Origin of the sequence: Hyphomonas oceanitis SCH89 (assembly GCF_000685295.1) — a bacterium.
In the GTDB taxonomy this organism is placed as follows: Bacteria; Pseudomonadota; Alphaproteobacteria; order Caulobacterales; family Hyphomonadaceae; genus Hyphomonas; species Hyphomonas oceanitis.
The window spans coordinates 1-56812 of sequence record NZ_ARYL01000013.1; the positions used below are offsets into that span (position 1 = coordinate 1).

At 61.4% G+C, this 56812-nt stretch carries 52 protein-coding genes (1 of these 52 cut by a window edge); 28 read left to right on the forward strand and 24 right to left on the reverse strand.

The window, feature by feature from the left end; genetic code table 11:
- The 5 genes from HOC_RS09675 to HOC_RS09695 all read left to right on the forward strand — a co-directional run.
- Positions 1-393 (forward strand): hypothetical protein (locus HOC_RS09675; protein ID WP_035537985.1); only part of this gene is annotated, 393 nt, incomplete at its 5' end.
- Between the two features lie 278 nt (positions 394-671).
- Positions 672-1442: an FkbM family methyltransferase gene (locus tag HOC_RS09680; RefSeq protein WP_035537986.1), complete on the forward strand. Its 771-nt coding sequence runs from the start codon at positions 672-674 to the stop codon at positions 1440-1442.
- Positions 1443-1509: 67 nt separating this feature from the next.
- Positions 1510-2691, forward strand: coding sequence for a thiolase family protein (locus tag HOC_RS09685; protein ID WP_035537987.1), 1182 nt, complete (start codon positions 1510-1512; stop codon positions 2689-2691).
- Between the two features lie 81 nt (positions 2692-2772).
- Complete coding sequence (locus HOC_RS09690; protein ID WP_035537989.1) at positions 2773-3381, forward strand: hypothetical protein; 609 nt, start codon at positions 2773-2775, stop codon at positions 3379-3381.
- Positions 3378-4448, forward strand: coding sequence for a DUF2332 domain-containing protein (locus HOC_RS09695; RefSeq protein WP_051624701.1), 1071 nt, complete (start codon positions 3378-3380; stop codon positions 4446-4448). The genes HOC_RS09690 and HOC_RS09695 overlap by 4 nt, the downstream gene beginning before the upstream one ends.
- Before the next feature lie 4 nt (positions 4449-4452).
- Here HOC_RS09695 and HOC_RS09700 read toward each other — a convergent pair whose 3' ends face one another.
- Entirely contained in the window at positions 4453-4947 is a 495-nt protein-coding gene (locus HOC_RS09700; RefSeq protein ID WP_035537991.1) for an Lrp/AsnC family transcriptional regulator, read from the reverse strand.
- A 126-nt stretch (positions 4948-5073) separates the two neighbouring features.
- Between HOC_RS09700 and HOC_RS09705 the strand changes: the two genes are divergently transcribed.
- Positions 5074-8532, forward strand: coding sequence for an indolepyruvate ferredoxin oxidoreductase family protein (locus HOC_RS09705; protein WP_035537993.1), 3459 nt, complete (start codon positions 5074-5076; stop codon positions 8530-8532).
- Between the two features lie 47 nt (positions 8533-8579).
- Here the strand turns inward: HOC_RS09705 and HOC_RS09710 are convergent, their stop codons facing one another.
- Together HOC_RS09710 and HOC_RS09715 are read right to left on the reverse strand one after the other, a co-directional pair.
- A complete protein-coding gene (locus tag HOC_RS09710) occupies positions 8580-10172 on the reverse strand; it encodes a lysine--tRNA ligase (RefSeq protein WP_035537994.1) in 1593 nt (530 codons plus the stop codon).
- Between the two features lie 130 nt (positions 10173-10302).
- Positions 10303-11007: a GGDEF domain-containing protein gene (locus tag HOC_RS09715; RefSeq protein ID WP_051624703.1), complete on the reverse strand. Its 705-nt coding sequence runs from the start codon at positions 11005-11007 to the stop codon at positions 10303-10305.
- Positions 11008-11250: 243 nt separating this feature from the next.
- Between HOC_RS09715 and HOC_RS09720 the strand changes: the two genes are divergently transcribed.
- Positions 11251-11451 carry a (2Fe-2S)-binding protein gene (locus tag HOC_RS09720; protein ID WP_035538120.1) on the forward strand — a complete coding sequence of 67 codons (201 nt, stop codon included), beginning with the start codon at positions 11251-11253 and terminating at the stop codon, positions 11449-11451.
- Between the two features lie 148 nt (positions 11452-11599).
- Positions 11600-12079 (forward strand): bacterioferritin, encoded by a 480-nt coding sequence (gene bfr, locus HOC_RS09725; RefSeq protein WP_034741232.1) that lies wholly within the window; start codon positions 11600-11602, stop codon positions 12077-12079.
- Positions 12080-12129: 50 nt separating this feature from the next.
- Here the strand turns inward: bfr and HOC_RS09730 are convergent, their stop codons facing one another.
- From HOC_RS09730 to HOC_RS22685, 3 genes are all read right to left on the reverse strand, one after another.
- Positions 12130-12357: a DUF805 domain-containing protein gene (locus tag HOC_RS09730; protein ID WP_035537996.1), complete on the reverse strand. Its 228-nt coding sequence runs from the start codon at positions 12355-12357 to the stop codon at positions 12130-12132.
- A 78-nt stretch (positions 12358-12435) separates the two neighbouring features.
- Positions 12436-13665 (reverse strand): FMN-binding glutamate synthase family protein, encoded by a 1230-nt coding sequence (locus tag HOC_RS09735; protein ID WP_338390453.1) that lies wholly within the window; start codon positions 13663-13665, stop codon positions 12436-12438.
- Complete coding sequence (locus HOC_RS22685) at positions 13666-14028, reverse strand: hypothetical protein (protein ID WP_241766967.1); 363 nt, start codon at positions 14026-14028, stop codon at positions 13666-13668. It abuts the gene before it with no gap.
- Between the two features lie 303 nt (positions 14029-14331).
- Between HOC_RS22685 and HOC_RS09740 the strand changes: the two genes are divergently transcribed.
- Entirely contained in the window at positions 14332-14769 is a 438-nt protein-coding gene (locus tag HOC_RS09740; RefSeq protein ID WP_084146241.1) for a DUF2853 family protein, read from the forward strand.
- A gap of 82 nt (positions 14770-14851) precedes the next feature.
- Here the strand turns inward: HOC_RS09740 and HOC_RS09745 are convergent, their stop codons facing one another.
- The 4 genes from HOC_RS09745 to HOC_RS09760 form a co-directional block, all read right to left on the reverse strand.
- Positions 14852-15988, reverse strand: a complete 1137-nt coding sequence (locus HOC_RS09745) for an acyl-CoA dehydrogenase family protein (RefSeq protein ID WP_035537997.1) — start codon at positions 15986-15988, stop codon at positions 14852-14854.
- On the reverse strand, positions 15985-16611 hold the full coding sequence (locus tag HOC_RS09750; protein ID WP_051624705.1) for a 2-hydroxychromene-2-carboxylate isomerase: 627 nt from the start codon (positions 16609-16611) through the stop codon (positions 15985-15987). The genes HOC_RS09745 and HOC_RS09750 overlap by 4 nt, the downstream gene beginning before the upstream one ends.
- A gap of 2 nt (positions 16612-16613) precedes the next feature.
- The gene (locus HOC_RS09755; RefSeq protein ID WP_035537999.1) at positions 16614-17828 is read right to left on the reverse strand and encodes an acyl-CoA dehydrogenase family protein; all 1215 of its coding nucleotides are present in this window, start codon (positions 17826-17828) and stop codon (positions 16614-16616) included.
- 101 nt (positions 17829-17929) lie between these two features.
- A complete protein-coding gene (locus HOC_RS09760; RefSeq protein WP_162174822.1) occupies positions 17930-19285 on the reverse strand; it encodes a glycosyltransferase family 2 protein in 1356 nt (451 codons plus the stop codon).
- 244 nt (positions 19286-19529) lie between these two features.
- Here HOC_RS09760 and HOC_RS09765 point away from each other — a divergent pair, with 244 nt between their 5' ends.
- The 3 genes from HOC_RS09765 (at position 19530) to HOC_RS09775 (ending at position 21917) form a co-directional block, all read left to right on the forward strand.
- On the forward strand, positions 19530-21104 hold the full coding sequence (locus tag HOC_RS09765) for an FAD-binding domain-containing protein (RefSeq protein ID WP_241766970.1): 1575 nt from the start codon (positions 19530-19532) through the stop codon (positions 21102-21104).
- 232 nt (positions 21105-21336) lie between these two features.
- Positions 21337-21519, forward strand: a complete 183-nt coding sequence (locus tag HOC_RS22145) for a hypothetical protein (protein ID WP_156950445.1) — start codon at positions 21337-21339, stop codon at positions 21517-21519.
- 86 nt (positions 21520-21605) lie between these two features.
- Positions 21606-21917 carry a UrcA family protein gene (locus tag HOC_RS09775; protein ID WP_035538005.1) on the forward strand — a complete coding sequence of 104 codons (312 nt, stop codon included), beginning with the start codon at positions 21606-21608 and terminating at the stop codon, positions 21915-21917.
- Between the two features lie 125 nt (positions 21918-22042).
- Here the strand turns inward: HOC_RS09775 and HOC_RS09780 are convergent, their stop codons facing one another.
- Positions 22043-22570 (reverse strand): SixA phosphatase family protein, encoded by a 528-nt coding sequence (locus HOC_RS09780; protein WP_035538006.1) that lies wholly within the window; start codon positions 22568-22570, stop codon positions 22043-22045.
- Positions 22571-22698: 128 nt separating this feature from the next.
- Here HOC_RS09780 and HOC_RS09785 point away from each other — a divergent pair, with 128 nt between their 5' ends.
- From HOC_RS09785 to HOC_RS09800, 4 genes are all read left to right on the forward strand, one after another.
- Positions 22699-23337, forward strand: coding sequence for a peroxiredoxin (locus tag HOC_RS09785; protein WP_035538007.1), 639 nt, complete (start codon positions 22699-22701; stop codon positions 23335-23337).
- Positions 23338-23519: 182 nt separating this feature from the next.
- Positions 23520-24659 carry a dipeptidase gene (locus tag HOC_RS21190; protein WP_162174823.1) on the forward strand — a complete coding sequence of 380 codons (1140 nt, stop codon included), beginning with the start codon at positions 23520-23522 and terminating at the stop codon, positions 24657-24659.
- A 117-nt stretch (positions 24660-24776) separates the two neighbouring features.
- A complete protein-coding gene (locus HOC_RS09795; protein WP_035538009.1) occupies positions 24777-25793 on the forward strand; it encodes an NAD-dependent epimerase/dehydratase family protein in 1017 nt (338 codons plus the stop codon).
- Positions 25794-25839: 46 nt separating this feature from the next.
- Complete coding sequence (locus HOC_RS09800; RefSeq protein WP_035538011.1) at positions 25840-26091, forward strand: DUF3297 family protein; 252 nt, start codon at positions 25840-25842, stop codon at positions 26089-26091.
- A gap of 10 nt (positions 26092-26101) precedes the next feature.
- On the opposite strand, the gene HOC_RS09805 is transcribed toward HOC_RS09800, so the two are convergent.
- Positions 26102-26986 carry a branched-chain amino acid aminotransferase gene (locus HOC_RS09805; protein ID WP_035538013.1) on the reverse strand — a complete coding sequence of 295 codons (885 nt, stop codon included), beginning with the start codon at positions 26984-26986 and terminating at the stop codon, positions 26102-26104.
- Between the two features lie 54 nt (positions 26987-27040).
- On the opposite strand from HOC_RS09805, the gene HOC_RS09810 reads away from it, so the two are divergent.
- From HOC_RS09810 to HOC_RS09830, 5 genes are all read left to right on the forward strand, one after another.
- On the forward strand, positions 27041-27505 hold the full coding sequence (locus tag HOC_RS09810; protein WP_051624711.1) for a MarR family winged helix-turn-helix transcriptional regulator: 465 nt from the start codon (positions 27041-27043) through the stop codon (positions 27503-27505).
- 7 nt (positions 27506-27512) lie between these two features.
- Positions 27513-28193: a response regulator gene (locus HOC_RS09815; RefSeq protein ID WP_035538014.1), complete on the forward strand. Its 681-nt coding sequence runs from the start codon at positions 27513-27515 to the stop codon at positions 28191-28193.
- Positions 28194-28203: 10 nt separating this feature from the next.
- Positions 28204-29496, forward strand: coding sequence for an ATP-binding protein (locus HOC_RS09820; RefSeq protein ID WP_035538015.1), 1293 nt, complete (start codon positions 28204-28206; stop codon positions 29494-29496).
- Positions 29497-29553: 57 nt separating this feature from the next.
- Complete coding sequence (locus HOC_RS09825; RefSeq protein WP_035538016.1) at positions 29554-31104, forward strand: bifunctional GNAT family N-acetyltransferase/carbon-nitrogen hydrolase family protein; 1551 nt, start codon at positions 29554-29556, stop codon at positions 31102-31104.
- A 96-nt stretch (positions 31105-31200) separates the two neighbouring features.
- Positions 31201-32853, forward strand: coding sequence for an ATP-binding protein (locus HOC_RS09830; RefSeq protein ID WP_051624713.1), 1653 nt, complete (start codon positions 31201-31203; stop codon positions 32851-32853).
- Positions 32854-32864: 11 nt separating this feature from the next.
- Here HOC_RS09830 and HOC_RS09835 read toward each other — a convergent pair whose 3' ends face one another.
- From HOC_RS09835 to HOC_RS09845, 3 genes are read right to left on the reverse strand one after another with little or no spacing between them, the layout of a single operon-like run.
- Positions 32865-33158: a 4a-hydroxytetrahydrobiopterin dehydratase gene (locus HOC_RS09835; RefSeq protein ID WP_035538017.1), complete on the reverse strand. Its 294-nt coding sequence runs from the start codon at positions 33156-33158 to the stop codon at positions 32865-32867.
- A gap of 4 nt (positions 33159-33162) precedes the next feature.
- Positions 33163-33744: a hypothetical protein gene (locus tag HOC_RS09840; RefSeq protein ID WP_035538019.1), complete on the reverse strand. Its 582-nt coding sequence runs from the start codon at positions 33742-33744 to the stop codon at positions 33163-33165.
- The gene (locus HOC_RS09845) at positions 33731-34381 is read right to left on the reverse strand and encodes an HAD-IA family hydrolase (RefSeq protein WP_035538021.1); all 651 of its coding nucleotides are present in this window, start codon (positions 34379-34381) and stop codon (positions 33731-33733) included. The genes HOC_RS09840 and HOC_RS09845 overlap by 14 nt, the downstream gene beginning before the upstream one ends.
- A gap of 105 nt (positions 34382-34486) precedes the next feature.
- Between HOC_RS09845 and HOC_RS09850 the strand changes: the two genes are divergently transcribed.
- Positions 34487-35404, forward strand: a complete 918-nt coding sequence (locus tag HOC_RS09850; RefSeq protein WP_035538022.1) for an SDR family NAD(P)-dependent oxidoreductase — start codon at positions 34487-34489, stop codon at positions 35402-35404.
- 20 nt (positions 35405-35424) lie between these two features.
- Here HOC_RS09850 and mtgA read toward each other — a convergent pair whose 3' ends face one another.
- The 5 genes from mtgA to HOC_RS09875 all read right to left on the reverse strand — a co-directional run bounded on the left by mtgA (position 35425) and on the right by HOC_RS09875 (position 44569).
- Complete coding sequence (gene mtgA, locus HOC_RS09855) at positions 35425-36501, reverse strand: monofunctional biosynthetic peptidoglycan transglycosylase (protein WP_084146244.1); 1077 nt, start codon at positions 36499-36501, stop codon at positions 35425-35427.
- A complete protein-coding gene (gene queG / locus HOC_RS09860) occupies positions 36498-37637 on the reverse strand; it encodes a tRNA epoxyqueuosine(34) reductase QueG (RefSeq protein WP_035538024.1) in 1140 nt (379 codons plus the stop codon). The genes mtgA and queG overlap by 4 nt, the downstream gene beginning before the upstream one ends.
- Complete coding sequence (locus HOC_RS09865; protein WP_035538026.1) at positions 37618-38292, reverse strand: glutathione S-transferase family protein; 675 nt, start codon at positions 38290-38292, stop codon at positions 37618-37620. Before HOC_RS09865 ends, queG begins: the two co-directional genes overlap by 20 nt.
- Positions 38293-38390: 98 nt before the next feature.
- Complete coding sequence (locus tag HOC_RS09870; RefSeq protein ID WP_035538027.1) at positions 38391-43115, reverse strand: NAD-glutamate dehydrogenase; 4725 nt, start codon at positions 43113-43115, stop codon at positions 38391-38393.
- A gap of 335 nt (positions 43116-43450) precedes the next feature.
- The gene (locus tag HOC_RS09875; protein WP_051624714.1) at positions 43451-44569 is read right to left on the reverse strand and encodes an AI-2E family transporter; all 1119 of its coding nucleotides are present in this window, start codon (positions 44567-44569) and stop codon (positions 43451-43453) included.
- A gap of 151 nt (positions 44570-44720) precedes the next feature.
- Between HOC_RS09875 and HOC_RS09880 the strand changes: the two genes are divergently transcribed.
- Positions 44721-46241 carry a helicase HerA-like domain-containing protein gene (locus HOC_RS09880; RefSeq protein WP_051624734.1) on the forward strand — a complete coding sequence of 507 codons (1521 nt, stop codon included), beginning with the start codon at positions 44721-44723 and terminating at the stop codon, positions 46239-46241.
- Positions 46242-46369: 128 nt separating this feature from the next.
- Positions 46370-47800, forward strand: a complete 1431-nt coding sequence (locus tag HOC_RS09885) for an aldehyde dehydrogenase family protein (protein ID WP_035538030.1) — start codon at positions 46370-46372, stop codon at positions 47798-47800.
- Between the two features lie 67 nt (positions 47801-47867).
- Here HOC_RS09885 and HOC_RS09890 read toward each other — a convergent pair whose 3' ends face one another.
- A complete protein-coding gene (locus HOC_RS09890) occupies positions 47868-49427 on the reverse strand; it encodes a PQQ-dependent sugar dehydrogenase (RefSeq protein ID WP_051624716.1) in 1560 nt (519 codons plus the stop codon).
- A 167-nt stretch (positions 49428-49594) separates the two neighbouring features.
- On the opposite strand from HOC_RS09890, the gene HOC_RS09895 reads away from it, so the two are divergent.
- Entirely contained in the window at positions 49595-50185 is a 591-nt protein-coding gene (locus HOC_RS09895) for a CC0125/CC1285 family lipoprotein (protein WP_035538033.1), read from the forward strand.
- Positions 50186-50338: 153 nt separating this feature from the next.
- Positions 50339-51553 carry a multidrug effflux MFS transporter gene (locus tag HOC_RS09900; protein WP_084146245.1) on the forward strand — a complete coding sequence of 405 codons (1215 nt, stop codon included), beginning with the start codon at positions 50339-50341 and terminating at the stop codon, positions 51551-51553.
- Here HOC_RS09900 and rimK read toward each other — a convergent pair.
- Complete coding sequence (rimK, locus tag HOC_RS09905; RefSeq protein WP_035538035.1) at positions 51540-52958, reverse strand: 30S ribosomal protein S6--L-glutamate ligase; 1419 nt, start codon at positions 52956-52958, stop codon at positions 51540-51542. The two genes, HOC_RS09900 and rimK, sit on opposite strands and share 14 nt — an antisense overlap.
- Positions 52959-53189: 231 nt before the next feature.
- Entirely contained in the window at positions 53190-55220 is a 2031-nt protein-coding gene (locus HOC_RS09910) for a methylmalonyl-CoA mutase family protein (RefSeq protein WP_084146248.1), read from the reverse strand.
- 119 nt (positions 55221-55339) lie between these two features.
- Between HOC_RS09910 and HOC_RS09915 the strand changes: the two genes are divergently transcribed.
- Entirely contained in the window at positions 55340-55900 is a 561-nt protein-coding gene (locus tag HOC_RS09915; RefSeq protein ID WP_035538039.1) for a hypothetical protein, read from the forward strand.
- A 49-nt stretch (positions 55901-55949) separates the two neighbouring features.
- The gene (locus HOC_RS09920; RefSeq protein ID WP_051624717.1) at positions 55950-56258 is read left to right on the forward strand and encodes a SemiSWEET family sugar transporter; all 309 of its coding nucleotides are present in this window, start codon (positions 55950-55952) and stop codon (positions 56256-56258) included.
- Here the strand turns inward: HOC_RS09920 and HOC_RS09925 are convergent.
- Positions 56207-56812 carry the 3' portion of an aminotransferase class IV gene (locus HOC_RS09925; RefSeq protein ID WP_241766969.1) on the reverse strand. It continues 222 nt past the right edge of the window, so 606 of the gene's 828 nt are visible here — the last part of the coding sequence; its start codon lies beyond the right edge, outside the window; the stop codon is at positions 56207-56209. The genes HOC_RS09920 and HOC_RS09925 overlap by 52 nt on opposite strands.

Sequence of the window (56812 nt, forward strand, 5' to 3'; positions counted from 1 at the left end):
GCCCCTCTTCTCCCCACCCCCGGCCCGCGCGCCTATACTCCCCCCATGACCCGCGCTGAAATCTCTGCCCTGCTTGCCTGCTTTCCCATCTGGATGCGGCCTTTCGTGTGGGTGCAGCTGATGCTCATCAAGCGCGCCCAGATGCGCCATCGCCGCGAACTGATGGTGCATGTCTGCTATGCCACGGGCCGCCTGCGCGTCGTCTATATGGCCGATGCGCCGCGTGCGCCGTCTACTTGGCAATGCCCCGTTCCCGCCGTCACGGCGCTGGACAGGCTGGCCATGGCGCCACCTCCGCCCGCATGCACATATGTTCGTTCAACCCTCGGGCTTTTTACGTGCATTATTCGTGCACTCACATGCCCCGCGCCTCCCCCTCCTGACACATCCTGATATTGGCCGCTGACCCCTGCGCAGGCAGGGGTCCATGGACGGTGTCCTGCCACGCCCGCCATCGCACGTTTCGTCCCTGGATGCCCGCCTTCACAGGCATCGTCGGAAATATACGCAAAGCCCCCGCCGCGCCTTCCCCCGAAGGCTGCGGACACCCGTGTTCTGCATAAAATATTGCAGAGCCTTCCTACAATTATTTCACGAAATCCGATGCAATTTTTGATTGCTAGCGTGATCTTTGAGCGACATGGTGGCGCAAATCACTTTTCAGGCGCCCCATGATCACTCCGTCCAACGCGCTCCTTCTCGGCTATCGCAAGACGGCGCTGGAAAAGCTTTTCAAGGCAACCTTCATGCGCTCGCGCGCTGAAATGAATGACGGCGCCTGCGAGCTGGGCATGCTGCAATGCCTGATCCCGCCGGGCAGCACCACGATCGATATCGGCGCCAATGTGGGCGATTTCTCGCGTCGCCTGTCCCAGCTCTCAAAAGGCGGCCTGGTCATTGCGGTCGAGCCGCAATCCATGCCGCGCTCCGTGCTCACCATGGCGGGCTTTTTCAAGAAAGCGTCCAATATCCTCGTCGTGCCCGTCGCCCTCGGCGATACGCACGGCCTGGCGGTGCTCTCGGTGCCGATCAAGGCCAAGGGCAATGTCGGCATTGGCCTCGCTCATATCGGCGATGCGGCAGATTTTGCCGGGCGGTTCGACGTCAAGAAGGAGCTGGTCAGCCTCACCACGCTTGATGCCCTGATGGCGCGCATCGTCGCAGGGCCTGTCTCCTTCATCAAGATCGACGTGGAAGGCGGCGAACTGGCCGTCCTGCGTGGCGCGGCGGCCACGATAGATGCCTATCGCCCGTCCATCCTCTGCGAGATCGACGACCGCGAAGCCCGTTTCGGCGCCACGCGCACCGAACTCGTCACTTTCCTGACGGACAGAGACTATATTCCGCGCCGGATTTCCGATCTGGCCGAGCTTGCGCCGGACCAAATCGAAAAGAACACGGTTTTCGTGCCACGAGAGACCGTGATCCCCGCCCGGTCTTGACGACCGCCGCGTCAGGGCGCCTATACGTTCGCAACTGCAAGAAAATGCGTACTGGAAGGAACCCTGAATGTCTGAACAAGATCCCGTCGTCATCGTTGGTATGGCCCGCACTCCAATGGGCGGCCTGCTGGGCGACCTCGCCAGCTTCTCCGCCAACGAGCTCGGCGCCATCGCTGTGAAAGCCGCTGTTGCCGAAGCCAAGCTCCAGCCGGGCGAAGCAAACGAAATCATCATGGGCAACTGCCTTCCCGCTGGCCAGGGCCAGGCCCCTGCCCGTCAGGCCGGTTTCAAGGCCGGTGAAGACAAGGGCCTCGAAGCCGTCACGATCAACAAGATGTGCGGCTCCGGCATGCAGGCCACCGTCATGGGCCGTCAGGCCATCCTCTCGGGCGACGCCAATATCGTCATCGTCGGCGGCATGGAATCCATGACCAATGCGCCCCACCTGCTGAACGTCCGCAAGGGCCACAAATATGGCGCGATGAGCTCTGAGGACCATATGGCTCTCGACGGCCTGTCCGATGCCTACAGCCACGGCCCGATGGGCCTCTTCGCTGACAAGATCGCCGGCGAATACCAGTTCACCCGCGAGCAGCAGGACGCCTACGCCCTCGAAACGCTCAACCGCGCCCAGAACGCCACCAAGAACGGCAAGTTCAAGCGCGAGATCGCACCCGTCACCGTGAAGGGCCGCAAGGGCGACACGATTGTCGACTCTGACGAACTGCCCCGTACCGCCATGCCGGACAAGATCCCGACCCTGAAGCCCGCCTTCTCGAAAGACGGCACGGTCACGGCGGCCAACGCTTCGGGCATTTCCGACGGCGCCGCAGCCATGGTGCTGATGCGCGAATCCGAAGCCAAGAAGCGTGGCCTCACGCCAATCGCCAAGATCGTCGCTTCGTCCAGCCACGCCCATGAGCCGGAATACTTCACCACCGCGCCTGTGCCGGCCATGAAGAAGGCCCTTGAAAAAGCCGGTTGGAAAATCGAGGATGTCGACCTCTGGGAAGTCAATGAAGCCTTCGCGGTCGTGCCTATGATCGCCATGAAGGAACTCGGCATCAGCCATGACAAGCTGAACGTGAACGGCGGCGCCTGCGCCATGGGCCACCCGATCGGCGCTTCCGGCGCCCGCGTCATCATCACGCTGCTCGCAGCGATGGAAGATCGCGGCGTCAAGAAGGGCATGGCTTCGCTCTGCATCGGCGGCGGCGAAGGTATCGCCATGGCTGTCGAGCGCTACTAGTCCAGACCGGCCTCAAAGCCAGTTGGAAGCCCGGGCCGTGCCAACGCACAGTCCGGGCTTTTGCTTATCAGGGGGAAAACCATGCCACTGCAGAACCGCGTCGACCCGTTCGGCCAGCTCCATGTCGATCCCGCGCGCGGCGCCTTCATGGGCAATCGCGGCGGCTGTTTCCACCGGCCGGACCAGACGCTGAAACCGCGCCACTGGGCGACGCGCCAATGGATCATCTGCCAGCTTGAGTTCAAGGGCCGCAAGCGCCCTCTCATGCAGCCCGGTCTCTATACCGAGCTTTTCTTCCTCGACGAGGCCACCGCCCTCGCCGCCGGTCACCGCCCCTGCTTCGAATGCCGCCGCGACGCCGCCAAGGCCTTCCGCGATGCCACCGGCCTCCCCGCCCCCGTCCGTGTGGGTGATCTGGACGCCCGCATCGCCGACGAAGTCCAGTCCGTCCTGAAGGGCGAGACAGCCCGCGAAACCATCTCGCCCGCCAGCCTCCCCGATGGCGCCTTCTTTGCCGTCGGCGACACGGCCTATCTGAAGCAAGGCACCCATGCCCGCCCATGGTCCTTCAGTGGTTATGGCGCCCCGGCTGCCCTACCCGCCAGCGCCCGGCGCCTGACACCGGCCACCACCTGCGCCGCCCTCGCCAATGGCTACCGCCCCGCCCTCCACGCCTCGGCCACCGCATGATGCCGGACCGGATCGTCTCCCATTTTCACGAACAGGCGGGCTGGTGCCGCGATCTCGGCTCGCCCTTCACGGCCCAGCTCCTGATTGCCCTCGCAAGGGACTTCAAAGCCACCGGGATTACCCATGCACTGGTCTCGGAATGGTCCGGGAACCCCCGCAGGGATGCCCTTGGACTCCGCCTTGTGGGCGCCCTCCACCATGCCGCGCTCAATGGCTCGGCCCCGGCCCTCTCCGCTATCTATCCCGCGCATAACCCCGGCTGGACCATGGCAACGGTCTGGCCTGTCGTGGAAGCCTATCTGAAGACAAAGGGCGACACGGTCCGCGCCTTTCTCCAGTCCGCGCCGCAGACCAATGAGACGCGCCGCTGCATCGCCCTCCTGCCCGGTTTCCTCGATCTCGCCGCCCGGCATGATAGGCCGATGGACCTGCTCGAACTCGGCGCCAGCGCGGGCCTCAACCAGAACTGGGACCATTACGCCTATCGGACAGCCAACTGGCAGCGCCCCGGCCCGTCAGACGTCGTCATATCAACAGAATGGACCGGCCCGGCGCCCGCGCACCTTGGCGCCTCTCCCACGATCCGCAGCCGCGCCGCCTGCGACCTGAACCCGCTCGACATTACGGACGACGCAGAGGCCCTGCAGCTCAAATCCTATGTCTGGGCCGACCAGCCTGCCCGCCTCGCGCGGCTCGATGGCGCCATCGCCCTCGCCCGCAAAACCGGCCTCAAGGTCGACAAGGCCGACGCCGCCGACTGGCTGGAAACACAGCTCAGCCAACGCCGCCCGGAGGGGCTGACGGTCATCTATCACTCGGTCTTCCTGATCTATCCGCCGCCGGAAACCCGCGAGCGTATCCGCGCCTTCATCGACACCGCCGGCGCCGCCGCCACGCCCGAAGCGCCCCTCGCCTGGCTCTGCTTCGAACCCGAACCCCTATTCGGCGGCGAACCCGCCTCCGGCATGATGCGCACACGGTTGCAGACATGGCCGGGCGGCGCGGCGCGCTTCCTCAACCAATCCGACGGACACGTAACATCTGTTAGAGTTCTGGCGGAGGCCTGACCCCTCAGGAGGATTTCAGCTTGTCGCTGACAAGGCCGAGCGGCAGGGCCGTCGTGCGTTTCGACACGCGGACAACGATCCGCGACTGCACATCCGAAACAAGCGCCGATCCCAGCAGTTTGTCACGGAGGAAATTATCATAGGCGTGCATGTCCGTCGTCACGACATGGATCATGTAATCGACCGCGCCTGTCACCGTCATGCACTCGATCACTTCGGACCAATCCTGCACGATGGATTCGAACGCCTCGAGATTTGCCCGGCTCGGCAGCGCCAGTTTGACGCTCGCCATCACTTCAAAATTGAGGCCAAGCGCGAAATTATCCAGCAGCGTGACGCGCCCCGTAATGAAACCCGCTTCTTCCATGCGCTTGATACGGCGCCAGCAGGGCGAAGACGAAAGTCCCACGCGATCCGCTATCTCTGCAACTGACAGGCTCGCGTCGCGTTGGATGATATCAAGGATGCGTGCGTCGATCGTGTCTAGGTCTTGGGCCAATTTGCTGCGTACTCCAGAGTTTGAGGCATAATATACCCCTAACTAACAGGAATGGCGCAAGATAGGCAAGCAATTTCACTAAAATTGCCCAATAATATACCCAATAGATATTCAGGGATGAAATCCATGAAACACCGTGAAGTCACGCTGGACGACAAATACGAGCTTGTCGAGGGCAACGCTTTCATGACGGGCATTCAGGCGCTCGTGCGCCTGCCGCTTGACCGCAAACGCCTCGATATTGGCAGTGGCCACAACACGGCCGGCTTCATCTCGGGTTATCGCGGGTCGCCGCTCGGCGGCTATGACCAGCAATTGCGCGCCGTCCAGCCCCTGCTCGACAGCCACAACATCCAGTTCTGGGAAGGCCTCAACGAGGATCTCGGTGCCACGGCTGTCTGGGGCAGCCAGCAGCTCGGCCTCTTCCCCGGCGCGCGCTATGACGGCCTCTTCGGCATCTGGTACGGCAAGGCCCCCGGCGTGGACCGCACAGGCGACGTGTTCAAGCACGCCAATGCCGCCGGCACTTCGGCCCTTGGCGGCGTGCTCGCCATCATCGGTGACGACCATAATTGCAAATCCTCGACCCTGCCCTCGCAGTCCGAATTCGCCATGGCGGATGCCGAGATCCCGGTGCTCAATCCCGCCTCGATCCAGGACGTGCTCGACTATGGCATCCACGGCTGGAACATGAGCCGCTTTAGCGGCGCCTGGACTGGCCTCGTCGCCCTCGCCGACACGATGGACTCAGGCTCTGTCGTCAATGTCAGCCTCGACCGTTTCGCCTTTGCCGAGCCCGGCTTCCACATGCCCGAGGCGGGCGTCCACATGCGGCGCGGCGACACGCCGCTCGACAAGGAAGCGCGCCTGCGCCACTTCAAGTTGCCAGCCGCGCAGGCCTATGTCCGCGCCAACCGGCTTGACCATGTTGTCATCCCCTCCCCCAAGCCGCGCATCGGTGTCATCGTCACCGGACAGGCCGCCCGCGACGTGTTCGAGGCGCTCGCCGCCATCGGCCTTTCGCCCGAAGAAGCTGGCCGTCTCGGCCTCACGGTCTACAAGGTGGCCATGCCCTGGCCGCTTGAGCCGGAAGGCGTGCGCGAATTCTGCGCCGGCCTTGAGCGTGTCGTCGTCATCGAACACAAGCGCCCCCTGATCGAAGAACAGCTGAAGGCTGCGCTTTACGACCTCCCGGATTCCCAACGCCCCCGGATCGAAGGCAAGCGCGCCGCCAATGGCGAGCCCCTGCTCTCGGACGTCGCCTCCATCTCCATCCCGGAAATGGCGCACGCCCTGATGAAGATCATCCCCGCCGGATGGGACACGGCCCGCGCCGATGCCTATTTCGACCGGGTTGGCCGCGCTGGCGAAGCCGCACGCGGCAATGCCTCGGAAACCGTCCGCAGTCCGCACTTCTGCTCCGGCTGCCCCCACAACACATCCACAACCGTGCCCGAAGGCTCACGCGCCCTTGCCGGTATCGGCTGCCATTACATGGCGAACTTCATGCCTGACCGGAAGACGGACATGACCAGCCAGATGGGCGGCGAAGGCATCGCCTGGGTCGGCCAGCACTGGGCGACTGATGAAGATCATGTCTTCGTCAATCTCGGCGACGGCACCTATTCGCACTCCGGCAGTCTCGCCATTCGTGCCGCTGTCACCTCCGGCGCCAAGATGACCTACAAGATCCTCTACAATGACGCAGTTGCCATGACCGGCGGTCAGCACGTGGAGTCCGGCCAGACGCCCGCCCAGATCGCCCAGCAGGTCGAAGCCGAAGGCGTGAAAACCATCGTCATCGTCACCGAAGACCCGACCCGCTATGCAGGCGTCAAAAACCTGCCCCGCAGCGTGAAGATCTTCGACCGCGAAGACCTTGAAGACGTGCAGGTCATGCTGCGCGCCACGCCCGGCGTCTCGGTCATGATCTATGACCAGATGTGCGCCACCGAGAAACGCCGCCGCTCCAAGCGCGGCATCATCGCGCCCGACCGCGTGCGCGTGATCATCAATACCGAAGTCTGCGAAGGCTGCGGCGACTGTTCGATCAAGTCCAACTGTCTCTCCGTGGAGCCTGTCGAGACCGAGCTTGGCCGCAAGCGCCGCATCAACCAGTCATCGTGCAATACAGACCTCTCCTGCCTCACCGGCTTCTGCCCGAGCTTCGTCACCGTCAAGGATGGCGAACCGGCATGGACCGGCGAAGTGCGCCGTGAGTTCGATGCCTCGAACCTTCCCCTCCCCGAGACGCCGAGCCTCGCTGCGCCCTGGAACGTGCTGTTCACCGGCGTGGGCGGCACAGGCGTCACCACCGTCGCTGCCGTGCTCGCCATGGCCGCGCATGTGGACGGCAATGCCGCCTCCTCGCTCGACATGACGGGCCTTGCCCAGAAGGGCGGCCCGGTCCTCTCGCACATCCGTTTTGCGCGTGAGCCTGAAGACATCTCTACGGGCCGCGTGCCGCCTGCCAGTGCCGACCTCATCATCGCCTGTGACCTTGTCGTGGCGGCGGGCGGCGACGCCCTCCTGCTGATGGATCCGACGCGTACGGCGGCCTATGCCAACTCTGATGTCACGCCGACCAGCGAGTTCATCCGTAACCGCTCGAAGCGTTTCGAAAGCGACCTGCTGGCAGGCCGCGTGAAGCGGCAGGCGCGTGACTTCGGCGCCTTTGATGCCGAAGCGCTCGCCGTCGGCTACCTCCACGACGCGATCTACACCAACATGATCATGGTCGGTTACAGCTGGCAGAAAGGCGCCGTGCCCGTCTCGCTGCGCGGGCTTTATCGCGCGATCCGCCTCAACGGCACCAAGGTCGATGACAATATGGCCGCGTTCAATATCGGCCGCATCGCCGCTGCCGCGCCGGAGCGCCTCGCCCAGCAACACGACCCGCGTGGCCACCTTGAGCCGAAAACGCTGGACGAGCTGATCGACGACCGCGCCAAGCGTCTGACGGCCTATCAGAATGCCGCCTATGCGCAGGCCTATCGCGATGCCGTCACCCGCGTCCGCAGTGCTGAGGAGGCCGCAGGCCTCGGTGACAAGCTCACCCGCGCCGCAGCAACCTATGCCTACAAGCTGATGGCCTACAAGGACGAGTATGAAGTTGCCCGCCTCTATACGGATGGCTCATTCGCGGCCCAGCTCGCCAGCCAGTTCAAGGGCGGCAAGCTGCGCTTCTGGCTCGCCCCGCCGATCATGTCCAAAAAGGACAGTCACGGCCACCTGAAGAAGAAACATTTCGGCGGCTGGATGATGCTCGGCTTCAAACTGCTGACCAAGCTGAAGGGCCTGCGCGAAACACCGTTCGACCTCTTCGGACGCACCGAGGAGCGCAAGATGGAGCGCGCCCTGCGCGACACCTATCTCGAAACGCTGGAAACGCTCGCCTCAGGCCTCACGGTAAAGAACCACGCCGTCGCTGTCGCCATCGCCGAAGTGCCGGACGAAATCCGCGGCTATGGCCATGTGAAGGAAGCCGCCGTGGCCGTCGCCAGCGAAACCGAAGCCGCCCTCTGGAAAGGCTGGCCGACAGGCGACATGCCGAAAGCGAAAACGACGCTGATCGCGGCGGAGTAGCCGGAAGGGCCCTCACCTCCCATCGCTTTGCGATGGGAGGTGAGGGCTTAATCCCGCGCCAAAGCCTCATCAATCAGACGGGCCGTCTCTTCCACACCGTACAGCGCGGCGAAGCTGCCGAAGCGCGGCCCCTGCTCCTGTCCGAGCAGCACTTCATAGAGCGCCTTGAACCATTCGCGCAGGTTCTCGAATTCATGGTCCTTGCCGACAGCGAAGGTCATGGTCTGCAGGTTCTCGGAATTTGGCTCTTCATCGAAGACCTTGAGGCGCGCTGACAGATCCACCATTGCGGCGCGTTCCTGATCGGTCGGTGCACGGAACACTTTCGCCGGCAACACGAAGTCGCGGTAGTAGCGCATCGCATAGCCTGCGAGGCTGTCGAGCAGCGGGTGCGTCTCAGCCGAGGCTTCCGGCGCATAGCGCGAGATGAAGCCCCAGAGCTGGCTCTTGTCTTCAGGGTTCGCCACGGCGACGAGGTTCAGCAGCAGCGCGAAGCTGACGGGCACATCGGCCTTTGGCGGATTGCCGGAATGGATGTGCCAGACCGGGTTTTCCAGCTGGCGGGCTGGTTCCTCGTCCGGGTATTTCTCGAGGAAGGTCAGGTATTCATCGACCGTCTTCGGGATCACATCGAAATAGAGCTTCTTGGCCACGCGCGGCTTCTGGAACTGGAACAGCGACAGGCTCTCGTCCGGCGCATAGGCGCGCCACTCTTCGACCGAGATACCGTTGCCCTTGGACTTGGATATTTTCTCGCCCTTCTCGTCCAGGAACAGCTCGTAGACATATTGTTCCGGCGGGCGGTGGCCGAGGATTTTGGCGATGCGCGAATAGATCGGCGCATTGGCCTGGTGGTCCTTGCCGAACATCTCGAAGTCGACGCCAAGCGCGGCCCAGCGCATGCCGAAATCCGGTTTCCACTGCATCTTCACATTGCCACCCGTCACAGGCAGCGTCACGTCCGTGCCGTCTTCATCCTCGAACGTGATCTCGCCCTTGGCCGCATCGACATGCTTCATCGGCACATAGAGGACGCGGCCTGTGCTGGGCGAGATCGGCAGGAAGGGTGAATAGGTCGCCTGACGCTCCGCGCCGAGTGTCGGCAGCATGACGGCCATGATCTCATCGAACTTCTCCGCCGCGCGCAGCAGCATCGGATCGAACCGGCCGGACTTGTAGCATTCGGTCGCCGAGATGAATTCGTACCGGAAGCCGAACTGGTCGAGGAAGGCGCAAAGGCGGGCATTCATGTGCGCGCCATAGGACTCGTGCGTGCCGAACGGGTCCGGCACGGCGGTCAGCGGCTGTTGCAGGTAAGGCTCAAGGCTTTCCGGGTTTGGCACGGTCGGCGGAACCTTGCGCATGCCGTCCATGTCGTCCGAAATACAGATCAGGCGCGTCGGGATCTGTCCGCCCGTCAGCACTTCGAACGCGTGGCGCACCATGGTCGTGCGCACCACTTCCCCGAACGTGCCGATATGCGGCAGGCCCGAGGGGCCATAGCCTGTCTCAAATACGACCGGGTCATCGGCCTTGCGCTGGCCCGCCTTGACCTGATCATCGACCCGCTTCTTCAGCGCGCGCGCCAGTTCAAACGGCCAGGCCTTGGCAGATTGGGCGAGCATGGAGAGGTCGGTCATGTGAAGCGTCAGTCATTGTTGATTGTTGCGGCTGGCCGGAGGTAAAGGCCCCACGCCACAGCGTCAAGCAAACGCGCGCTGATGCGCTGGATATGCCTATAAGGTTGGAATAGGCGCGCGGGTGATGCCGCTAGGCCAACCTGACGCGGCTCGCGCGCGGATCGCCATAGGAATACGCAATCTGGTTTCGACCGCCCCGTTTGGCTTCGTACATTTTCCGGTCGGCAATCGACATCATGGCAATGGCATTCTGGTCGGCCGAATTGATTGCCACGCCAATGCTGACCGACAATTGATGGCGGCATCCGTCTTCAGGCTCAAAATTCAGATTGAAGACGCCAGCCAGAATGCGCTCAGCAATGGCAACGACGGACAGCGTGTCCGTTGCCTGCACGAAGACCAGGAATTCCTCGCCGCCAACACGGCCGCAAATATCCCCTATGCGCACGCCTGCAATGACTGTTTCGGCGACAAGACGAAGCGCCTCATCACCAGCTGAATGGCCAAACGTATCATTCACAATCTTGAAGTTGTCTGCGTCGATCATCAGCATGGCGCCCCCGATACGCTTCAGGAGGCTTTCGTCGACATCGCTCATGAATGCGCCGCGATTGAGCATGCCGGTCAGCGGGTCTGTTCGGGCGCGCCGATCAAGTTCTATATGCGCAGATTCGAGATCGTGAACCGTTTTTGCCAGTCTGTTTCTCTCGCGCTGCAGCCGCCACGATATGGGAAAGGCCACAAGGATGGCAACAATCACGCAGGTGATGCCGGCAACCGGGTAAATTTCGAGCACCACATCCCTCGGCAGCGGCGAGGCCCACAGGACGATCATGCTGACCGCTTGGGAGACAAGAGCGCTGGCAACCGTGACAAGCAGGGGCCTGTGTAAGGAATGGAGAAAAACTGAATATCGACCGGGCAGGACGTTTGACATATTACCTATATGAAACATTATAATCTATAGAATGGTCGCTGGATCGATGAAATTTGATCGGTCCACCCGATTTTTCTAAGGTCCGCAAAGTCAGGTATTTTGGTATTGACAATCATTCGCATCTACATGCAAATGGTTCTCATGATCATCTGCATCTGCAACCGCATTAACTGTTCAAGCGTCCGCGCCGCGGTCGGCGCCGGTGCGCGCAGCCCACGGGCCGTGCAGGCGCATCACGGCTGCAAGTTCAATTGCGGCAAGTGCAGCTGCTCGATCGGCGAGATCATTTCGCAGGAAATGGATCGCCAGGGCCCCGCGCCGATGCTGGTCGCCGCCGAATAGTCCGTTCTTTTTGAGACTGCGTTTCAGCACGCTGTGAGACTGTGTCTCACTTGCAGATGAACTTGATTTTATTCGAGAATTTCTTGCTTTTGGTGGCGCCTTCCCGTATCCCGCGAGTCTATCCATTTACCTTGCGCAGGAGTGCCCCATGAAAGGCGACACCAAAGTTATCGAGTTCCTGAATCTCTGTCTCAAGAACGAGCTGACGGCGATCAACCAGTATTTCCTGCATTCCCGTATGCTCAAGGACTGGGGCGTCTCGAAGCTCGCCAAACATGAGTACGAGGAATCAATCGAGGAAATGAATCACGCCGACTGGCTGATCGAGCGAATCCTCTTCCTGGGTGGTCTGCCCAACCTTCAGGACCTCGGCAAACTGCATATCGGCGAAAGCGTGCAGGAAATTCTCGAGTGCGACATGAAGGTCGAGATGATGGCCATCCCCACGCTCAAGGACGCGATGGAGCACGCCGAGAACGTGCGCGACTATGGCAGCCGCGACCTGTTCGGCAAGATCCTCCACAATGAGGAAGAGCATGTCGATTATCTCGAGACGCAGTTCGACCTGATCGAACGCATCGGTATCGAGCGCTACACGATGCTGCAGTCTGAAGCCAACGGCTCCTGATAAAAAGCCGGCCTTTCGGGGCCGGCTTTTTTCTTTGGGGCGTCACATCGCTAGTTAAACGTGTCTGTCGGATTGATGCGCTTGTGAATGGGCCACTCCGCAAAGGCGAGATAGGCAAAGGCGATCAGGTTCACCAGCGGCACCAGCATCAGGAGCGACCAAGCGCCGCTGAAGCCGGCTTTGCTCCAGATCTTCCAGTAGCAGACGATAAAGAAAATAATTACTGCCAGATATACCACGCCAACAACGGCAAAGGCAGCTGAGTTTCCGGATTCCATGAGTGCGTCCTCCTCTTCATGATCCGACACGGATCAAACCAAGGTTCGCTGCAATTGCCAAGGTTCAGACGTTAAATCCTATATATTCAGCGGTCTGAAAGAGGCAGCCTGCGCCATCGCCCATTCATTTGCGAGCTTGGTCTCTTCCGGCGCATTGATCAGCACATTCTTGTCGAGCAGATCATAGGCGCGGTGCGCCGGCAGCACGATGTCTTCCGTCACGCGGTGCATGATGTGGCGCGGTGTGAGTTCGGCCGGATGCTCAAGGCCTGCAGCCCCCACGACTTCCATAAGCGCCTTCATCGTGTTGCGGTGGAAATTGTAGACGCGCTCAGCCTTGTCCGCGATCACGAGACCTCGTTGTCGACCCTTGTCCGTCGTCGCAATACCCGTCGGACACGTATTGTTGTGGCAGTTGAGCGACTGGATACACCCAAGCGAGAACATGAAGCCGCGCGCCGTGTTGATCCAGTCCGCCCCGAGCGCCATGGACGAGGCAATCGCGAACGCACTGGTCTGCTTGCCGGAGCATGCAAGACGGACCTCATCCTTCAGTCCCGTACCGACCAGCGCATTGCGCGCCAGCACCAGGCCTTGCCTCAGCGGCGCGCCGACATGATCAAGGAATTCCGCAGGCGCCGCGCCCGTACCCCCTTCCCCGCCATCGACGACCATGAAGTCCAGCCGGATCTCGGTTTCCAGCATGGCCTTGCAGATGGCGAGCAGTTCCCACCGGTTGCCGACGCAGAACTTGATGCCCACAGGCTTGCCGCATGACATCTCGCGTAGGCTCGCCGCAAATTCCATCATCTCGATGGGCGTCGAAAACGCCGTGTGCCCCGGCGGCGACACGCATGTCTCGCCCACAGGCACGCCGCGCGCCTCGGCAATCTCCTCGGTCACCTTCGCGCCCGGCAGCACGCCGCCATGACCGGGCTTGGCGCCCTGGCTCAGCTTGATCTCGATCATCTTGATCTGCGGGTCCTGCGCGACGTCCTTGAAACGCGCCGCATCAAACCGACCGTCACGCGCGCGACAACCGAAATAACCGGAACCAAGTTCCCAGACGAGATCTGCGCCGCCGGCGCGGTGATAGCGCGAGACGCCGCCCTCGCCCGTGTCGTGATAGAAGTTGCCTTTCTTGGCGCCGGTCGACAGCGCCTCGATGGCATGCGCGCCGAGCGAACCAAAGCTCATGGCCGAGATGTTCAGGACGCTGGCGGAGTAAGGCTGCTTCGTTCCCGGTGCGCCAACATGAATGCGCGGAGAGTCGTCTGCGGTATGCTTCGCGGCAATCGAATGCGCCAGCTATTCATAAGGTGGCTTGTCGATGTCCAGATGGCTGCCGAAGGGTTCGACGGAAGATACATTCTTTGCCCGGCGATAGATCAGCGCACGCTGTTCATTGTTGAAGGGACGTCCTTCGGTTTCACTCTCCACGATGTAGGAGCGAAGGAAGGGATGCAGCTCTTCAGCAATCCATCTGATGTGCGCAATGATCGGGAAGTTGCGCCACAAAGTGTGGCGTGACTGGAAAAAATCATAAAGACCGAGAAGCACGAGTGCGCCAAGAATCCCGCTGAAGACAACAAGCCATGGCGCAGCCTCCATACCAATCAGACTCAGCACGAACAGACCCGTAACAATGAGAAGCGGAATGAAGCGCATCATGGCAAACTCCCTGCAGTTATTTGACTTTCCGAGCCTTGGGCCAAGCAAGCGACATCGTCAACAAATCCCGTGCAGCGCGGAATGTTCCGAGATGCAGTGCGAAGGCACGCTTGCAGACATCTTTAATTTTTCATCCGCTCACGTTCATTATTCAAAGTTTGCGACTCACATTCCACCACTTTAAGGGGTTGGCACGCTGTTCAAAAGAAGGTCAGTGTGCCAGCGCGTGTCGAAATGATTCGAGACCTGAGCTGCGTAAGATCGATAACCGCCCACAACAGGGCCCATTGAGGAGAAAATCCCATGGCAAAAGCAACCAAGCCAACCACCAAGAAACCTGCCGCTGCGAAGAAGGCTGCACCTGCGCCTAAAGTCAGCGCTCCGGCAAAAGCTCCAACTGCCAAAGAAGTGCTTATGGAGAAATACGTCACCGACCTGAAAGAAAAGGTCGGCGAAGCGCGTCCTGACATGGCGCTGCTCGAAGCCGCTGTGAAAGCATCCGGCCCAACCATCTACAAGTCCGACACGGCAACGATTGCTGCTTCCGACAAGGACGAACTCGCACGCGTCAAGAAAGGCTTCATCGCCAAGAAGCTCGGCGTCACCGACGAAGCCAAGGCTGATGCCGCACTGGTTGAGGCCGTTGCCAAATACGGCAAGTCCGTCCGCGCCAAGCACCGCCCCGTGATGTATTACCTCATCGCCAAGGCCCTGAAAAAAGGATCGGTCCTGAAAGGCTGATCTTCATTCCGCTTGCGGATAAAAATAAAAGCCGGGCGCAGCATGGCTGGCCCGGCTTTTTCATGGCTGGCTCCGAGATCGATCAGAAACCGTTGAGGCGCGCATAGCGATCACGGTGCCAGCTGGCGCCGCCATACATGGCTTCCTGCACGCGTGCGCGCTTCATGTAGAGGCCCGGGTCTGCCACATCGGTCATGCCGATGCCGCCATGCATCTGGACACATTCATTGGAAACGAGATGTACAAGCTCGCTCGCCTTCGCCTTGGCGAGGCTCGCCAGTTCCGCCACATCACCGCTGCCTGCATCGACAGCCGCGAGGGCCGCTGCGACGCATGAGCGTGTCATTTCCATCTCGGTGAACATTTTGGCGGCGCGGTGCTGGAGCGACTGGAACGAACCGATCAGCTGGCCGAACTGCTTGCGGCTCTGGAGATATTCGAGCGTCATCTCGAACGCAGCGGCCGACGAGCCAAGCATTTCAGCCGCCTGGCCGATGGCCGCGCGGTCCAGTACGGGTTCCAGCACGTCGGCGCCTTCGTCAACCGGGCCAAGCACCCCGCCCTCGCCCACGATGACATCCTCAAACGTCACATGCGCAGCGCCATGGGAATCCACCGTCTTCAGTTCCTGCACCGTAACGCCTTTGGCGTCGCGCGGCACAAGGAAGAGCGTAATGCCGTGGCGGTCGCCGGCTTCACCAAAGGTGCGGGCAACCACAATGAACATGTCGGCATCATGGCCACCCGGCACGAAGCGCTTCATGCCGTTCAGCGTATAGCCTTGGCCGTTGCGCTCGGCTTCGGTCGCCACGTTCAGCGGCGCAAAATGCGCGGACTCGTCGAGCGCGAGGGCGAAGGTCGCCTCGCCCATAGCGATCTTCGGCAGCCATTCGGCCTGCTGGGCCTTGCTGCCGCCAAGCTGGATGGCGGAGGCCGCGATCAGCGCCGTTTGCAACAGCGGCGTCGCGGCCAGTGTCCGCCCTTGGGCCTCGAGAATCTGGCCAAGACCAACAAGCCCGAAATGCTCTCCGCCCGGTTCGTCGGAAATGATCACGCCGAAGAAGCCGAGCTCTGCCAGTTTCTTGCGGGTTTCGGGGTCGTGGCCATTGGCGCCCTTGTCGCGCAGCGCGCGCAGATGCGTCAGTGGCAGTTCATCACGTGCGAATGCCATCGCCGTGTCGCGCAGCATTTCCTGGTCTTCAGTCAGTACGAAGCTCATCTCGTCCCTCCAATGGACATTATTTGCAGGGGGGCGGCCAACCAGTCGAAAGCATCTTCCAACCGGTCATTGCCCCAGAACATTTCGCCGTCATCGGCAAAGAAAGTGGGGGAGCCAAATACGCCGCGGCGCATGGCTTCCTCTGTATTGGCCTTCAGTTCGACCTTGATCGTCTCGTCGCCTGCCCGCGCCATGATGGCCTCAGGGTGCTCGCCCGCTGCCACGATGCACCGACTGACAATCTCCGGATCCGAGATCAGCGCGGCTTCAGCGAAGTTGGCCGTATAGACGGCCTTCACGAAAGCAGCCCGGGACGCCTCAGGCAGCGCCAGTGTGCAGCGCGCGGCCAGCAAGCCGTTCTGCGGGAATGCAGCTGGTGTCTCCAGAGGCAAGCCCGCCCGGGCGCAGACCCGCGCAAGATCGCGCCACATGTAGCGCCCCTTGACCGGGAAGGCATTGAAGGGGCTATCCGTCAGCCCCTGCTGGGTATTGAAGACAGGTCCGAGCAGGAACGGCTTCCACACGATCTCGTGCCCCGCCTCATCGGCGAGAGCCTCGATCCGCATGGCCGCCGGATACGAGTAAGTCGATGCGAACTCGAACCAGAATTCAATCCTGCCCATGCCTATTGATGGTCTTTCAGGCCCAGCACACGCTTGGCGATGACATTAAGGTTGATCTCGCTCGTGCCACCCTCGATGGAGTTGCCCTTCGAGCGCAGCCAGCCGCGGGTCGCGCGCATGGCGCCCTTGTCAAAGCCCTCCCCTTCCCAGCCGAGCGCCTCTGAGCCGAGCGCCTCGATCAGGAGTTCGTGGCGATCCTGGTTCATCTTCGCGGCGCCATATTTCAGGATGGACGCGGTATGACCTACCTGCTGGCCGGCCTTGGCCTGCTCGGTCTGGCGCTGGACGGTCAGGTTGAACGCCTTGGCATACATCTTGTGGTCTGCGATGCGGCCGCGCAGGTCGCCATCGGCAATCCGGCCTTCGCTATCGGTGCCGACATGGATCTTGGCATATTCTTCCGGTCCGAGAATGCCCGAACCACCCGTGCCGCCGAAGCCGCCAGCCGAAATCGACGAGCGTTCGAATTGGAGCAGGCGCTTGGCGATTTCCCAGCCGCCATTTACCCGGCCGACCAGCTGATCCTTTGGAACCTTCACATCGGTGAAGAAGGTTTCGCAGAACGGGCTCTCGCCGGAAATCAGAAGAATCGGACGCGCCTCGACGCCAGGGCTCTTCATGTCGAACAGGATGAAGCTGATGCCTTCATGCTTCGTGCTCGTATCCGTACGCACGAGGCAGAAGATCCAGTCGGCCTTGTCGGCATAGGAGGTCCAGACTTTCTGGCCGTTGATCAGGTAATGATCGCCCTTGTCCTCGCAGCGCGTCTGCAGGCCGGCAAGGTCAGAGCCTGCGCCCGGCTCTGAATAGCCCTGGCACCAACGTGTCTTGCCTTTGACGATGTCCGGCAGGAAGCGCTTCTTCTGCTCTTCATTGCCAAACTCCAGGAGGGCCGGGCCGAACATCCAGAGGCCGAACGAGAACAAGGCCGGGCGGGCCTTGATGCGGCGCAGCTCTTCCTGAAGGACACGGTTCTGTTCCTTGGTCAGACCGCCGCCGCCATAGGCAGCTGGCCACTCAGGGGCCGTCCAGCCCTTTTCGCCCATACGCTCCAGCCAGATCTTGGATTCCGGATTGGGGAACTTCTCGCTCTTGCCGCCCCAGACAACTTCGCTGTCTTTCATGGGGGTGCGCATGGAGGGCGGGCAATTCGCCTCCAGCCAGTCTCGCGTCTCTGCGCGAAACGCGTCCAGGTCTTCGGTGACGTCATAGGCCATAGGGAAGGCTCCTCGATTGTCGGTATGTTATGTCTGGATGAAGCCTAAATCCCCCGAGCCCGCCCGCCAAGCCTGACGCAGCGGAAAAGTCATGGCGGCGGTCAGACCACAGGGGCGTCGTGCGGTGTCTTGGCCCAGAAATGGGGCTGGTGCCACAGACCATAGAGCGCGCGCGCCATGGCAATCGACTGGAGTGGCCAGTAGACTGGCGATGTCAGCGCAGCCGCAATCGCCCCTGCCCCGTCCCTGCGCGGCGCCGCGAGTCCCGTCGCAATGCCAATGATATAAGACACCACCATCAGGCACGTTCCCAATGTGCCGAGATGCAAGCCGGGCGCAAGCAGACAGACAAGACACCAGAGCGCCCATGGTCCATGCACCAGCGCCGACAGGATCGCCGCGCCGAGCGTCAGCTGCATCGACAGGAACCCACCCCAACCCATCTCGCGAGCCGCGCTCAACGGCGTGCGCATAAGCACAAGCCAGGTCTGAAGGAAGCCTTTCAGCCACCGTGAACGCTGCGCCAGCCAGACAGAGGCATGCCTTGGCGGTGCTTCCAGTGTCGGCGGAGAAATCACGCCCACACGGGCCCCACACCGCGCAAGCCGCAGGCCGAGGTCTGCGTCCTCCGTTACATTCCACGCGTCCCATCCACCGGCCTCGACCAGTTTCGACCGTTTGAAATGGTTGCTCGTTCCGCCAAGCGCGATCGGCAGGCCATAATTTGCCAGCGCAGGCAGGACACGGCCGAACTGGATGGCATATTCAAGCGCCCACTGGCGCGAGAGCCAGTTGCCGTGCTCGGGCACGCCAATAAGGGGCGCCTGGACACAGGCAAGGGTCGCTGGACCGACCGCGAAGGCGCGCGCAGCGGTCCGCAACTGGTCCGGGTCTGGTCGGTCCTCGGCATCATAGACGACCACATAGGCGCCGCGCGCCCGTTCAAGACCGTAATTCAGCGCCCGCGGCTTGGTGCGTGGCAGACCGGTCGGCAGTACGAGCAGTTCTGTTCCCTGAGGCCACGCCTCTGCCAGCAATGCTGTGCGCGTTGCCTCATCGCCTGTCTCGATAAGCAATTTAAGATCAAGCCTGTCAGCAGGATAGTCGAGCCCACGCATCGCTCTGGAAAGCTGGCCAGCACTCCCGGCTTCATCCTTCAGGGCAATCAGGATCGTATAGATCGGCAAGAGGACATCCACTGCCGGAACAGGCGAGCGGCGCGATGGCAGGAAACAGCCCGTAGCGACAAGCCATACGCGAAAAGCGAGGATAAGACCGAACAAGCCGAGCCCGGCCAGCATCAGGGCCTGGAGAAGCAGGCCAGGTGCCAGAAGGCCACAAATCCCCGCCGCAATGGCGCCGCGTCGGAAGACCTGAACCTGAGGCTGCGTCAGCGCAGACATGGCCGACTGGCCCGGAAAAGCCTGCGCAAAGCCGAGCGCAGCGCGCTCCGCCATGTCGGGATCCGGCGCCGGCTGGGGCAATTCCCCATGCCGGATCGCCTCCCCCTGCCCCGAGAAGATGAACCCATCCGCACCCATGGTAGCAGAAAAGACCTGTGGATAACTTTGGGCTACGAACCAGAAGTTGAAATCGTTTCGATTCCGAAACGATCCATTTACCAAAATGCCGAAACATCCGCCCGATGAAGAAAACACTTGAGTGATTGCTTGGATGTTCTATATTTGTTCCATAAGCAATATGCATGTCATCTGGTTCAAACGGGACCTCCGGGTCCACGATCACGCGCCTCTCCTCGCAGCAGTGGCCAGCGGCGCCCCTGTGTTGCCGCTGTATATATTTGAGCCCGAATTCTGGGCCCTGCCGGAGCATTCCGGCCGTCAGTTCGATTTCGTGATGGAGAGCCTTCGCAGCCTCGATGAAGCACTGAAGGCGCGCGGATCGGCGCTATGCATTCGTGTCGGCGACGCCAATCAGGTTTTTGCGGACCTTCACAAGCGGCACGGCCTGGCCGCGATCCATGCGCATGAGGAAATCGGCCTGCAATGGAGTTTCGACCGGGATCGCGCCGTCCAGCGCTGGGCGCTCAAGGCGGGCATTGCCCTGCGCGAACAGCCTCAGCACGGGGTCATGCGCCGCCGTCAGGGAGCTGGCGATGGCTGGCTTCGGCAATGGGAAGCCTGGATGCTAGCGCCACGGGCCAAGGCTCCCGACGCGATACAGCCTGCAAATGTGCCGGCAGGAGAATGGCCTGAGGCCGATGACTTTCGCCTGAAACCGGATACCTGCCCCGGGCGTCAGCCCGGCGGACGCGCAGAAGGGGTGGAATTGCTGCGTTCATTCATAGCTTCGCGCGGGCGACGCTATCGCACGGCCATGGACAGCCCCCAATCGGCAGAAGGCGCCTGTTCTCGCCTCTCCCCTCATTTCACATTTGGCACCGTGTCGATCCGCGAAGCCTATCAGGGCGCCATGCGGGCACGAGCCGAACTTCAGCTGGACGGCGATTCCACCTTTGCCGCGTCGCTCGACAGTTTCCTGTCGCGCCTGCAATGGCATTGCCATTTTCTGCAAAGACTTAGCGACCAGACCACGCTCAACAGCCGGAACCTTCATGTCGAGGCAGACGGCCTGCGCGACAGGGTGAGCGATGCTGATCCCCGCCTGGAGGCCTGGATCAGCGGCCGTACCGGCTTCCCCTTTTTGGATGCGTGCATGCGCGCGCTCAACGAGACCGGCTGGCTGAACCATCGCATGCGCGCAATGGTCATGGCATTTGCCGCACAGCACCTCTGGATGGATTGGCATCAACCGGCAGCACGCCTCGCGGCGCTGTTCACGGATTTCGAAGCCGGGATCCATTATCCGCAGGCGCAAAAGCAGGCCGGTGTGCGGGGCACTGGCATTCCGCGCATCTATAATCCGGTCAAGCAGTCCGTCGATCACGACCGCGACGGGGATTTCATTCGCCGCTGGGTGCCGGAACTCTCGGGCCTTTCTGCCGCGCATATCCATGCCCCCTGGGATGCACCGAAAGCGGAGCTGGCTAGAGCCGGCATCGTGCTCGGACAGACCTATCCCATGCGGATCGTCGACCATATGGCAGCAGCGAGGGAAGCGCGCGACCGGATTTATGCTGGCCAGGGAGCCCCACATCCTAACAGGCAAGCGAAACCTGACCGGCCGGAATGGGCGGCTGACCGTCCGCTTCCGCCTTCACAGCGCGCTCGTCCCCAGACAAGCGCGTCTCAGCAGCTCACTTTTGACCTGCAGATGCCAGCCCCGGCCGGGGCCCAGGCGTCTCCGCACGCCTAACCCCCTTTTCTCCAGGATTTTTTCGAATGATTCGCTTGCAAGAAGCCTTGTAGGGCGTCTAAACCCTCTCCATATCGAAAAACAACGAGGCGCAAGACCTTATAAAAGCTACAATTTATTCTTTTTCGATAAATTATTATTGCTTTTCGATAATTCTAGTCCTATCTTGATCGTGTCGACGGCGGAATGGTCCGCACCAGACAAACACATCAAGCAAGAAGGACTAAAGAAAATGACCCCCCGCCCCCGTCTCAACGACGTCGAAACCACTGCCCCTGCCGCTGAGATGGCTCGCGCCATCCTGACAGGTGCGGCAACGGTCATGGCCCACCCGGCCAATGATGTCACACGTGGGGGTCGGCCTGGACTGCTTGTCCGTCGTCGCCGCCGGCTTACCCGCCGCGAAGCGCACTAACATCCCCGCTCTCTCCCCTCCGGCGCTGCGCTGCCCGCAGCGCCGACTTCCCCGAACTCCAAAATCAAAAAGAAGGATATATACACATGAAACGCTCCCTGATCGCCGCCGCCCTCGCCGCATCACTCATCGCCGCACCGGCTTTCGCTTCAAGTGACACATTCGACATGGCCATCTCGTACGACCGCGATGCCGCGGCCACGCCGGAAGGCGCCAAAGCCCAGTACAAAGTGATCCATGCGCAAATCGAAGATCGCTGCGAAGCCGAACATTCCGACCTGAAGCTCGGCCAGACATTCGCCGTCACGATTTGCACGGTCCGCACCATGGACAAGGCCATCAAGTCCATCGCTAGCCCGCAACTGACGCAAGTTCATGCCGCCAGAAAGGCAGGCTGAACGACGAAAAGGAGCTGGCCTCACCGGCGAGCGCTGCCTCTTTCCCCCTGAAAACGCTCGTCTGCAGCTCCTTGCGCCATCCTGTCCCTCTCCAAGGCAGGGTGGCGCACTCGCGTATCAGCGGATCAGGCGAGGCCTGTCTCTCGAAAGTCTCGCGCGCGCATTACATCCGTGAGGCGGAAATGTACCGGCAGGAAAGGCCCGTTCTCATCTGACTCAAACAGCGCCGCGCAGGCGGTCGGGAATTTCTCCGCAAGCCGTTCGGAACTCTCATGATCGCTGCTGCCGCCATCGCGCATCAGGTTAAGGGCAAAGTCATGCAGGCCCGGATTGTGCCCAATCACCATCAGCGTCGTCGCACCGTCATTCTGGCGCACAGCCTCAAGGATGCCCCGCTGGCCTGACAGGTAAAGCGCTTCCATCGGGCGAACGCGCTCGCCTTCCACCACTTGGGCAACTTCTGAACAGGTCTCCCGCGCCCGGCGTGCGGTCGAGACGAGGATCCGCTCCGGGCTCCAGCCACGCGCAACGATCTCTTCGGCCACGCGGCGCGCATCCGCATGCCCCTGCTCGGTCAGCGCGCGACCGAAATCGTCAATGCCTTCCGTCCAGGGTTCGGTCTTGGCATGACGCATCAGGATAAGGCGTTTCATGTGCGCTGTGTGCTCGCTCTGCCGGGACCATTAGAAAAACTGATCGACACATTCAGGTGTCGCGCATTGGTTCTATAGCCCTTAGGCACCATTTCTGGTCCAGAAATCAAGTGATAGGAGTTTGAATTATGAGCCTTCTGATTGGCGATGTCGCCCCGGACTTTGAAGCGGATACCACGGAAGGCCGGATCAAGTTTCATGAATGGGCCGGTGATGACTGGGTGATTTTCTTCTCCCACCCGGCGGATTTCACGCCGGTCTGCACAACCGAGCTCGGCTATACAGCCAAGCTGAAGGACGAATTTGCCAAGCGCGGGGCCAAGGCGCTGGTCGTGTCGGTTGATAGCGTGGAAGATCACAAGCGCTGGATCGAGGATATCAACGAGACCCAGAACACCAGTGTCCAGTTTCCGATCATTGCCGACACTGAGCGCAAGGTCGCCACACTGTACAACATGATTCACCCGAACGCTGACGCGAAAGTCACGGTGCGCGCGGTCTATGTGATTGACCCCAAAAAGAAAATTCGCGCCTCGATCGTCTACCCGCCAAGCGCAGGTCGCAATTTCGATGAAATCCTGCGCTTGCTCGACAGCCTGCAACTGACCGACGGCCATAAGGTGGCGACACCGGTGAACTGGCAGCAAGGCGAGGATGTGATCATCGTTCCGTCGCTGACCGATCCGGAAGAAATCAAGCGCCTCTTCCCGAAAGGCTACAAAGCCGTGAAGCCCTACCTGCGCTACACGCCGCAGCCCGAGAAATAGCACCACTTTCCAACGACGAGACACTGTAGAACCCCTATCCCAATCCCGCCTCGAACCCATTTGTCCAAATGGTTTCGGGGCGGCGACTCGGTATATGCGTCACAACGCCAAGACCTCCTGACTTGACCCCGTGCCCGGCCTCGCCGCTATTGCGCGGAAACCGGGAGTTCATGATGGGAAAAATGACGAGACGCGCGCTACTGGCAGGCGGCGCAGCAGTAATCGCAGCGGGGGCCTATGGCGCCTACGCATGGCGCAAGCGGCCAGACGCTGCGCCGCTCGGCTTCGACCTGACAGATGAAGAGCTTGCACGCGGCGCCGCCTTCCTGGACGCAAACCCCGCCCTCGATGCCCATGCCCATCCGGGACGCACATTCCTGCGGGACGCCAGCGGCCTCTCCCCCATGATGAAGGCTTATGCGGCCAAGGGCATATTCGAGCGGCGCACTGTGAACGACATGACTGAAGGCGGTCTGGCGGGCGCGAGTTTTGCGGCCGTTTCAGACATAAATGTGCTCAGCCCGACGAAAACAGGCATTGCCGAAAGCCGCCCCTTCGAGCCGGGCGAGGCTTGGGCGAGCTACAAGACCCAGATCACGAACCTGAAGAAACTGGCCAGCGACGGCCTGGTCACACCTTTTTCTGCGCCCGGCGACATCGACATGGTTCGTGCATCCGGTAAGCCGGGCGCCATATGGAGTGTCGAAGGCGCCGACTTTTTGGAAGGCTCCAGCGACCGCTTGGCTGAAGCCAAAGCGGACGGCGTGCAGTCGATCACGCTGATGCATTATCGCGCCAACGAGATCAGCGAGCCGATGACGGAATCGGAGGATGACAGCGCGCTTTCCCTCGCAGGCGAGGCAATCGTACGCGAAATGAACCGGCTCGGCCTATTGATCGACCTCGCGCATATGCCGGAAAAGGCAGCCCGCCGCGCGCTGGAGCTTTCAGACAGCCCAGTCATGTTCTCGCACACGCATATCAAGACGCCGGAACTTGACCATCCCCGTTTCATCTCCGCCGACCTTGCCCGCGAAGTTGCGGCAACGGGCGGCGTGGTCGGGGCCTGGCCGAGCGGCATCGGCATCAGCGACCTGGCCGGTTATGCCGACCGGATTTTTACGCTGATTGATGCGGTCGGCATCGACCATGTCTGCATGGGCACTGACATGGACGGCAATTACAAACCGGTCTTCGACGATTACCGCCGCCTGCCGGACCTGACAGGCCTCCTGCTGAAGCGCGGAATGGGCGAGACGGAAGCGGCGCAGTTCTTAGGCGGAAACCTGCTGCGTGTCTGGGGACAGAGCGTGGCGGCCTAGCGGGGCAGAGCAAATCAGAGGCGACCAGGACGAGGGTGGTTTAAGGTCTCCTTCGCTCTTATCTGGTGAGAACTTGCTGGCGTCGGCCAGCACACGTTTCAGAAGGAGCCTTCCATCATGTCCACGCCCGTACCCAACTATGACACAAGCGCCCCGGTTCTTGTCACGGGTGCGACGGGCTATGTGGCCGGCTGGCTTGTCAGTCGACTTTTAGACGAGGGCTTTTCGGTGCATGCCGCCGTGCGCGACCCGTCGAATACCGAGAAAACCGGACCGCTACAAAAGCTCGCCGATGCCAAGCCCGGCACGATCCGTTTCTTCAAGGCCGACCTTCTTGAGCCCGGCAGCTATGCCGAAGCCATGCAGGGCTGCGCCGTGGTGTTTCATACCGCCTCGCCCTTCACGGTAAATGTGGCCGACCCCCAACGCGACTTGGTTGATCCGGCGCTCAAGGGCACGCGCAACGTCCTGGACTCAGCCAATGCAATCGACAGCGTGAGGCGCGTCGTCGTCACCAGCTCCTGCGCGGCCATCTATGGCGTGATCGAGGACGTGGCCAAGGCTTCGGGCGGCGTGCTGACGGAAGATGACTGGAACACATCATCTTCCCTCACCGTGACGCCCTACAATTATTCAAAAACATTGGCCGAGCGTGCGGCCTGGGACATGGCGGGCGCGCAGGACCGCTGGAAACTGGTCGTGATCAATCCAGCCCTCGTGCTTGGGCCCGGCATCAATCCGGACCAAACGTCAGAATCCTTCAACTATATCAAGGCCTTTGGTAACGGCGCCATGAAGGATGGAGCGCCACCGCGCGAGATCGGCATGGTCGATGTGAAGGACGTGGCAGAGGCGCACATGATGGCAGGCTTCGTACCCGAGGCTGAAGGGCGCCATATCACGTTCGCCGAGGCGCACGACTTTCTCTATATCGCGAATGTCCTTCGCGAGCGGTTTGGCGATGACTGGCCCTTCCCCACGAAAGACGCGCCCTCCGACGGGCCGAAACTGCCCTGGAAGGCCGACAATTCAAAGTCGCGCCGCGCGCTTGGCCTCACCTACCATCCCGTGAGCGACGCGATTGCGGACATGTTCGCCCAGCAGGTGGAAGCGGGCGCCATTGCGCGGCCCTGAAACAGGCTCTTGAGTCAGGCCGAGCTACGAGGCAAAGAACATTCCCATGACAGACACACTCCCCGACCGCCTGAGCGTCAATCCGAAAAGCCCCTATTATAACGAGGCCCTGCTGCTGCGCGGCGTGGGCATCCGTTTCAAGGGTGAAGAGAAAAACAATGTCGAGGAGTATTGCATCTCCGAAGGCTGGATCCGCGTGTCCGCCGGCAAAGCCGTCGACCGCAAGGGCAACCCGCTGACAATGCTGCTGAAAGGCCCCGTCGAGGCCTGGATCAAGGACGAACCAGCCGAAGGCTGAACCTCGCGCCCTAGAGCGCGAGTTCCATCTTGCCGTTCACGAGCTGCGTATAATCATCCACCAATGCGTGGCTGATCGTGGCCGGCTTGTAGACGTGTGCCCCGATTTCAGCGACCGGCGTGATCTCCGCTGCGCTGCCCGTGATGAAGCATTCGGAGAAGGTCGCCAGCTCGTCCGGCATGATGGCGCGTTCGATAACCTCGATCTGGCGCGCCTGGGCGAGCTTGATCGTGGTCTGGCGCGTGAGGCCGTTGAGGAAACAATCCGGCGTCGGGGTGTGCAGGACATTGTCGCGTACAAAAAAGATGTTCGCGCCCGTCGCCTCGGCGACCTGGCCGCGATAGTCGAGCATCAGCGCGTCGGCATAGCCGGCCTTTTCAGCCGCATGCTTGGAGAGCGTACAGATCATGTATAGGCCAGCGGCCTTGGCGTGGCAGGGCGCGGTATCCGGGGCCGGACGGCGCCATTCGGCGTGCGTCAGGCGGATGCCCTTCATCTTGTCGGCAAAATAATCGCCCCACGACCACACGGCCACAGCGAGGTGGATCGTGTTGTTCTGAGCTGAAACGCCCATCATCTCGGAGCCACGCCAAGCGACCGCACGGACATAGGCGCTGTCGAGACCGGACTTTGCCAGCGCTTCGCGCTTGGCTTCTTCCAGCTGTTCAACGGTAAACGGAATTTCGAAACCCATGATGCGGGCTGAATTATGCAGGCGCTTGGAATGGTCCAGCGAGCGGAAAATCTTGCCGCCATAGGCGCGCTCGCCCTCGAACACAGCCGAGGCATAGTGCAGTGCATGCGTCAGGATATGTACCTTGCTATCACGCCAGGCGACGAATTCGCCGTCCATCCAGATATACCCGTCACGGTCGTCATAGGGGATACTTGCCATGGATTTCAGCGCTCCTCGCTTGCACTTTTTCTGTATTCGCGTTCATTTCAGACTATGGCCCCTGACGTCAACCTGAACCGACCGTTCGATCCGCGCCTTTTCCTTATGGATCAGGAGCTGGATCGCGGTGTCGGCCTCCTTATGGCGGGGGGGCGCGAACTCCTTTCTGCAGCAGAAACCGCGCGCAAGAAAGCAGGGCTAAGCAAGCCAGAGATGCAAATTCTCATATCTATCCGCTATGAGCCGGGCCGGACTGTCAGCGAAATGCGCGACTCTGTTGGCATGACAGTGCCAACTTTCGCGCGCCTCATCGGTGCGCTGGACACGCGCGGCCTGATCGAGCGCGAACGCGAAGAACGTGACGGTCGGCGCCGGACGCTCGTCCTGTCGGATGCAGGTATCACCCTCACCACGCCGATTGCCATCGTGCTCCGCGAGCGCCTCAGGCTCGCTTTCCGCGCGGCGGGGCCGGACGCGGTGGCCGGCATGCGTCTCGCTCTCGAAGCGTTGGCGAAGTGACACGGCGATGAAGGAACCGGCCCATATCCTTGTCGTCGATGACGATGACCGCATTCGCGACCTTCTAAAGCGCTTCCTCTCGCGCGAAGGGCACCGCGTGACGGCGGCGGGCGACGCAGCGGCGGCACGGCGCCTTCTGGCCACGATGGAATTCGATCTCGCCATTCTCGATGTGATGATGCCGGGCGAGGATGGCCTCTCCCTGCTCGCCGCAATCCGCGCAGGCCGCGAGAAGGAAACACCGGTCATGCTGCTGACGGCGCGCGGCGAGGCGTCAGACCGGATTGGCGGACTGAAACTTGGCGCGGACGACTATTTGCCGAAGCCATTCGAGCCAGAGGAACTGGCCCTGCGCTGCGCCGCAATCCTGCGCCGATCGCATAAGGATGTGCCGCCGGAAGAAGTCGAGATGTCGGGCCTTGTCTTCAACGCAGCGCGCGGTGAGCTGCGCGAGGGCGACAAGCGCATCCGCCTGACCGACGCCGAGCTCCAGCTGCTGACCATACTCGCCGCACACGCGGGCGAACCGGTCAGCCGCGAGGAACTCGCCTCGCTGACATCTGCAGGCATGGAGCGTTCAGTGGATGTGCAGGTGACGCGTCTGCGCCGGAAGATCGAGCCCAATCCGCGTGAGCCCGTGCATATCCAGACAGTGCGCGGTGTCGGTTACCGCCTGATGCCGGATTGAGGCGCACGTTATGGCACGTCTGAGAGATATCACACCGCGCGGCCTTTATGCGCGCAGCCTCCTGATGGTGGTGGCGCCGGTCGTGCTGATCCTCGCGCTGATGACCTGGTATTACTATGACAGCCACCTCGCCGAGGTGAACCGCAAGCTGGCGCAGGCAATTGCCCGCGACGCAGCCCAGATCCAGTCATTTTGCGATGCGCGCCCCGATACGCTTTTCACGAAAGAGAAACTCCAGCGCGATCTGGACATGACGTTTACGTGTGATTATGCGGACCCGGCGGATGGCAGCCCTCGCCTTATTCACAGTTTTGCTTATGGAAAGACGCTGACCGAAGAGCTCACGATCCGGCTCGGCGTGCCGGTCGATGTCAGCGTCGATCCGCGCACAATGCTGCACTTCCGCTTTCCGTCAGGTAGCGGCACAGCCGAAATCCTGATCGAGCGGAAGCGGGCGCTGGTCGTGAACTCGCACTTCTTCATTGTCTGGGTGATCGCCTCTTCCCTCTTGATGCTTGCACTGGCTGTTGCCTTCCTGAACCAGCAGGTGCGGTCCATCCTGCGCCTGTCGGAAGCTGCGCGGGCCTTCGGCCGGGGACGTGACGCACCGGGCTTCCGCCCGTCCGGGGCGACCGAAGTACGCGACGCCGCCCGTGCGCTACTCGACATGAAAAGCCGCCTGACCGCCTTTGCAGATCAGCGCTCAGCCATGCTGGCCGGCGTCAGTCACGATCTACGCACGCCCCTGACACGCCTGAAACTGTCCCTCGCCATGATGGAACAGTCGGAAGATCTTGCAGCCGCTCAGTCGGACCTTGATGACATGGCCATGATGCTCGACGAGTATCTGACCTTCGCCCGAGGCGAGGAAGGCGACGAACCTATGGCGCTGGACCTCGCCGAGCTCGTGCGCGAGGCCGCTGCTGGATTCGGAGCCCATGTACCGGTTGTCGGACCGACTTCAATCTCGGCCACCGGCCGACCGCTAGCGCTGAAGCGCGCCATCAACAACCTGATTTCCAATGCCGTAAAATATGCGACCGATGTGCGGGTCACCGTGCTCGATGGTCCGCATGCCGCCGAAGTCCATGTCGACGATAATGGTCCCGGCATTGCGCCTGAGAGACGCGAAGAAGCCTTCCGTCCCTTCTCCCGTCTTGATGAAGCGCGTACGCAAAACACGTCGGGCACAGGGCTGGGACTTACGCTTGCGCGGGACACGGCAAGAGCGCATGGAGGCGATCTGCGCCTGTCTGACAGCGTCCTTGGTGGGTTGCGAGCCAGCCTGCGACTGCCGCATTAACTGGAACTTTCCAGGACACCGCCCATATTGTAGCCCTTCCCCCAATCCGGAGCCTCCATGACGAATTCTGCCGCCAAACTGATTGTCCGCAACGCAAAGCCCGCTGATGTGAGCGCGATGATCGACTTGTCGGAGCGAATTTACGGCACCGGCATGGGCTATACCCGAGACAATCTGCTCGGCCATATTAACCGCTTCCCCGAAGGTCAGTTCGTCGCCGAATATGAAGGCAAGATCGTCGGCCATGCGGCGACGTTCATGATCAAATCCGAGGTCGCCTTCGCGCCGCACACGTGGGACGAGATTACCGGTGTCGGCTTTGCTGCGCGTCATGATGTCGAGGGCGACGTTCTATATGGCATGGATGTCGGCGTTGACCCTGACTTCCGCCGCCTTCGGATCGGCCAGCGGTTCTATCGTGTGCGTCAGGAACTTTGCCAGTATCTCGAGCTCAAGGGTATCGTGTTCGGCGGACGCATGCCGGGCTATGCCCGCCGCGCCAAGGAATATCCCAACCCGGCCGACTATGTCGCCGCCGTCGTTGCTTCCAAGCTGAAAGACCAGGTTATCACGTTCCAGCTGCGCCAGGGCTTTGAGCCTATCGGTGTGCTGAAGAACTACCTGCCCGGCGACGCAGCTTCGATGAACCATGCCACCCACATGTTCTGGAAGAACCCGCTTGCACAGGAAGAGATCAAGGCGAAAGCGAGCCTCGGCAATACCGACCTGCCTGAAAGCGTACGCATCACCACCGTGCAGTTCCAGATGCGCCGCATACAGTCGATTGACGAGTTTGAGACGCAAGTGGAATACTTCGTCGATATCGCGTCCGACTACAGGTCGGACTTTGTCGTCTTCCCGGAACTGTTCACGCTGCAATTACTATCGCTTGAGCAAAAGCCACTCGGGCCGATGGAAGCCATCGAGAAAATCTCGGAATATACGCAGCGCTATATCGCCTTCATGGAGAAGCTGGCTGTCTCCTACAATATCAACATCATTGGCGGCTCGCACCCGAGCAAGATGGAAAATGGCGACATTCTCAACGTCTCCTACATCTTCCTGCGGGATGGTTCGGTGCATACCCAGCAGAAGCTCCATCCCACACCTTCGGAGCGCCGCTGGTGGAACATCCAGGGCGGCAAGGGCAACACGGTGATCCAGACCGATTGCGGCCCGATCGGTGTGATGATCTGCTATGACAGCGAGTTCCCCGAACAGGCCCGCCACTTGGTCGATCAAGGCGCCCTGCTACTGTTCGTACCCTTCTGCACCGATGAGCGGCGCGGATATCTGCGCGTGCGCTATTGCTGTCAGGCCCGGGCGGTCGAGAACCAGTGCTATGTCGTCATGTCCGGCGTGGTGGGCAACCTGCCAAACGTCGAGAACATGGACATTCACTATGCTGAGAGCTGCATCCTGACGCCATCTGACTTCCCCTTCTCACGCGACGGGGTTGCCGCAGATACGCCAGCCAATACAGAGACCGTTGCCCTGGCCGATCTCTCGCTCTCGGATCTGCTGACGGCACGCCAGTCGGGCGCCGTGCAAAATCTGAAGGACCGCCGGTTCGATCTCTACCAGGTGGCCTGGAAAAAGGGCGGCTAAACCCGTTCGGGTTTATATCCGGCGCGGATTTTACATTCCCTACATAAATGCCCACTAGGCTGGGGGTTTGGGGGAATGGACAGGCCAAGATGCAGGATGAAAACAATATCCCTGCCGAAAGGGCGTGGCTGGCACTCGACCAGCTGCAGGGGGGGCTTCATCGTCTATCGGCCCGACGGCACGCTTCGGTACGCCAACAAGGCGGCCCGCGAACACTGGCCTGTTCTCTATTCCAGCATGGACGACGGCATCTCGTTTCACGATTCTGTCGCGCGCCAGATCCGCAGCCTTTTCCCGCGCCTGAACGAGGCCACTTTTCAGGTGCGCCACACCATCGTCATGGACGCGATCCGCAAGTGCAAGGACCTTGATATGGTCACGGCCACAGGCCGGCACGTCGTGACCAGCCATTCGCACCTCGATGATGGCCATATCATTGGCGTGACGCATGATGTAACCGACCTTGTCCAGCGTGAGATTTCACTCAATGCCGCGCGCCGCCACGCGCTTATGGCCAGCGAGGCAAAATCGGAATTCCTGGCTTCGATGAGCCACGAAATACGCACACCACTGAATGGCATTATCGGCATGGCCGAGGGTCTGCGTCATCGCGCGCTGGGAACCGAAGAAGCGGAAATGGTCGACACGATTGTCGAGAGTTCACATACGCTTCTCCTCCTGCTCAATGACATCCTCGACCTTTCGCGGATCGAGGCGGGTCGGCTGGAAATCACCCCGGTCGTCGAAAATGTCCGCAACAGGATTTCCTGGATCGAGCGCAATTACAGGCCGCTTGCCGAGCAAAAGGGTCTCTCCCTCAAGGTCGTCTTTGATCCGAAACTGCCGGAGCATCTTGCGATCGACACGACGCGCGTGCGCCAGTGCATCGACAACCTTCTCACGAATGCTCTCAAGTTCACCAAGGAGGGTGGCGTCACGCTCGCCGTGATGGCTGGCGACATGTCACGAGATGGACGGATTGCCATAAGTGTCCATGTTTCAGACACCGGAATAGGCATCAGCGAGGAGCAACGCAGCAGGCTGTTCCAGAACTTCCAGCAGGCGGACTCCTCTACTACACGCGAATATGGCGGCTCCGGCCTCGGTCTCGCCATATCCCGCAAGCTGGCCCAGCTCATGGGCGGTGATGTCACATGCGTCAGCAAGCTCGGTGAAGGATCGATCTTTACCTTCTCGTTCGAGGCCCGCGTTGCCGATGCACCGCGTAAAGTGACCAAGTCAGTATCGGGCATGGCCGATCGTGAAGTGGACCTCCTGAAAGGCGTACGGGCGCTCGTCGTGGATGACAACACGATCAACCGCCGGGTGGCGCGCATTGTTCTGGAGCCGCTGGGCGTCATCGTGACCGATGTGCCGAGCGGCAAGGACGCGCTAGCCCATCTCTCCAGCGAGACCTTCGATATCGTCCTGCTGGATGCGCATATGCCGAACATGGACGGCCCGGAAGTGCTGCGGCGAATCCGTGACAGCCGCGAGCGCTGGAGCGACATTCCCGTGATTGCGCTCACCGCTGATGCCATGAATGGCGACCGGGAACGCTACCTGAAGATGGGCATGGATGACTATGTCGCCAAGCCGATCATAGAGCATGACCTCATGGCGGCGCTGACGCGTGTACATGAAAAGAAGGGAATAAGGCGCCTGGACCCGGCGCAGGCTCTGACAGACCTTTCCGATCATGACATCACCTCCTCAGACAACACTCGCAAGGCTGCCGTCGGAAGCTGATACGCTCGCGCTCAGCCCAGCTTGTCGGCCAAGGCGTCCATGTATCCGGCAAGCTCGACATCCTTTGAGGAAACGCCGTCCACGTCATGCGTTGTAAGGGTCACTTCGACCTTGTTGTATACATTGAACCATTCAGGGTGGTGATCCATCCCGTCAGCCTTGATTGCCGTACCAGTCATGAAGGCCCAGGCCGTCTTGAAGTCGGTGAATTTGTAGGTTTTCTCGATCACGTCGCGGTCGCCTTTGCCTTGCGCCCAGCCCGTGAGTTGTTCCAGTGCGGCGCGCGCGCCTATCTTGCCTGACATATTTTCATTCCTCTCCATCAAGTCCGAGCACGAAATAGACCCAGCGGCCATCTTCCGCGATAGCGGTGCGCATGCCCGGATAGCCCTTGCCGGCGCGTATCAAGTCAATCCCGTCATCACCGATGAGTTCCCGCAATTCCTTGCGCTCCTGAAAGGAGAGTTTCTCAGGGATAAGTTCATTGGCATCGCGCGCGGCAAGTGAGGGCCACACATACCAGCGCTCCCCGTCGACCATTCTCACACCTGGTGACTGATCCAGCAGTTCGCGCAGTTTCAGGTTCGGGTCCAGACCGGTGCGTCGCAGCAAGTCCCAGAACTCCTGATGGGGCTGACCATTGAAATTGGAAATGAACCCATCGCTCTGGTCTGCAAGGCGCGCCAGTCGGGTGAGCGACCCCTGCGCCGCATATCTCAGCAATAGCTCGCGTGTGTCGCTCACGGTCTCCGTCAGGTCGACCGAGACGGCAGGCTGCGGAGACTGCGTCAGGCTCTCGTCGGGGATCGCCGGCTCTGGTGCGTCCACGCCCTGGCCGCACCCGGCGAGGGCGAGCGTCGCCGCCGCGACGAACGCCTTACGCCAGCACATAGCCGGTGGCGGCCTCAAGATCGGCCAGCAACTGGTTTTCGCCGAGCACCTTGATTGTTGTCATTCCCATCTGGCGGGCGGGCTTGAGGTTGATGCCGAGATCATCGAGATAGACGCAATCGACCGGGTCCACGTCCAGCGCTTCGCACATCAGCGCATAGATGCGCGGATCAGGCTTGCGGATGCCGAGCTTCGAGCTTTCGATGACATGGTCGAACATGGCGAAGACTTTTTCCAGATCAGCCGCCTTCTGGGCGTCATTCGTCATTGAGGCCCCCTTCCCGATCGGCGCGTTGTTCGTGATGCAGCCGACCTTGCCCTTGGCCTTGCAAACTTTGAGCGCTTCCACGACGCGTGGACGCAAGCTGCCGGACAGGAGGGACAAGACGTCGCGGCCCGGTACTTCGTGGCCGAGGGCCGCAGATTCCGTCCGGAACATCCCATCGAAACCGGCGGCGTCCACTTCGCTGCGCTCAAGCAAGGCCCATGCGTTTTCCAGCGGATTCACGGCATTTACCGAGCGGATAAAGTCCTTTGGAAGGCCTTTTTCTTCCTCGTAGCGGGTGAAGGCGTCGAAGGGAGAGGAGGTAAACACGCCCCCGAAATCCCAGATCACGGCTTTAAATGTCTTTGTCATGCCCCAGCCTTAGCCTTCCTCAATTCGCGTTTCAAACCTTGAACATTGCTTGGCGGTATCTAGGGTGCCCGTCAATCACATGGAAAATTCGGAGGATTAACAAAAATGGGCGTTCTTGACGGAAAAGTGGTGCTGGTCACCGGTGGCGGCAACGGTATCGGGCGTGAGACCGCCCTTCTGGCGGCCCGCGAAGGCGCCAAGGTCGTCGTCAACGATCTCGGCGGCAGCCTGACAGGTGGCGACGAAGGCGATGCCGGACCGGCCGAAAAGGTCGCGGCGGAAATCCGCGCGGCTGGCGGCGAGGCTGTGTCTAACTCCGAAAGCGTCACCGACATGAAAGCCGTGCAGGGCATGGTCGAACAAGCGAAGGACACCTACGGCACGCTGGACTCGATCATCAACCCGGCCGGCATCCTGCGTGACGGCATGTTCCACAAGATGAGCGAATCCGACTGGGACACCGTGATCGACGTTCACCTGCGCGGCAGCTTCAACGTCACCCGCGCCGCCGTGGAACTCTTCCGGGAAAAGGAAAGCGGCTCGTTCGTGCTGTTTACGTCCACGTCCGGCATCATCGGCAACATTGGTCAGGCGAACTATGCCGCCGCCAAGATGGGCATTGTGGGCCTCTCGCGCATCATCGCGATGGAAGGTGAGCGCAAGAACATCCGGTCCAACGTCATCGCGCCGTTTGCATGGACGCGCATGATTGCCTCCATCCCTGTAAAGGATGAGGCTGGCGCCCAGCGCGTCGAGCGGATCAAGAACTCCATGCGCGCAGACCAGGTGGCCCAGCTCGCCATCGCCCTCTGCGCCGACAAGGCGAAGACGGTGAGCGGCCAGATCTTCATCGTGCGCGGCAATGAGGTCATCCTCTGCGACCAGCCCCGCCCGATCAAATCCGTTGCCCGGATGGAAGGCTGGACGCCCGACAGCATCATCGATCAGGCCTTCCCCGCCATGCAGGGCAGCTTCTTCGATCTTGGCGCGTCGGCCAGCGTCTTCCCTTACGACCCGGTCTAGACCGCTTCAGGACAGCCTGCTTATTGCGGCGGGCTGTCCGGCTCCGGCTCAGGGTCCAGTCCCAAATCATTTCGCGGACGCAGGTCCGTCGGACCGCTCTCCTGCGGCGCAGCGGGTTCTGCGGGCGTTTCTTCCTGCGGTGCCGGCGCCAGGTCAGGCTCGCTAAACGGCTCTGGCTCTTCGGTCACCTCAGGTGCTGGCCGCGAGAAAGACTGGTCGGCGGCATCCAGCACATCGTTCAGCGGATCATCAGTCGCTACCGGCGCATCCGGTTGTGTTTCTTCCGGCTGCGGCTCGGGATCCGGCGGCAGGTCGGGCATCACTTCAGGTGCTGGCGCAGGTTGGCCCTTAACGGGCGGCAGCGCGGCCGGGCGCTCGTCACCGAAGACGCAGGCATCGAGCCCCTGGTTGCGCACCACGCGCATGCGCGCCTGCAGCGTGCCTGCCCGCTTGGAAACATAAGGCCCGGGTGGATCGACCCGCCACTTGTTCGGGCTGGGCAGCACAGCCGCCAGGAGCGCCGCTTCGCGCTCTGTCAGTTTCGAGGCTGGTTTGCCAAAGCGGGCCTGAGCCGCAGCCTCGGCGCCAAAGATACCGTCGCCCCATTCAGCCACGTTGAGATAGGCCTCCATGACGCGGCGCTTGCCCCACGTGTAGTCGATGAAGGTTGCCATCCACATGTCGCCGGCCTTGCGGGGGGCACCGCCGCCATTCCAGAAGAAGACGTTCTTGGCGGTCTGCTGGGTGATCGTGGAGGCGCCGCGCGCTTTACGACCGCGCTGGTATTCGTCAATGGCCTTCTCGATGGCTTCCGGATCGACGCCGTGATGCTCGCAGTAGCGGGTGTCTTCTGCAGCAATCACTGCACTAACAAGATAGGGCGAGATGTCTTCAAGCGGGGTAATGTCGCGGCGCAGGCTCTCACCGCCAATGGCGCGTTGGGCCATGAGTATTGTGCCTGGGACCGGCACGAACTTGAGTAGCAGTGCATAGACATGAAAGGCCACGAACAGGCCTGCGATGAGCTTTACAAGGCGGCCTAGCCATACGCGGACGGGCCCTTTTGAGTCCGTTCCGTGTCCGTTTGCGTAGGTCATGCTGCCCCTTCCCATTCCGCCAAGACGCCCGGATCGGTCTCTTCCGCCATCCGCGCGGCCTTCTCGGCCTCAAATCTGTCAGGATCAAGACGCGCGAGCGCCCAGATGGCTGCACCCCGAATGTCAGCCGCCTCATCGCCCAGCAAGCTGAGCAGCGATGGCACGAGGCGCACGTCTCCAGAATTACCGATAGCGACGCACACATTTCGCACGAAGCGGGTCCGGCCGCTACGCTTGATCGGTGAGCCGGAGAAGACTTCACGGAAGGTGGCATCATCCAGCGCGGCCAATTCGTCGAGGCCCGGTGTCTTCAGTTCAGCGCGGGCATGGAGCGCGGCTTCCGAGGCTGCCTCGGCAAACTTGTTCCACGGGCAGACGGCAAGGCAATCGTCGCAGCCATAGATGCGATTGCCCATCGCGGCGCGGAACTCGCGCGGGATGGGCCCGGCATGTTCGATGGTGAGGTAGGAAATGCAGCGGCGTGCATCGAGCTGGTACGGCGCCGGAAAGGCCTTGGTCGGGCAGGCATCAAGGCAGGCGCGGCAGGACCCGCAATGGTCTGTCTCTGTTGCATCAGGCTGCAACTCTGCCGCTGTCAGCATCACGCCGAGGAAGAACCACGAACCAAGCTCGCGGCTCACCAGATTTGTGTGCTTGCCTTGCCAGCCCATGCCCGCCTTGGCGGCGAGCGGCTTTTCCATCAAGGGGGCGGTATCGACGAAGACTTTCACTTCAGAGCCCGTCTCCGCCACGAAAGCGCGGGCAAGCTGTTTCAGGCGCGACTTGACGAGGTCGTGATAGTCCCTCCCCCGCGCATAGACGGAGATGTTTCCCACACTGCGTTCAGCCAGCAGCTCCATCGGGTCGATGCCGGGGCCATAGTTCAGCGCGACCACGACAGCTGATTTCGCCCCAGCCCACATGGCGGTGGGGGCCTTGCGTCGCTCAAGCGTGGTTTCCATCCATTCCATCTGGCCATGGCGACCGTCGGCAACGAAAACCTCAAGCCGTTCGCCTGCCGCCCATGGCTCATCGGCCCGCGTAATGCGAACGCTGTCGAAACCTATCGAACGCGCCGTGTCTTTGAGAAAGGCTTCGGGCGAACTGGCGAGGGGGTCAGAAGTCGAGATCGGCATAATGGGAGACAGGTCGCGTACCCTCGATCCGGTCGCTCAGCAACGGGCGGAAGCTGGGGCGGGACTTGATGCGCGCATACCATGTCTTGAGATCCGGTACCGCGTTCCATTCCACATCGCCGAAATAGTCGTAGGCCGAGAGGTGCGCCGCCGCGCAAAGATCAGCCAGCGACAGCGTACGGCCCGCCAGATAGCCGTTCATCTCGACCATGCCATTCAGGAAGGTGAGACGCCCGCGAAGGGCATGGGCGCCCCGGCGCAACTTTTCGGAATCCGGCTGGCGGTCGCGCCGCACCCATTGCATGACGCGCTCTGTCAGCAGCTTGTCGGTCACTTCCTCGCAGCCCGCCTCGACCCATGCCCAGAGGCGACGTGCCTCGGCGCGCTCGTTCTGGTCAGTTGGCAAGAGGGCGGGCGTTGGCTTGATCTCTTCCATCTGTTCGCAGATGGCCCGCGTACCGCAGGCGAAGAGACGCCCAGTAGGCAAGGTCTCGACCAAAGCCGGCGCAACGGCGCCATAGGCGAGCGCGGCCACATCGGGGTGCGGCGCCCAGGGCGTGGAGTCAAACAGTTCGAAGGCTTCGCCCTTCTCGGCGAGAACGAGGCGCACCAGCCGTCCGGCTGGATCAAGAGGCCAATGGTAGAGCCGTTTCATGGTCGCATACACTCACAACAGGCTGCCTGCGCCCGTCAAGCCAAGCCTTATCGGCCGCCGTCCCGCGCACTTCTGCCCTGTGTATAACTTGCCAGCCCTTACCGGCCCATGAATTGCCGCACAGCGTCTGTCGACAGGGTGAACTTTGCGAAGGACCAGTCCTTGCCCTTGGAGAGCGTGCCGAGCGTCGCGATAAGCTGCCGGCGTGCCTCGAGCTTGTCGGCGAGCCAGGCATCCGTGCCACCGGCTGCAATCGCATCACTTGCTGCAGTTGCCTGCAGCCGCACCAGTTCGCTGACCAGACGCCTGCCCGCTACGCGGTCCCAGTATCCAGCCTTTTCCAGCCCTTCCAATGCGCTGTCACGCAGGCGGTCGAGCCGCAGCGAGTCGCCGAGCGCATAGAAGGCAGAAGCCGCCTCTTCGACGCCAATGTCGGCTGTCTTTGCCAGATCAGTGACGACAAGGCCTTGCGCGAAGTTGCTCATGGCAGCCGCCCAGCGGGCAAGCGCTTCGGGTGCACCGCGCTTCATGAAGCCACGCGTCGCCCGTTCGATACGGGATGCCGGATACGGTGAGTGCACCGAAGCCAGCGCCGCCTTCAACTCATTCAGCGGTACGTGAGACTCGGCAACCGCGTCGCCCACACTCATGCCCGGGCGCATGCGGACAAACCATGTTGCCGCTTCATTCATCGCCTGCATGGCCTGCATGCGCAGGTCAATTTGCAGGTCTGCGGGCACAGTGTTGTCGAGGCTGTCGACTTCGCGGCGGAAGGCGTCAAAGTCGAGCACGGCGCGTGCCGCTTCCAGCCCGCGCACAGTCGCCGCGCTATCGCCGCCCGACATTTCGCGCAGGCGCAGCAGAGGCACTGGCCCAGCCATGTCGAGCGAGCGGTTAGCGATCACAGTTGCGATGATCTCCCGCTTCAGGCGGTGATTGCTGATCGCCTCGCCGTACGTGTCGATCGGGTGGGTAAAATAGGAGGTCAGCACGCTTTCGAAATACGGATCGTCGGGAATGTCGGAAGCCACCACGTCATCAATCAGCACGATCTTCGACCAGGCCAGAAGCACGGCGAGTTCGGGTCGGGTCAGGAACTGCCCCTGTTCCTGTCGTACACGCATCTGCGCCGAACTTGGCAGGCCTTCCAGTGGCCGGTTCAGCACGCCGCGTTCTTCAAGATAGACCATCAGGCGCTCAAGCGCTTCATGGTCGGCTGCGGCGCTCGCCTCGGCCAGCGACAGGGCGGCGGTCTGGTCGTAATTGTGGCGCAGGACGTGGGCGGCCACATCGTCCGTCATCTCGGCGAGCAGACCATTGCGGTCCTTCGCCTTTAGGGACTTGATACGGATCGCCTCGGCCGCGAGGATCTTGATATTGACCTCATGGTCGGAACTGTCGACGCCAGCCGAGTTGTCGATGGCATCGGTATTGATGCGTCCGCCATTCTGGGCAAACTCGATGCGGCCTGCCTGGGTGAGGCCAAGGTTCGCCCCTTCCCCGATGACTTTCGCCTTGAGGTCACGCCCGTTGACGCGGAAGGCGTCGCTCGAGCGGTCGCCCGCTTCGGCATGCGTTTCGTTACTGGCTTTTACATAGGTGCCGATACCGCCGAACCAGAGCAGGTCTGTCTCGGTTTTCAAGAGGGCGTGGATCAGCTCGTCCGGCGTGACGGCATCCTTGTTGACCCCCGTCATGGCCTTCATCTCATCGCTGAGCGGGATGGACTTGGCGGTGCGCGGGAAGATGCCGCCGCCCTTTGAGATCAGGCTTGTGTTGTAGTCGGACCAGCTGGAGCCCTGCATGTCGAACAGGCGCTGGCGATCGGCGAGGTTCTTGGCCGAGTCGCCCGGGTTCGGGTCGACGAAGATGTGCAGGTGGTTGAACGCGGCCATCAGGCGGATTTCCGGTGACAGAAGCATGCCGTTGCCGAACACGTCGCCGCTCATATCGCCGACGCCGATGACGGTGAAAGGCTCGGTCTGGATATCCTTGCCCATTTCGCGGAAGTGGCGTTTGACAGCTTCCCAGGCGCCGCGCGCCGTGATGCCCATTTTCTTGTGGTCGTAGCCGACAGAGCCACCGGATGCGAACGCATCGCCCAGCCATAAGCCGTGCGCTTCGCTGATCGCGTTGGCCGTGTCGGAAAAGGTCGCCGTACCCTTGTCGGCAGCGACAACGAGGTAGGGATCTTCGCCGTCCCAGATGACCGTATTTTGCGGATGGAGCACGTTTGCACCATCGAGATTGTCGGTCAGCTCCAGCAGTGCCGTGATGAACTGCTTGTAGGCATCGCGCCCGCTTTCGAACCAGGCATTGCGGTCAGACCGGTCGGCCAGCTGTTTCGGGAAGAAGCCGCCTTTCGAGCCAACCGGCACGATGACCGCGTTCTTGACCTGCTGTGCCTTCACAAGGCCCAGCACTTCGGTGCGGTAGTCCGCCGCGCGGTCCGACCAGCGCAGGCCGCCACGCGCCACCGGGCCGAAGCGCAGGTGCACGCCGTCGACCTGCGGGCTCGACATGAAGATTTCGCGGTAGGGCTTTGGATCTGGCAGGTCTTCCAGTTCGCGGCTCGCCACCTTGAAGCTGATGAAGGAGAGCGGGCGGCCGTCTGCGTCAGTCTGGTAGAAATTGGTCCGCTGCAGGGCAAAGATCAGGTCTGTCAGGTGCCGGAGGATCTGGTCGTCGGTCAGGGTGGCCACGTCTGCGAGCGCGGTTTCGATTGCCGAGCGTATTTCGGCCGTGGCAGCGCGGCGCGCATCGAGCCCTTCATAGGCTGACGGGTCGAACCGCGCGGCAAAGAGATCAAGCAAGAGGCGCACGATTTTGGGATGTGCAGCAAGTGCATCTTCCTGCACATCCTGCGGCTGGTCGAGGCCCGACTGGCGACGATAGGCTGAAAGTGCACGCATCAGGGCTGCTTCGCGCCAGCTGGCACCGGCACGGAGGACAAGGCGGTTGAAGCCATCATTCTCCGCAAGGCCGCTCCACACGGCTACAAAAGCGTCTTCAAATCCCCGCGCGAGTTTCTCGAGGTCTACGACATCGCCATTGACCGACTGCATGAACAGCGAGTGGATCCAGTAAGTGTCCGGGGCGTCAGCGGCGGGCTTTTCCGAAGGCCGAACCGGATAGCCGGTCTCGAAGTTCACGAACAGGCCCATGTTCTCGAACACAGGCACACAGCGTGAAAGCGGAATCGCACCCTTGCGCGCATAGATCTTCACACGGACGGCATCTTCGCCATCGCCCTCAAGCCGGAAGGCGCGGGCGAGGACCGGCGTGGTGGCGTGCAAGCCGGCCATCGTCATCACATCGCGCAGCGCCTCGGCGGGCAGGAAGGCTTCACGATAGGCTGCGTTGAAAGCGCCCAGGAAAGCACGACCGCCATCGCGGTCGGCGTCAGCGAGGGGACTCGCCATGATGGCTTCACGGAAGCCCTGATCCCAGGTACGGGCCAGCGCGGCAATCTCGCGTTCGAGTTCTGCGGCGTCGGGCTCGGGATGGTCGCGGTCGAGCGATATCTCGAAATGCACGCGCGCCAGCGGACCGGTATCGAAATAGGGTTGGAATTTCTCAAGCGTTCCATCATAGGCGCGCGTCAGCACGTCTGCGATACGTATACGCAAATTGGTGTCATAGGCTTCGCGTGGCACGAACACGATGGCCGTCACGAAGCGGTCGAACTGATCGGCGCGCAGGAAGAGGCGCGTGCGGGGACGGCCGACAAGGTGCATCGCGCCGACGATCATTGGCGTCAGGGTACGTGAATGCGTCTGGAACAGTTCGTCCCGCGGCCAGGTTTCCAGCAGGTTCGCGATTGTCTTTTCGGTATGGCCACCGGGCGTTGCGCCTGAGGCCGCGATCACTTTCTTCACGCGGCGCCGCACGAACGGAATGGAGCGCGCCGTTTCGTCATAGGCTTCAGCGGTGAAAAGGCCGAGGAAGCGAACCTCGCCATTCACCCTGCCCTCGGCATCGTATTTCTTGACGCCGATATAATCGCATTTCACGCGCCGGTGTACGCGGCTGACAAGGGTCGACTTGGCGACGAACATGGGGAACGGCTCGGCAAGCAGATCACCGATCTCGGGCGTGAGAACGAGCGGTTCGCTGTCAGGCGACAGCACATTGAGCTGCTCGTCACGCAGAATGCCGAGATTGGAGCCCTCCACCATGATCGGCTCTTCGGGCAGAACCTTGCCCTTTGCGTCCGTCTCGAAGCGATACTCGCGGCAGCCGACGAAGACGAAATGGTCCTCAAGCAGCCATTCAAGGAAGGCGATGGATTCGGCACGGTCGTCAGCGGCGTGATTTTGCTGCTCGGCAATGCTCCGGATTTCGGCCCGCATGCGCTCCTTCATCGGCTCGAAATCGCTGACAACCTGGCGCGTGTCGCTGAGTGTCATGCGCACGCTCTGGGTCAGGCGGGTGGCTTCGGCCGGCGTCATGGGAGGCAAATGAATCTGGATAACAGAAACGACCCGCCCGTCATCCATGGTCACAATCGGGTGAAACAGCGCTTTGACTTCATGGCCTTCGGCCGCGCACTCGGCCAGCAGCGAGTCCACGAGGAAGGGCATGTCGGGCCCGACCGCTTCGAGAACCGAGCGCTGCAACGTGCCGTTGGCGCCGACGGGATCCCGCAGGACGCGCGCATCCTGTGTGTCAGGCGCAACCTCGCTCCCCCAGTTCCAGAGGCCCTCTGCCAGAGCCATCAGATCAGCCTCTGTCAGGCCGGTCAGATCTTCGTTGCTGGATTCCAGTTTTACCTGCTTGAGCAATTGCTGAAGCGGGTCGACCTTGGACGGTGTTTGGGACATGGGATTTTCGCTCACTGGCAGTGAAGACTATCCAACCGGGTGTAACGTGCACCGGGACGACCTTCAATGGCCTGTTACAAATGGAACTTTCTGCGTCTCAGACAAATTCAAATCATGGCTGCCAAATAAGGCGGGCCCGCCGAACGGGGACGTGTCCGACGGGCCCTACAGGCGTTCCGCAGGCTGGGTGGGGGGACGCACGCGGAGGCCTGATCTCTTTATTTCGGCCCTTATCTTTGGAAGACAAGGGTTACCGCTGGTATTGCTACATTAAAAATCATGAAGAGATTACTGATATGGATGCAGTGAATCCTGAAGGTGCGCGATGCCATACTTCAACTGTTTTCGCTATCAACTTTGGCAGTTGTCACTGATCTCTTGCTCTCTCCTGCCCCTTGCGGGTTTCCATCAGCGGAGAGCAGGATCGCGATCCATCGCGTACTGTGGGACTGCGCAAACAGTATCATCATCAACACAGTCAGCGGCGCTGACAGGAACATCCCGGGTATGCCCCAAAGCACACCCCAGATCGCAAGCGCCAGCAACACAACCAATGCAGAAAGATTCAGTGAGTCGCCCATCATGCGCGGCTGGATGAAGTTCCCGATCGAAAACTGCCAGAAGCTGACAATGCCGAACACGATCGCGGCATAGATGTAGATGTCCTGAGGCGGAGTGCCCGGTATCCATCCCGGGATATCCGGCTGCACCAGTGCAAAGAGGGGCGGCACAAGCGCGGCCACGATCGACCCGACGGTCGGTATATAGTTAAGCACGAAAATCAGCGCCGCGAGGAAGAGCGCGTTCTGGACACCCAGCAGGAGCAGCGACACATAGGTCAACGCCGTTATCAGCGCCGAGATCACCGTCTGGGTCCAGAGGTAGGTCTCGATACCGCGCCGCGCTTCATCCCCGACCTCGCGCACCATCGCGCGCTTTTCGTAATCCGGGAAAATATTGTCCAGCTTACGGGTCCAGCCCGACTGCGCCAGGAACAGGAACGCGACATAGATGAAGATCAGCATCAGGTCGCCAGACAGGTCGCCCGTCGCATTCGCAATCGTGGCAAAGAAGCGCTGACCGCCCTCGTTGAACATAAGATGCGTCAATGTCGGCGCGTTCTCCATGTTCACGAGGCTATATGCGTCCTGGATCAGGCCGTTGATCTTCTCCTCATACTCCGCCGCATCGCGCCCGAACTGCGACACGCCATTCGCGAGCAAGGCGATGAAGCCAACAAAGCCGCCGAGCACGATGAGGATCGCCACAGCCCGCGCCGCACTCCGGCGCATTGAATGCGACCAGTTGTCGATCATGCGCGCGAACCCCTCGATTACGAGGAACAGGAACACCGCCATGGCAAATGTCGAAAGGATGCCCCGCCCCACATAGAGGAAGGTGATGATCACGCCGGTCGCGATGATCCAGATGCCGGTCTTGGTCGCGCGATCCATTCAGGGGCCCCCGTTAGAATTACAGGTTGGAAGCAGCCTTGCCCGCCGTCAAGCCACGCCTTTCTTTGATGGCAGCCAAGCTCAGTGGGGGCCTTGCCGAATCCTGTGAAACCACTAGCGTCCGCTCCGCATCAGGGGAGAAATGGGCAACATGACGGACGCACTTTTCATCGGCGGCGCTGACGCAGACGGCACGGGAACACCGAACACAGCCCAGGAAATGCTTCTGAAAGTGGCCAACCGCCATGGCCTCGTCGCTGGCGCCACCGGTACGGGCAAAACAGTGACCCTGCAGATTCTCGCGCAGGGCTTCTCCGATGCAGGGGTGCCCGTCTTCTGCGCTGATGTGAAAGGCGACCTCTCAGGCATCTGCGTTGCGGGAAGCGCCGACCACAAGCTGCATGAAAAGCTCGTCGCGCGGGCAGAACTGATCGGTCTGGAAGACTTCGGCTATGCCGCCGCGCCGACCATTTTCTGGGACGTGTTCGGCGAGAACGGTCATCCCGTTCGCGCCACGATTTCAGAAATGGGCCCCCTGCTGCTGTCGCGCCTCATGGGCCTGACCGATGCGCAGGAAGGCGTGCTCAACATCGCCTTCGAATATGCCGACGACAACCAGCTCCTGCTGCTCGACCTGAAAGACCTGCGCAAGCTGCTCACCCATCTTTCCCAGAAAGACGTGCGCGACGAAATCAGCAAGGAATACGGCAATGTGGCCGCCGCCTCGCTCGGCGCGGTACAGCGCAACCTTTTGATGCTCGAACGTGAAGGTGCCGAACACTTCTTCGGCGAGCCGGCCCTGGAGCTGGAAGACCTGATGCGCACGACCCAGGACGGGCGCGGCTATGTCAACGTGCTGGACGCCACGAAACTGATCAACAGCCCGAAACTCTATTCCACTTTCCTGCTCTGGCTCCTGTCGGAACTGTTCGAGCGCCTGCCGGAAGTCGGCGATCCGGAGAAACCGAAACTCGTCTTCTTCTTCGATGAGGCCCACCTCCTCTTCAATGATGCGCCCCCCGCCCTGATGCAGAAGATCGAACAGGTTGTGCGCCTGATTCGCTCCAAGGGCGTCGGCGTCTTCTTCGTCACCCAGAACCCGCGCGACCTGCCCGAAAGCGTTCTCGCCCAGCTCGGCAACCGAATGCAGCATGCGTTGCGCGCCTACACACCCGCTGAGCGGAAAGGCGTGCGAGCGGCAGCTGACTCCTTTCGGCCAAACCCGTCCCTCGACACCGAAGAGATCATCACGCAGCTCGGCACGGGCGAGGCGCTCGTTTCCACGCTCGACGCCAAGAGTGCGCCATCGGTCGTCCAGCGCACAATGGTGCGCCCGCCTTCCTCCCGCCTCGGCCCGGCAACGGACGCCGAACGGGCCGCCGTGCAGAAGGACAGCCCCTATGCTGGCAAGTATGACGACGTGATCGACCGGGAATCCGCCTACGAGATCCTGGAAGAGAAGGAAGCAGAAGCGGCGGAACAGGCCGAGAAGCTCGCCGCCAAGGAAGCCAAGGCGGCAGAAGCGCTCGCAAAGAAGAAAACCCGCGCGAAATCGACCCGCTCGCGCCGCCAGACGCCGATCGAGGCGGCGGGCAAGCAGGCCGCCCGCACGGCGACGCGGGAGATTACCCGCTATATCCTACGGGGCATCCTGGGCGGCATGAAGCGCTAGGTCGCAGGTCTGCCCTTGATGAATTCCTTGTTACTAACCAGATTTCCTTTGCGTCAGGACTCGCCGGTGACGCGCACGTCACCTATAGTCAGGCAAGAACAACGGACACCACAGGGAGGCTCACGCCTATGAAAGATTATCTCAAGTTCTACATCAATGGTGAATGGGTCGATCCGGTCGAGCCGCGTACGCTCGACGTCGAGAACCCCGCAACCGAAGAACCCTTTGCGCGCATCTCGCTCGGCTCGAAAGCCGATGTCGACAAGGCTGTCGCCGCCGCCAAGGCTGCTTTCCCGTCCTTCTCGCAAACCAGCGTCGAATATCGCGCCGACCTGCTCGACAAGATCACGGCCGGTCTCCAGAAGCGCATGCCTGACCTTGCCAGCGCCATTTCAGACGAAATGGGCGCGCCGATGTGGCTCGCCAATGCGGCTCAGGTGCCTGCCGGCATGGGCCACTTCGCCACGACAGCTGCCATCCTGCGCGGCTATGAATGGGAAGAGCTGAAAGGCACGACGCTCCTGCGCAAGGAAGCCATCGGCGTCTGCGGTTTCATCACGCCATGGAACTGGCCGCTCAACCAGATCGCCTGTAAAGTCGCCCCTGCCCTCGCAGCAGGCTGCACAATGGTGCTGAAGCCTTCCGAAATCGCCCCGCTTGATGCGCTGATCTTCGCTGAAGTCCTGCATGAGGCCGGCGTGCCAAAAGGCGTGTTCAACCTCGTCAATGGTGACGGCCCAAGCGTCGGCGCCGTTCTATCCGGCCATCCGGATGTCGACATGATGAGCTTCACCGGCTCGACCCGCGCCGGCGTGCTCGTGGCCCAGGCTGCTGCACCGACCGTCAAACGCGTTGCCCAGGAACTCGGCGGCAAGTCGCCGAACATCGTCCTGCCAAATGCTGACCTTGAAAAAGCTGTCGGCGGCGGCGTGCGCCAGATGATGACGAACACAGGCCAGTCCTGTAACGCCCCGTCGCGCATGTTCGTCCAGAAGGACCAGCAGGCCGACGCGATCAAGATCGCCAAGGCCGCTGCTGAATCGGTTAAGGTCATGATGCCCGGCGAAGCAACGCCAGGCGCCATTGGCCCGATCTCGAACGGCAGCCAGTTCCAGAAGGTTCAGGACCTGATCCAGAAGGGCATCGACGAAGGCGCGACACTCGTCGCAGGTGGCACTGGCCGTCCTGAAGGCTTCAACAAGGGCTACTTTACCCGCCCGACCGTCTTCGCAGACGTGACCAATGACATGACCATCGCGCGCGAAGAAATCTTCGGCCCGGTGCTCTGCATCCTGCCTTATGACACGCTGGAAGATGCCATCTCGATGGCCAATGACACGGTCTACGGTCTTGCCGGCTATGTTCAGGGCCCTGAAAAAGAAGCCAATGAAGTCGCCAACAAGATCCGCGCCGGCCAGATTCTGGTCAATGGCGCGAACCCTGACTTTTCCGCGCCATTTGGCGGCTACGGACAGTCGGGTAACGGCCGCGAATGGGGCGAGCTCGGCTTCGAGGAATTCCTCGAGACCAAAGCCGTCATCGGTTACAAGGCCGCCTGATCCATCAGGTTCGCAATACAGACATGATCAAGGGCGGCCCGCGAGGCCGCCCTTTTTCTTTGCGGGGTCAGGGCTGGTCGGCCTGGATGCGGAACACATCGCCGAGAATGGAGACGATATAGAGATTGCTGTCATTGTCCTCGCCAAAGCTGGAAATGCTCTCGACCGTTCCCGTCTCCGGGCGCAGCGATCCGTTAATGCGCAGGAATTCGCTGCCGAACACCGTGCGGTCCGGGCCGAGATCATCCACCGGCACGGCCCAGACGTTATTCGAGACAAAATCCGCAAAAATATAATGGTCTTTGATCAGTTCAAGATTGCCCCGGTAGACATAGCCGCCCGTTATGGACTGCCCCTGTGTCATGCCGCTGCCATGCGTGTATTCGATCACAGGGTCGACAAGGCCAGCCCGGTCTGCGCCGTTATAATCCTGCGTACCTTCCTGAATATTCCAGCCGAAATTCGTGCCCGCATCACTCATGCTCAGCCGGTCGACTTCCTCCACAGCGCCCTGCCCGACATCGCCGATGAAGAGGTCGCCGCTCACCTCATCGAAGCTGCAGCGGAACGGATTGCGCACACCCAGCGCGAAGATTTCCGGACGGCCCGAGGCCCCCGTAAACGCGTTCCCCGACGGGATGGCATAGTCACGTGCATCATCCGCAGGGAAATCATCTCCGGTCACATCAATGCGAAGGATCTTGCCAAGTAGTGAGTTCGGATTCTGGGCATATCCGTTCGGGTCACCCGCGCCGCCACCATCGCCCGTCGGCACGACCAGAAGCCCGTCCGGCGCGAAGCCGATCCAGCCCGCATTATGGTTCGCTTGCGGCTGGTCAAATGTCAGGATCACGTCGGCCGTTGCCGGGTCGGCCTGTGTCAGCGAGCCTGAGAACATCTGGTAGCGCCGGATTTCCGTGTCGCCGCTATTATTGGTCATGTTGATGTAGAAGGTCCGGTCGCTCGCGAAGTCTGGCGAGAAGGCAAGCCCGAGCAGCCCCCCTTCCCCCGCTGCAGATGTTTCGCCGGATATATCAAGGAAATCGACAGCGTCGATCACGCCCGTCGCCGGATCAAGCACACGGATATGGCCCGCCTTTTCAAGCACGACGACCTGCGACGTGCCCGGCAGGCCCGCAAGGTAAAGCGGTTGCGTAAAGCCGGTGCCCACCCGCGCGACGGTCATGCCCTCGACGACATCGTCCACAGTGATCGCGAGTTCCAGGCGCGCCGTAAGGCCGCCCGGATCCGTCGCCTCAAGGGTTATGTTGTAGACATTGTCCGCATTGGCATCCGCAGGCGCCTCGAAGTCGAGCGGCGTGGCCGCACTGATCGTTCGGGCCGTCGTATCAATATTGAAGGCCGCTTCATCACCGCCGGGCACGACTGAAACGGAGACGGTGTCACCATCCGGGTCGGATACGGCAAACGTGTAGAGCGTCCCGGTCGCGTTCTCATCGACACTGATTGCAGGCGATGACGTGAATGCTGGTGCACGGTTGGCAGGGGTCGGCGTTGGCGCGGGCCCATCGCCGCCATCACTTCCACCGCTACAGGCCGCCAGTAACAAGGGAGCTGCCGAAATCAGGCCAAGACAGGTTCTGAAGCTACGTGTTACTTCTGGCATGATGGCACCTCCTCGCAATCACGGAATGCCCCACACCACACGCTAGTTCCCGAAAACGTGATTGTCATATGACAAATGGGAGAGCCGGAACCTGCCAGTTCAACTGGCGTTCAGGCGGGATTGGCTTACATTGAAGGTAACCAGCTCCCCTCAGGAGGACCATCAAAATGCAAATTACCAAGATTGCCGCCGGCCTCGCAGCGCTCGCCATGCTTGTCGCCTGTACCACCGCAACCCCCTATCAGGCAGCGCTCGACACGAAGAGCGGCTATTCCGAACAGCAGATCGAATCCAACCGCTTCCAGGTCCAGTTTGCAGGTAACAGCCTGACAGACCGGAAGACCGTTGAAACCTACATGCTCTACCGCGCCGCCGAACTGACCAAGCAGAATGGCTTTGACCATTTCCGCGTCGTCCACCGCGCGACAGACGCGGACAGCCGCGTTGTGCCGACAGGGGCCGGCTATTCGCCCTTCTACAGTAACTTCTATCTCGACTACAGCTATTACGGCCCCCGCGCCGGCTACTTCTATGACCCCTACCGCCGTTGGGCCTATCCGCGCTCTTTCTATGCATCGCGCTGGGGCTATTATGATCCCTTCTGGGACGGCCCTCAGGAATATCGCGAAGTCACGAAATATGTCGCCTCCGCCGAGATCGTGATGGGCAAAGGGCCGAAACCCGATGATCCGGCATTCTTCGACGCCGATCAGGTCATCTTCAACCTCGGCACCCAGATCCAGCGGCCCGAGGCCTGATCTGTCCCTATCCCGCTTCAAACGCCGCCCTTTTCAGGGCGGCGTTTTTGCATGGTGCACATTTTTCGCGCATTCGCCCCTAGGCAAGCGGCAAGGCTTGGCCCAGATAGGATCCTTCCCCCCCAAACCGCACCTGACAGGAAAGGCGGGCCCATGGCCGACCAAGAACCCACCGCCATTCCGCCAACAGGCATCCTGCCCGGCGCCAAACGCCCTGTGCCGGGGCGGAGCGAACTTGTCGTGATGATTGCCGGCCTGATGGCGCTCAATGCTTTCGGCATCGACGTCATGCTGCCCGCCCTCAACCAGATCGCCCACGCTGTCGGCCTTACCGCGCCCGGCATGGAAAGCGACAACCGCCAGCAGATGATCATCTTCTCCTATGTGCTCGGCTTTGGCGCGCCGCAGATCATCTGGGGCCCCATCTCCGACCGTTTCGGACGGCGCGGCCCGCTTTTCGTGGCCATCATCGGCTACATCATTACGGCCTTTGCCTGCATCGTGATGCGCGACTTCCATGCCCTGCTGCTGATGCGGTTCACGCAAGGCGTCTTTGCTTCCGGCGGTCGCCTCGTCGCTGTGTCGATCGTGCGTGACCTCTTCGCCGGTCGCTCGATGGCCCGCTTCATGTCGCTGGTCATGACCATCTTCATGGTCGTGCCGATCCTTGCACCGGGTATCGGCCAGCTCGTCCTTCTGTTCGCGCCATGGGAGGCCATCTTTGTGGTGCTCGGCATCTTCGGCATGATCATGCTCGGCTGGACATGGATGCGCCTGCCCGAAACATTGCCGGAATCCGCGCGCCAGCCCTTGAACCTCGGCGCGGCAATGGGCGCCTATGGCCAGATCCTCAAGTCCCGCGTGACCTTTGGTTACATGTGCGTATCCGGCGTCATCTTCGGCCAGACCGAAACCTTCGCGCTCTGGTTCGCAGGCATCGCCGGCACGCTCGCCTGCGCCAACTTCCTCAATTCGCGAATTGTGGAAAAGGTCGGCATGCGCCGCATCAGCCAGACAGCCCTGTTCGTGTTTACAATCGGGGCCGCCGTCCTCTCGGCCATCAGCTATTTCTTTGGCGAGCACCTCTACATCTTCTTCCCGCTCTTTGCGCTCTGCTTCGGCTGCTTCGGCCTGATGGGGTCGAACTTCAGCGCGCTTGCGATGGAGCCCCTTGGCAAGATCGCCGGCACGGCCTCAGCGGCTTACGGCTTTGCGACGACGACGGTCTCAAGCCTTATCGGCATGGCCATTTCCAGCCAGTACAATGGCTCGACCATCCCGATCACTCTCGGCTTTGTCTGCCTCGGCCTCGTATCGCTCGTGATCATCCTGATTACCGAGAAGGGCCGGCTGTTCAGTTCACGTTGACGCGCCGACCCGTTCGTCCGGTCCGTCCCGTGGTTTCGCGCACCTTGGCGAGCGGGCGAACCTGACGCTCCAGATGTTCGATGATCATGCCGGCAATATCCTTGCCGGACGCGCCCTCGATGCCCTGAAGGCCCGGCGAGGAATTCACTTCCAACACTTTCGGCCCATCATCCGTTTGCAAAAGGTCGACGCCTGCCACCCGCAAGCCCAGCACCTTGGCCGCATCGCGCGCGACTTCGCGCTCTGCAGGGGTCAGCTTGACCGCGCTCGCTGTGCCGCCCCTGTGCAGGTTCGAGCGGAACTCGCCCTTGGCGGCCTGTCGTTTCATGCCGCCAACCACCTTGTTGCCGATAACGAAACAGCGCGTATCCGCGCCCGCGGCCTCAGCCACGAACTCCTGCACAAGGAAGTTCGCTTCCAGGCCCCGGAAGGCGTCCACCAAGCTCTCGGCGGCCTTGCGCGTCTCGGCCAGCACAACGCCCTTGCCCTGCGTCGAGGACAGCAGCTTCACGACCACGGGTGCGCCTCCGGCGAGCGAGATCAGGTCTTTTGTGTCCTTCGGGCTGTGCGCAAAAGCCGTGATCGGCATGTCGATCTTGGCCCGGGCCAGCAACTGGTGCGCCAACAGCTTGTCGCGCGAACGCCCGATGGCCCCTGCCCCGTTCAGGCAGAAGGCGCCCGTGTTCGAGAACTGGCGCAGCACGGCCATGCCATAGTCGGTGATCGACGCACCAATGCGCGGGATGACCGCATCGAAACGCGCCAGCGCCTTGCCATCATAGTGCACTTCCGGGTCCAGCGTGCCGATCTGCATGTAGCATCGGGCCGTATCAATCGCCTCGATGACATGGCCACGCGCTTCGGCGGCTTCCATAAGGCGTTTCGAGGAGTAATTGTTCGGCTCGCGCGTCAGCAGTGCAATGCGCAAGGGCCGCTTCACCGGCGTACGCTTCGGCAGGCTGCCATAGCGGGCGAAATCCAACACCGGCTGGCTGAAGGACACGTTCGGATTGACGATCATGTCCGGCTGGATGGCCGCGCGACCGAACAGCATCCGATAGGTCATGCTTTCGCGGTTCGAGAGGGTCAGCTGGATCGGCCACCGGCGTTTGCCCATCTGCACATCGGTCTCGATGACATAGCGCAGTTCGGTGTCGCCATTGGAGCTGGTCACCTCGCGCCGGTCGATGACGCGCGCCGAACAGGTGATTTCAAGGTTCGGGTCTGCGGGGTTCGGCTGGATCAGGAAGCGCACCTGCGGCTTGGTGCTCGGCCCGAACGGCTCGATCACGCTGGCATGCAGGGCTGAGGTTTTCGCGCCGGTATCCACCTTGGCCTTGATGGCAGGAAGCCCAAGGTCCGGCAGTGCCAGCCATTCTTCCCAGCCGAGTTCAAACTGTCCCATGCCGGCTCCCGCTCAGACTGAATTGTACGAATGCGCCGCCCATACTGGGCTTCCTGTGCACCGTCCAGAGCCAGAAAGCCGTACTTGCCTTTCCTCCCCTGCGCAGCGGGGGAGGTGGCGCACGCCGCAAGGCGTGTGACGGAGGGGGCATTTTCCGCCCCCACCAACCATGCTCCCCCTCCGACCCCTTCGGGGCCACCTCCCCCGTTGCACGGGGGAGGAAAAATCGTGCTAAGCCGTTGCCAGCCACGCCTTCTCGACCACTTTCACCACGTCGCCCATGATGCCCGTGATCTTGAAATCCTTCGGCGTATAGATGCGGGCAACGCCCATCTGGCGCAGGGCCTGGGCATCTTCCGGCGGTATGATGCCGCCGACGACCAGCGGCACATTCTCCAGCCCCTGCTTGCGCATCTCGGCAATCGTCTCGCGAACAAGGTCAAGGTGGCTGCCCGACAGGATCGACAGTCCAATGACATGCGCCTTGGCCTCTTTCGCCTGCGCGGCAATCTCTGCCGGCGTGAAGCGGATGCCCTCATAGACGACATCCATGCCCACTTCCCGCCCGCGCGCCGCGATCTGCTCGGCACCGTTCGAGTGGCCATCAAGGCCCGGCTTGCCCAGCACATATGTGAGGCGTCGTCCGAGCGCGTCTGACACACGGTCGACCTCGACCTTCACCGCTTCGATCTCTTCATCTCCGCCACTGCTGATAACCATGGCCACGCCCGTCGGTGCACGGAATTCTCCGAACACTTCGCGCATTGCCGTGCCCCATTCGCCTGTCGTCACACCCGCTTTGGCGCATGTGATGGAAGGCTCCATGATATTGCTGCCGCTCTCGGCCGCCGCCTTGAGCGCAGCAATCGCGGCATCACATTCCGCATTGTCGCGCTTCGCACGCCATGCTTCGAGGTCGCGCACCTGCATGGCTTCTTCCATCGGATCGACCGTCTGGATGGAGCCGTCGCCCACGCCGAGCGGGCTTTCTTCGGTGGATGTATACTTGTTAACGCCGACCACACTGAGCGAGCCATTCTCGATGGCCTTGATCCGGTCGATATGCGCACCGACCAGGCTCTCTTTCATATGCGTGATCGCATTGGTCGCCCCGCCGAGCGCATCTATTTCAGCCAGCGTGGCGCGCGCCATCTTCTTCAGCTCTTCGGTCTTGCCTTCGATGACATGGCTGCCGTCGAAAATGTCCTCGAATTCCAGGAGGTCGGTCTCGTAAGCGAGAATCTGCTGCAGGCGCAGGCTCCATTGCTGGTCCCATGGGCGCGGCAGGCCCATGGCCTCGTTCCAGGCTGGCAATTGCAGCGCGCGGCAGCGGGCACGCTTGGACAGGGTCACGGCCAGCGCCTCGATCAGGATGCGGTAGACATTATTCTCCGGCTGCGGCTCGGTGAGGCCCAGCGAGTTTACCTGCACGCCATAGCGGAACAGGAGTGCCTTGGGGTCTGACACGCCATAACGCTCGCGCCCGATCTCTTCCCAGAGATCCACGAACGCGCGCATCTTGCAGAGTTCCGTAACGAAACGCACACCCGCATTCACGAAGAAGGAAATTCGCCCGAACACCGTTTCAAAGTCTGATTCCGGAACTTGCCCGCCAGCTTTCACCTTGTCGAGCACGGCAATCGCCGTCGCCAGCGCATAGGCCAGCTCCTGTTCCGGCGTCGCACCAGCCTCCTGCAGGTGATAGGAGCACACATTCATTGGGTTCCATTTTGGAACTTCGGTATAGCACCAGCTGACCATGTCCGCGATCAGCCGCATCGACGGCTCCGGCGGGAATACGTAGGTGCCGCGCGACAGGTATTCCTTCACGATGTCATTCTGCGTCGTGCCGCGAAGTTTCGCCCGGTCGTCGCCGCGCTCATCTGCCAGCGCGACATACATGGCCAGCATCCAGGCGGCCGGCGCATTGATCGTCATCGACGTGTTCATCTCTTCCAGCGGCAGCTGGTCAAACAGTTTCGCCATGTCGCCCATATGCTTGACGGGCACACCCACTTTGCCGACTTCGCCCTTGGCCAGGATATGGTCGGCGTCATAGGCGGTCTGCGTTGGCAGGTCGAAAGCGATGGAGAGACCCGTCTGCCCCTTGGCCAGGTTGCCCCGGTAGAGTTCGTTCGATTTCTGCGCCGTTGAATGGCCCGCATAGGTGCGGAAAATCCATGGCCTGTCAGGCGCGTGCTGGATCGGTCTCTGTGTATCGGCCATGCCGGGGCTCCCCTTTGAATTGTTGCGGCGCAACATGCCGCGCGGCGCGCCGGAGCGCAAGCGGCACATGACGCCCTTGTGCTGACGCATTTGCGTGGCCACATTCGGCACACTACACCACCCGCGACAGACCCGCGAATACCCTTTGACGTACCTTGAACCGACCCGGAAACACCCTGACCCAGTCCACCTCCCCGCTCCAGACCGCCCTTGGCCTTCGCCTTGCCACCCTGCTCGCCTTCCCTTTCGGCGTATTGCTTGTGGCACTGATGGAGCGCAGCGCCTTGATGATCGTGCTGCTCGCTGCCGCCATGATGGGCGTCAGCCTGGTTGAGCGCCTGCGTCTCGCCCGCCTGACGGGGAACCCGGCGCCTATTGCCATGACAGCGCTTTTGCCCGGCTTTGCGGTGCGCCTTGGCGGCCTGGCGGGCCTGTTCATCGTCTTCCTGGGTTTCCTGGCCCTCTTTCGCGACACGTCACTGGCGCGCGGCTTCGGCCTTGAAGATGCAGCAATTTTGATCGGCATCACCGGGTTTGCCCTTGCGGCCAACGCGATCAGCGCCCGCATCGCCACAACCGAGGTTGGCGCCGTCATGAGCACAATGAACGCTTCGTTCCGTGATGCCAATCCGGGCGCCCGCATGACAGGCGGAGACATCATCGAGGGCGAATTCCACGACGCCGAAGACGACACCGATCCCGCTACTCGCCGCTAGGTCCGGCTTGATGTATAAAGCTGTCAGACGCTGACAGAGGACGCATCAAGTGGCTGAATATATTGGATTTTTGGCTGCATTTTTGACAACCGCCTCGTTCGTGCCGCAAGCCGTCAAAATCCTGCGCACGCGGCAGACAGACGGCATATCCCTCATTATGTACGCCATGTTCACCGTCGGTGTCGCCGTCTGGCTGGCCTATGGCATAATGCTGGCCAGCCCATCAATCATCGCCGCTAATTTCGTGACTTTCTGCCTTGCCAGCACGATCCTCATGCTCAAGGCAAAGGCCGTTTTCGCCCCGCCTCAGTCCATCGCCCAAGGCGCAACAGCCGCCACATCGGCCCCCATCGCCTGATAATAGAGCCGCTGGAGCTGACGCGTAACCGGGCCCGGCTTGCCGCTGCCAATCGACTGGCCATCAATGGAGATCACAGGCGCAATCATCGCGCCGGCAGACGTCGTGAACGCCTCGACCGCCGCAAGTGCTTCCTGAGGCGTGAATGACCGCTCAACGAGGGTCAGGCCGGACCCTTCCAGCAGGGAAAGCACACCGGCCCGTGTAATGCCCGGCAGGATCGACGAGGAAAGCTCGCGGGTTACCAATTGCCCCGCCGAATCGACAATCCAGGCATTGGACGAGGCCGCCTCGGTTACCCTCCCCTCCTCGACCATGAGGGCCGTATCCGCCCCCGCCTCTCGGGCGGCGCGATAGGCCAGCGCCTGCGACAGGAGCTGGGTCGTCTTCATGTCGCGCCGCTTCCAGCGTGTGTCATCCAGGAAGATCGCCCTCACCCCATCGCGCGCCGTTTCGCCGATCAGCTGCTTGGTGTCGGCATAGAGGAAAACGGTCGGCTCGAATTCTTCGGGCCCGGCAAAGTCGCGCATGCCATAGGCGCCGCCTGTGACCTG

Excerpts from the sequence above, each read along its gene's own strand:
- HOC_RS09800 (WP_035538011.1), top strand. The coding sequence starts at position 25,840 with ATGACAGACACACTCCCCGACCGCCTGAGCGTCAATCCGAAAAGCCCC.
- HOC_RS09870 (WP_035538027.1), bottom strand. The coding sequence starts at position 43,115 with ATGTCCCAAACACCGTCCAAGGTCGACCCGCTTCAGCAATTGCTCAAG.
- HOC_RS09720 (WP_035538120.1), top strand. The coding sequence starts at position 11,251 with ATGATCATCTGCATCTGCAACCGCATTAACTGTTCAAGCGTCCGCGCC.
- HOC_RS09750 (WP_051624705.1), bottom strand. The coding sequence starts at position 16,611 with ATGGGCAGGATTGAATTCTGGTTCGAGTTCGCATCGACTTACTCGTAT.
- HOC_RS22145 (WP_156950445.1), top strand. The coding sequence starts at position 21,337 with ATGACCCCCCGCCCCCGTCTCAACGACGTCGAAACCACTGCCCCTGCC.
- HOC_RS09745 (WP_035537997.1), bottom strand. The coding sequence starts at position 15,988 with ATGAGCTTCGTACTGACTGAAGACCAGGAAATGCTGCGCGACACGGCG.
- HOC_RS09900 (WP_084146245.1), top strand. The coding sequence starts at position 50,339 with ATGGCCGACCAAGAACCCACCGCCATTCCGCCAACAGGCATCCTGCCC.
- HOC_RS09820 (WP_035538015.1), top strand. The coding sequence starts at position 28,204 with ATGGCACGTCTGAGAGATATCACACCGCGCGGCCTTTATGCGCGCAGC.
- HOC_RS09910 (WP_084146248.1), bottom strand. The coding sequence starts at position 55,220 with ATGTTGCGCCGCAACAATTCAAAGGGGAGCCCCGGCATGGCCGATACA.
- HOC_RS09685 (WP_035537987.1), top strand. The coding sequence starts at position 1,510 with ATGTCTGAACAAGATCCCGTCGTCATCGTTGGTATGGCCCGCACTCCA.
- HOC_RS09710 (WP_035537994.1), bottom strand. The coding sequence starts at position 10,172 with ATGACCGACCTCTCCATGCTCGCCCAATCTGCCAAGGCCTGGCCGTTT.
- HOC_RS09705 (WP_035537993.1), top strand. The coding sequence starts at position 5,074 with ATGAAACACCGTGAAGTCACGCTGGACGACAAATACGAGCTTGTCGAG.
- HOC_RS09850 (WP_035538022.1), top strand. The coding sequence starts at position 34,487 with ATGGGCGTTCTTGACGGAAAAGTGGTGCTGGTCACCGGTGGCGGCAAC.
- HOC_RS21190 (WP_162174823.1), top strand. The coding sequence starts at position 23,520 with ATGACGAGACGCGCGCTACTGGCAGGCGGCGCAGCAGTAATCGCAGCG.
- HOC_RS09840 (WP_035538019.1), bottom strand. The coding sequence starts at position 33,744 with ATGTGCTGGCGTAAGGCGTTCGTCGCGGCGGCGACGCTCGCCCTCGCC.
- HOC_RS09845 (WP_035538021.1), bottom strand. The coding sequence starts at position 34,381 with ATGACAAAGACATTTAAAGCCGTGATCTGGGATTTCGGGGGCGTGTTT.
- HOC_RS09775 (WP_035538005.1), top strand. The coding sequence starts at position 21,606 with ATGAAACGCTCCCTGATCGCCGCCGCCCTCGCCGCATCACTCATCGCC.
- HOC_RS09755 (WP_035537999.1), bottom strand. The coding sequence starts at position 17,828 with ATGGCCTATGACGTCACCGAAGACCTGGACGCGTTTCGCGCAGAGACG.
- HOC_RS09760 (WP_162174822.1), bottom strand. The coding sequence starts at position 19,285 with ATGGCGGAGCGCGCTGCGCTCGGCTTTGCGCAGGCTTTTCCGGGCCAG.
- HOC_RS09715 (WP_051624703.1), bottom strand. The coding sequence starts at position 11,007 with ATGATCGTCCTGTGGGCCTCGCCGCTGCCGAGGGATGTGGTGCTCGAA.
- HOC_RS09785 (WP_035538007.1), top strand. The coding sequence starts at position 22,699 with ATGAGCCTTCTGATTGGCGATGTCGCCCCGGACTTTGAAGCGGATACC.
- HOC_RS09885 (WP_035538030.1), top strand. The coding sequence starts at position 46,370 with ATGAAAGATTATCTCAAGTTCTACATCAATGGTGAATGGGTCGATCCG.
- HOC_RS09730 (WP_035537996.1), bottom strand. The coding sequence starts at position 12,357 with ATGGAATCCGGAAACTCAGCTGCCTTTGCCGTTGTTGGCGTGGTATAT.
- HOC_RS09810 (WP_051624711.1), top strand. The coding sequence starts at position 27,041 with ATGGCCCCTGACGTCAACCTGAACCGACCGTTCGATCCGCGCCTTTTC.
- HOC_RS09875 (WP_051624714.1), bottom strand. The coding sequence starts at position 44,569 with ATGGATCGCGCGACCAAGACCGGCATCTGGATCATCGCGACCGGCGTG.
- HOC_RS09880 (WP_051624734.1), top strand. The coding sequence starts at position 44,721 with ATGACGGACGCACTTTTCATCGGCGGCGCTGACGCAGACGGCACGGGA.
- HOC_RS09890 (WP_051624716.1), bottom strand. The coding sequence starts at position 49,427 with ATGCCAGAAGTAACACGTAGCTTCAGAACCTGTCTTGGCCTGATTTCG.
- HOC_RS09805 (WP_035538013.1), bottom strand. The coding sequence starts at position 26,986 with ATGGCAAGTATCCCCTATGACGACCGTGACGGGTATATCTGGATGGAC.
- HOC_RS09795 (WP_035538009.1), top strand. The coding sequence starts at position 24,777 with ATGTCCACGCCCGTACCCAACTATGACACAAGCGCCCCGGTTCTTGTC.
- HOC_RS09740 (WP_084146241.1), top strand. The coding sequence starts at position 14,332 with ATGGCAAAAGCAACCAAGCCAACCACCAAGAAACCTGCCGCTGCGAAG.
- HOC_RS22685 (WP_241766967.1), bottom strand. The coding sequence starts at position 14,028 with ATGATGCGCTTCATTCCGCTTCTCATTGTTACGGGTCTGTTCGTGCTG.
- HOC_RS09815 (WP_035538014.1), top strand. The coding sequence starts at position 27,513 with ATGAAGGAACCGGCCCATATCCTTGTCGTCGATGACGATGACCGCATT.
- HOC_RS09680 (WP_035537986.1), top strand. The coding sequence starts at position 672 with ATGATCACTCCGTCCAACGCGCTCCTTCTCGGCTATCGCAAGACGGCG.
- HOC_RS09835 (WP_035538017.1), bottom strand. The coding sequence starts at position 33,158 with ATGTCAGGCAAGATAGGCGCGCGCGCCGCACTGGAACAACTCACGGGC.
- bfr (WP_034741232.1), top strand. The coding sequence starts at position 11,600 with ATGAAAGGCGACACCAAAGTTATCGAGTTCCTGAATCTCTGTCTCAAG.
- HOC_RS09830 (WP_051624713.1), top strand. The coding sequence starts at position 31,201 with ATGAAAACAATATCCCTGCCGAAAGGGCGTGGCTGGCACTCGACCAGC.
- HOC_RS09895 (WP_035538033.1), top strand. The coding sequence starts at position 49,595 with ATGCAAATTACCAAGATTGCCGCCGGCCTCGCAGCGCTCGCCATGCTT.
- rimK (WP_035538035.1), bottom strand. The coding sequence starts at position 52,958 with ATGGGACAGTTTGAACTCGGCTGGGAAGAATGGCTGGCACTGCCGGAC.
- HOC_RS09765 (WP_241766970.1), top strand. The coding sequence starts at position 19,530 with ATGCATGTCATCTGGTTCAAACGGGACCTCCGGGTCCACGATCACGCG.
- HOC_RS09695 (WP_051624701.1), top strand. The coding sequence starts at position 3,378 with ATGATGCCGGACCGGATCGTCTCCCATTTTCACGAACAGGCGGGCTGG.
- HOC_RS09825 (WP_035538016.1), top strand. The coding sequence starts at position 29,554 with ATGACGAATTCTGCCGCCAAACTGATTGTCCGCAACGCAAAGCCCGCT.
- HOC_RS09690 (WP_035537989.1), top strand. The coding sequence starts at position 2,773 with ATGCCACTGCAGAACCGCGTCGACCCGTTCGGCCAGCTCCATGTCGAT.
- HOC_RS09780 (WP_035538006.1), bottom strand. The coding sequence starts at position 22,570 with ATGAAACGCCTTATCCTGATGCGTCATGCCAAGACCGAACCCTGGACG.
- HOC_RS09865 (WP_035538026.1), bottom strand. The coding sequence starts at position 38,292 with ATGAAACGGCTCTACCATTGGCCTCTTGATCCAGCCGGACGGCTGGTG.
- queG (WP_035538024.1), bottom strand. The coding sequence starts at position 37,637 with ATGCCGATCTCGACTTCTGACCCCCTCGCCAGTTCGCCCGAAGCCTTT.
- mtgA (WP_084146244.1), bottom strand. The coding sequence starts at position 36,501 with ATGACCTACGCAAACGGACACGGAACGGACTCAAAAGGGCCCGTCCGC.